55 protein-coding genes, 1 tRNA gene and 3 pseudogenes (2 of these 59 running past the window's edge) are annotated in these 55,215 nt (G+C 71.6%); 28 read left to right on the top strand and 31 right to left on the bottom strand.

Translation table 11 applies throughout. From position 1 onward, the window contains the following. Nucleotides 1-620 carry the 5' portion of a zinc-dependent alcohol dehydrogenase gene (locus ADK41_RS23810; RefSeq protein WP_030817970.1) on the bottom strand. Its footprint begins 385 nt before the window's first position, so the window shows 620 of its 1,005 coding nt (coding positions 1-620); its start codon is at nt 618-620; the stop codon falls past the left edge of the window. Nucleotides 621-645: 25 nt separating this feature from the next. Then, nucleotides 646-1,809: a mandelate racemase/muconate lactonizing enzyme family protein gene (locus tag ADK41_RS23805; RefSeq protein ID WP_030817967.1), complete on the bottom strand. Its 1,164-nt coding sequence runs from the start codon at nt 1,807-1,809 to the stop codon at nt 646-648. Nucleotides 1,810-2,050: 241 nt separating this feature from the next. Between ADK41_RS23805 and ADK41_RS23800 the strand changes: the two genes are divergently transcribed. Then, the gene (locus ADK41_RS23800; protein WP_030817963.1) at nt 2,051-2,845 is read left to right on the top strand and encodes an SCO2400 family protein; all 795 of its coding nucleotides are present in this window, start codon (nt 2,051-2,053) and stop codon (nt 2,843-2,845) included. A gap of 202 nt (nt 2,846-3,047) precedes the next feature. Here the strand turns inward: ADK41_RS23800 and ADK41_RS23795 are convergent, their stop codons facing one another. Further along, nucleotides 3,048-3,485 (bottom strand): MarR family winged helix-turn-helix transcriptional regulator, encoded by a 438-nt coding sequence (locus ADK41_RS23795; protein ID WP_030817960.1) that lies wholly within the window; start codon nt 3,483-3,485, stop codon nt 3,048-3,050. 93 nt (nt 3,486-3,578) lie between these two features. Here ADK41_RS23795 and ADK41_RS23790 point away from each other — a divergent pair, with 93 nt between their 5' ends. Next, the gene (locus ADK41_RS23790) at nt 3,579-4,598 is read left to right on the top strand and encodes an NADP-dependent oxidoreductase (RefSeq protein WP_030817957.1); all 1,020 of its coding nucleotides are present in this window, start codon (nt 3,579-3,581) and stop codon (nt 4,596-4,598) included. A 131-nt stretch (nt 4,599-4,729) separates the two neighbouring features. Here the strand turns inward: ADK41_RS23790 and ADK41_RS23785 are convergent, their stop codons facing one another. Continuing rightward, entirely contained in the window at nt 4,730-5,335 is a 606-nt protein-coding gene (locus ADK41_RS23785; protein ID WP_051842716.1) for a hypothetical protein, read from the bottom strand. 70 nt (nt 5,336-5,405) lie between these two features. Between ADK41_RS23785 and ADK41_RS23780 the strand changes: the two genes are divergently transcribed. Both ADK41_RS23780 and ADK41_RS23775 read left to right on the top strand, forming a co-directional pair. Beyond that, nucleotides 5,406-6,203 (top strand): EI24 domain-containing protein, encoded by a 798-nt coding sequence (locus tag ADK41_RS23780; RefSeq protein WP_030817951.1) that lies wholly within the window; start codon nt 5,406-5,408, stop codon nt 6,201-6,203. Continuing rightward, the gene (locus ADK41_RS23775) at nt 6,200-6,814 is read left to right on the top strand and encodes a LysE family translocator (RefSeq protein WP_030817948.1); all 615 of its coding nucleotides are present in this window, start codon (nt 6,200-6,202) and stop codon (nt 6,812-6,814) included. The genes ADK41_RS23780 and ADK41_RS23775 overlap by 4 nt, the downstream gene beginning before the upstream one ends. A gap of 259 nt (nt 6,815-7,073) precedes the next feature. On the opposite strand, the gene ADK41_RS23770 is transcribed toward ADK41_RS23775, so the two are convergent. Continuing rightward, complete coding sequence (locus ADK41_RS23770; RefSeq protein WP_030817945.1) at nt 7,074-8,045, bottom strand: aldose epimerase family protein; 972 nt, start codon at nt 8,043-8,045, stop codon at nt 7,074-7,076. A 15-nt stretch (nt 8,046-8,060) separates the two neighbouring features. Beyond that, complete coding sequence (locus ADK41_RS23765) at nt 8,061-8,972, bottom strand: SGNH/GDSL hydrolase family protein (protein ID WP_030817942.1); 912 nt, start codon at nt 8,970-8,972, stop codon at nt 8,061-8,063. Nucleotides 8,973-9,208: 236 nt separating this feature from the next. On the opposite strand from ADK41_RS23765, the gene ADK41_RS23760 reads away from it, so the two are divergent. Next, a complete protein-coding gene (locus ADK41_RS23760) occupies nt 9,209-9,703 on the top strand; it encodes a DUF3145 domain-containing protein (protein ID WP_030817939.1) in 495 nt (164 codons plus the stop codon). A gap of 282 nt (nt 9,704-9,985) precedes the next feature. Here ADK41_RS23760 and fabF read toward each other — a convergent pair whose 3' ends face one another. The 5 genes from fabF to fasR form a co-directional block, all read right to left on the bottom strand. Continuing rightward, nucleotides 9,986-11,257, bottom strand: coding sequence for a beta-ketoacyl-ACP synthase II (gene fabF, locus ADK41_RS23755; RefSeq protein WP_030817936.1), 1,272 nt, complete (start codon nt 11,255-11,257; stop codon nt 9,986-9,988). Nucleotides 11,258-11,371: 114 nt separating this feature from the next. After that, complete coding sequence (locus tag ADK41_RS23750) at nt 11,372-11,620, bottom strand: acyl carrier protein (protein WP_004931691.1); 249 nt, start codon at nt 11,618-11,620, stop codon at nt 11,372-11,374. Between the two features lie 80 nt (nt 11,621-11,700). Next, a complete protein-coding gene (locus tag ADK41_RS23745) occupies nt 11,701-12,732 on the bottom strand; it encodes a ketoacyl-ACP synthase III (protein ID WP_030817932.1) in 1,032 nt (343 codons plus the stop codon). Between the two features lie 23 nt (nt 12,733-12,755). Then, nucleotides 12,756-13,667, bottom strand: a complete 912-nt coding sequence (locus tag ADK41_RS23740) for an ACP S-malonyltransferase (RefSeq protein ID WP_030817929.1) — start codon at nt 13,665-13,667, stop codon at nt 12,756-12,758. 89 nt (nt 13,668-13,756) lie between these two features. Further along, the gene (gene fasR, locus ADK41_RS23735; RefSeq protein WP_030817926.1) at nt 13,757-14,962 is read right to left on the bottom strand and encodes a fatty acid biosynthesis transcriptional regulator FasR; all 1,206 of its coding nucleotides are present in this window, start codon (nt 14,960-14,962) and stop codon (nt 13,757-13,759) included. A gap of 61 nt (nt 14,963-15,023) precedes the next feature. Between fasR and ADK41_RS23730 the strand changes: the two genes are divergently transcribed. Continuing rightward, on the top strand, nt 15,024-15,683 hold the full coding sequence (locus tag ADK41_RS23730) for a pirin family protein (protein WP_030817923.1): 660 nt from the start codon (nt 15,024-15,026) through the stop codon (nt 15,681-15,683). 192 nt (nt 15,684-15,875) lie between these two features. Here the strand turns inward: ADK41_RS23730 and ADK41_RS23725 are convergent, their stop codons facing one another. Then, nucleotides 15,876-16,145: a DUF397 domain-containing protein gene (locus ADK41_RS23725; RefSeq protein WP_030817920.1), complete on the bottom strand. Its 270-nt coding sequence runs from the start codon at nt 16,143-16,145 to the stop codon at nt 15,876-15,878. Beyond that, the gene (locus ADK41_RS23720; RefSeq protein WP_030817918.1) at nt 16,105-16,953 is read right to left on the bottom strand and encodes a helix-turn-helix domain-containing protein; all 849 of its coding nucleotides are present in this window, start codon (nt 16,951-16,953) and stop codon (nt 16,105-16,107) included. Before ADK41_RS23720 ends, ADK41_RS23725 begins: the two co-directional genes overlap by 41 nt. A gap of 80 nt (nt 16,954-17,033) precedes the next feature. Between ADK41_RS23720 and ADK41_RS23715 the strand changes: the two genes are divergently transcribed. Then, nucleotides 17,034-17,477, top strand: a complete 444-nt coding sequence (locus ADK41_RS23715; protein ID WP_030817915.1) for an ATP-binding protein — start codon at nt 17,034-17,036, stop codon at nt 17,475-17,477. Here the strand turns inward: ADK41_RS23715 and ADK41_RS23710 are convergent. Continuing rightward, nucleotides 17,443-18,264: a serine hydrolase domain-containing protein gene (locus ADK41_RS23710; RefSeq protein ID WP_030817912.1), complete on the bottom strand. Its 822-nt coding sequence runs from the start codon at nt 18,262-18,264 to the stop codon at nt 17,443-17,445. The two genes, ADK41_RS23715 and ADK41_RS23710, sit on opposite strands and share 35 nt — an antisense overlap. A gap of 317 nt (nt 18,265-18,581) precedes the next feature. On the opposite strand from ADK41_RS23710, the gene ADK41_RS23705 reads away from it, so the two are divergent. After that, nucleotides 18,582-19,055 carry a MerR family transcriptional regulator gene (locus ADK41_RS23705; RefSeq protein WP_030817908.1) on the top strand — a complete coding sequence of 158 codons (474 nt, stop codon included), beginning with the start codon at nt 18,582-18,584 and terminating at the stop codon, nt 19,053-19,055. Then, nucleotides 19,055-20,074 (top strand): aldo/keto reductase, encoded by a 1,020-nt coding sequence (locus ADK41_RS23700; protein WP_030817905.1) that lies wholly within the window; start codon nt 19,055-19,057, stop codon nt 20,072-20,074. Before ADK41_RS23705 ends, ADK41_RS23700 begins: the two co-directional genes overlap by 1 nt. Before the next feature lie 107 nt (nt 20,075-20,181). On the opposite strand, the gene ADK41_RS23695 is transcribed toward ADK41_RS23700, so the two are convergent. From ADK41_RS23695 to ADK41_RS23685, 3 genes are all read right to left on the bottom strand, one after another. Next, nucleotides 20,182-21,030, bottom strand: a complete 849-nt coding sequence (locus ADK41_RS23695) for a DUF4429 domain-containing protein (protein ID WP_030817902.1) — start codon at nt 21,028-21,030, stop codon at nt 20,182-20,184. Between the two features lie 66 nt (nt 21,031-21,096). Then, entirely contained in the window at nt 21,097-22,314 is a 1,218-nt protein-coding gene (locus tag ADK41_RS23690; protein ID WP_030817899.1) for an alpha/beta hydrolase, read from the bottom strand. An 81-nt stretch (nt 22,315-22,395) separates the two neighbouring features. Beyond that, nucleotides 22,396-23,058 (bottom strand): TetR family transcriptional regulator, encoded by a 663-nt coding sequence (locus tag ADK41_RS23685; protein ID WP_030817896.1) that lies wholly within the window; start codon nt 23,056-23,058, stop codon nt 22,396-22,398. Nucleotides 23,059-23,169: 111 nt separating this feature from the next. Here ADK41_RS23685 and ADK41_RS23680 point away from each other — a divergent pair, with 111 nt between their 5' ends. Together ADK41_RS23680 and ADK41_RS23675 are read left to right on the top strand one after the other, a co-directional pair. Then, complete coding sequence (locus ADK41_RS23680; protein ID WP_030817893.1) at nt 23,170-24,789, top strand: MFS transporter; 1,620 nt, start codon at nt 23,170-23,172, stop codon at nt 24,787-24,789. Between the two features lie 146 nt (nt 24,790-24,935). Beyond that, nucleotides 24,936-25,244, top strand: coding sequence for a hypothetical protein (locus ADK41_RS23675; RefSeq protein WP_030817881.1), 309 nt, complete (start codon nt 24,936-24,938; stop codon nt 25,242-25,244). Between the two features lie 61 nt (nt 25,245-25,305). On the opposite strand, the gene aceE is transcribed toward ADK41_RS23675, so the two are convergent. After that, entirely contained in the window at nt 25,306-28,053 is a 2,748-nt protein-coding gene (aceE, locus tag ADK41_RS23670; RefSeq protein ID WP_030817878.1) for a pyruvate dehydrogenase (acetyl-transferring), homodimeric type, read from the bottom strand. A gap of 404 nt (nt 28,054-28,457) precedes the next feature. Between aceE and ADK41_RS23665 the strand changes: the two genes are divergently transcribed. The 6 genes from ADK41_RS23665 to ADK41_RS23640 all read left to right on the top strand — a co-directional run bounded on the left by ADK41_RS23665 (nt 28,458) and on the right by ADK41_RS23640 (nt 32,918). Continuing rightward, on the top strand, nt 28,458-28,895 hold the full coding sequence (locus ADK41_RS23665) for a DUF3052 domain-containing protein (RefSeq protein ID WP_030218400.1): 438 nt from the start codon (nt 28,458-28,460) through the stop codon (nt 28,893-28,895). A 108-nt stretch (nt 28,896-29,003) separates the two neighbouring features. Continuing rightward, nucleotides 29,004-29,462 carry a peroxiredoxin gene (locus tag ADK41_RS23660; protein WP_030817876.1) on the top strand — a complete coding sequence of 153 codons (459 nt, stop codon included), beginning with the start codon at nt 29,004-29,006 and terminating at the stop codon, nt 29,460-29,462. Nucleotides 29,463-29,575: 113 nt separating this feature from the next. Next, nucleotides 29,576-30,151 (top strand): calcium homeostasis/redox stress adaptation protein, encoded by a 576-nt coding sequence (locus ADK41_RS23655; protein ID WP_030817874.1) that lies wholly within the window; start codon nt 29,576-29,578, stop codon nt 30,149-30,151. 137 nt (nt 30,152-30,288) lie between these two features. After that, the gene (locus ADK41_RS23650; protein WP_004931736.1) at nt 30,289-30,864 is read left to right on the top strand and encodes a TerD family protein; all 576 of its coding nucleotides are present in this window, start codon (nt 30,289-30,291) and stop codon (nt 30,862-30,864) included. 49 nt (nt 30,865-30,913) lie between these two features. Further along, entirely contained in the window at nt 30,914-32,053 is a 1,140-nt protein-coding gene (locus ADK41_RS23645) for a DUF475 domain-containing protein (RefSeq protein WP_030817871.1), read from the top strand. A 127-nt stretch (nt 32,054-32,180) separates the two neighbouring features. Then, a complete protein-coding gene (locus tag ADK41_RS23640) occupies nt 32,181-32,918 on the top strand; it encodes a TerD family protein (RefSeq protein ID WP_030817868.1) in 738 nt (245 codons plus the stop codon). A gap of 30 nt (nt 32,919-32,948) precedes the next feature. Here the strand turns inward: ADK41_RS23640 and ADK41_RS23635 are convergent, their stop codons facing one another. Beyond that, nucleotides 32,949-33,884 carry a TerD family protein gene (locus ADK41_RS23635; protein ID WP_030817865.1) on the bottom strand — a complete coding sequence of 312 codons (936 nt, stop codon included), beginning with the start codon at nt 33,882-33,884 and terminating at the stop codon, nt 32,949-32,951. 173 nt (nt 33,885-34,057) lie between these two features. Between ADK41_RS23635 and ADK41_RS23630 the strand changes: the two genes are divergently transcribed. Genes ADK41_RS23630 through ADK41_RS23620 form a run of 3 tightly spaced genes read left to right on the top strand, consistent with a single transcriptional unit; the run spans nt 34,058 to nt 38,708 of the window. Beyond that, entirely contained in the window at nt 34,058-35,224 is a 1,167-nt protein-coding gene (locus ADK41_RS23630; protein ID WP_030817863.1) for an HpcH/HpaI aldolase/citrate lyase family protein, read from the top strand. Between the two features lie 29 nt (nt 35,225-35,253). Beyond that, a complete protein-coding gene (locus ADK41_RS23625; protein ID WP_063756456.1) occupies nt 35,254-37,896 on the top strand; it encodes a phosphoribosyltransferase in 2,643 nt (880 codons plus the stop codon). Further along, a complete protein-coding gene (locus ADK41_RS23620) occupies nt 37,896-38,708 on the top strand; it encodes a hypothetical protein (protein ID WP_030817859.1) in 813 nt (270 codons plus the stop codon). Before ADK41_RS23625 ends, ADK41_RS23620 begins: the two co-directional genes overlap by 1 nt. 34 nt (nt 38,709-38,742) lie before the next feature. Here the strand turns inward: ADK41_RS23620 and ADK41_RS23615 are convergent, their stop codons facing one another. After that, a complete protein-coding gene (locus tag ADK41_RS23615; protein WP_051842714.1) occupies nt 38,743-39,507 on the bottom strand; it encodes a DedA family protein in 765 nt (254 codons plus the stop codon). Between the two features lie 221 nt (nt 39,508-39,728). On the opposite strand from ADK41_RS23615, the pseudogene ADK41_RS43385 reads away from it, so the two are divergent. After that, nucleotides 39,729-39,893: pseudogene (locus tag ADK41_RS43385) on the top strand (DNA-binding response regulator); the annotation flags it as partial. Nucleotides 39,894-39,935: 42 nt separating this feature from the next. Here the strand turns inward: ADK41_RS43385 and ADK41_RS23610 are convergent. From ADK41_RS23610 to ADK41_RS23600, 3 genes are all read right to left on the bottom strand, one after another. Then, nucleotides 39,936-40,157, bottom strand: a complete 222-nt coding sequence (locus ADK41_RS23610; RefSeq protein WP_030817855.1) for an FmdB family zinc ribbon protein — start codon at nt 40,155-40,157, stop codon at nt 39,936-39,938. Nucleotides 40,158-40,189: 32 nt separating this feature from the next. After that, complete coding sequence (locus tag ADK41_RS23605) at nt 40,190-41,620, bottom strand: hypothetical protein (protein WP_030817853.1); 1,431 nt, start codon at nt 41,618-41,620, stop codon at nt 40,190-40,192. A gap of 74 nt (nt 41,621-41,694) precedes the next feature. Then, nucleotides 41,695-42,510, bottom strand: a complete 816-nt coding sequence (locus ADK41_RS23600; RefSeq protein ID WP_030817850.1) for a DUF4097 family beta strand repeat-containing protein — start codon at nt 42,508-42,510, stop codon at nt 41,695-41,697. A 206-nt stretch (nt 42,511-42,716) separates the two neighbouring features. Between ADK41_RS23600 and ADK41_RS23595 the strand changes: the two genes are divergently transcribed. Then, nucleotides 42,717-42,788, top strand: a tRNA-Val gene (locus ADK41_RS23595). Between the two features lie 69 nt (nt 42,789-42,857). Here ADK41_RS23595 and ADK41_RS23590 read toward each other — a convergent pair. Continuing rightward, nucleotides 42,858-43,199: a hypothetical protein gene (locus ADK41_RS23590; protein WP_030817848.1), complete on the bottom strand. Its 342-nt coding sequence runs from the start codon at nt 43,197-43,199 to the stop codon at nt 42,858-42,860. 66 nt (nt 43,200-43,265) lie between these two features. Between ADK41_RS23590 and ADK41_RS23585 the strand changes: the two genes are divergently transcribed. Then, nucleotides 43,266-43,550, top strand: coding sequence for a DUF2277 domain-containing protein (locus ADK41_RS23585; RefSeq protein ID WP_051842712.1), 285 nt, complete (start codon nt 43,266-43,268; stop codon nt 43,548-43,550). A 136-nt stretch (nt 43,551-43,686) separates the two neighbouring features. Here ADK41_RS23585 and ADK41_RS23580 read toward each other — a convergent pair whose 3' ends face one another. The 4 genes and pseudogenes from ADK41_RS23580 to ADK41_RS23565 all read right to left on the bottom strand — a co-directional run. Beyond that, nucleotides 43,687-44,289 carry a DedA family protein gene (locus tag ADK41_RS23580; protein WP_030817843.1) on the bottom strand — a complete coding sequence of 201 codons (603 nt, stop codon included), beginning with the start codon at nt 44,287-44,289 and terminating at the stop codon, nt 43,687-43,689. Nucleotides 44,290-44,531: 242 nt separating this feature from the next. Beyond that, the gene (locus ADK41_RS23575; protein ID WP_030817841.1) at nt 44,532-44,984 is read right to left on the bottom strand and encodes a DoxX family protein; all 453 of its coding nucleotides are present in this window, start codon (nt 44,982-44,984) and stop codon (nt 44,532-44,534) included. A gap of 247 nt (nt 44,985-45,231) precedes the next feature. Next, entirely contained in the window at nt 45,232-46,878 is a 1,647-nt protein-coding gene (locus tag ADK41_RS23570; RefSeq protein WP_030817838.1) for an alkaline phosphatase D family protein, read from the bottom strand. A gap of 80 nt (nt 46,879-46,958) precedes the next feature. Then, nucleotides 46,959-47,240 (bottom strand): annotated as a pseudogene (locus ADK41_RS23565) (HNH endonuclease family protein); the annotation flags it as partial. Between the two features lie 113 nt (nt 47,241-47,353). On the opposite strand from ADK41_RS23565, the gene ADK41_RS23560 reads away from it, so the two are divergent. From ADK41_RS23560 to ADK41_RS23545, 4 genes are read left to right on the top strand one after another with little or no spacing between them, the layout of a single operon-like run. Beyond that, on the top strand, nt 47,354-48,547 hold the full coding sequence (locus tag ADK41_RS23560) for a tyrosine-type recombinase/integrase (protein ID WP_078661723.1): 1,194 nt from the start codon (nt 47,354-47,356) through the stop codon (nt 48,545-48,547). Further along, nucleotides 48,537-50,786, top strand: a complete 2,250-nt coding sequence (locus ADK41_RS23555) for a tyrosine-type recombinase/integrase (protein ID WP_078661722.1) — start codon at nt 48,537-48,539, stop codon at nt 50,784-50,786. Before ADK41_RS23560 ends, ADK41_RS23555 begins: the two co-directional genes overlap by 11 nt. Beyond that, entirely contained in the window at nt 50,783-51,190 is a 408-nt protein-coding gene (locus ADK41_RS23550; protein ID WP_037803053.1) for a DUF6262 family protein, read from the top strand. Before ADK41_RS23555 ends, ADK41_RS23550 begins: the two co-directional genes overlap by 4 nt. A gap of 52 nt (nt 51,191-51,242) precedes the next feature. Next, on the top strand, nt 51,243-52,385 hold the full coding sequence (locus ADK41_RS23545) for a DUF6183 family protein (protein ID WP_030817827.1): 1,143 nt from the start codon (nt 51,243-51,245) through the stop codon (nt 52,383-52,385). 19 nt (nt 52,386-52,404) lie between these two features. Here the strand turns inward: ADK41_RS23545 and ADK41_RS23540 are convergent, their stop codons facing one another. Together ADK41_RS23540 and ADK41_RS23535 are read right to left on the bottom strand one after the other, a co-directional pair. After that, entirely contained in the window at nt 52,405-53,058 is a 654-nt protein-coding gene (locus tag ADK41_RS23540; protein ID WP_030817825.1) for a hypothetical protein, read from the bottom strand. An 83-nt stretch (nt 53,059-53,141) separates the two neighbouring features. After that, nucleotides 53,142-53,522, bottom strand: a pseudogene (locus ADK41_RS23535) (hypothetical protein); the annotation flags it as partial. Between the two features lie 410 nt (nt 53,523-53,932). Here ADK41_RS23535 and ADK41_RS23530 point away from each other — a divergent pair. Continuing rightward, the gene (locus ADK41_RS23530; protein ID WP_030817821.1) at nt 53,933-54,595 is read left to right on the top strand and encodes an HAD-IA family hydrolase; all 663 of its coding nucleotides are present in this window, start codon (nt 53,933-53,935) and stop codon (nt 54,593-54,595) included. Nucleotides 54,596-54,801: 206 nt separating this feature from the next. Here the strand turns inward: ADK41_RS23530 and ADK41_RS23525 are convergent, their stop codons facing one another. Continuing rightward, on the bottom strand, nt 54,802-55,215 hold the 3' end of the coding sequence (locus ADK41_RS23525) for a peptidoglycan-binding domain-containing protein (RefSeq protein ID WP_030817819.1). Its footprint extends 681 nt past the window's final position; only the last 414 of its 1,095 coding nucleotides appear in the window; the start codon falls outside the window, past its right edge; its stop codon occupies nt 54,802-54,804.

Genomic DNA, 55,215 nt, shown 5'->3' with positions numbered 1-55,215 from the left:
TGCCGGGCCAGCGCCTCGCGGTCGCCCCGGGAACCCACCACCAGCAGCTCGGCAGGGGAGCCCGCCCGCAGGAACTGCACGGCGAACATCCCCAGCGTGCCGGTGCCGACCACCGCGACCCGCTCGCCGGGCACGGCGTTCGCCTTCAGCGCGGCGGCGGCGATGCAGGCGGCCGGCTCCAGCAGCGCGGCGGCGCTCAGGTCGGCGTCGTCCGGGAGGACGTGCAGCAGCCGGGCCGGGAGGGTCAGCGTGGCGGCCATGGCGCCCGGCTGGGTGAAGCCGGTCTCCTCGTAGCCCGCCGAGCACAGCGTCGTCTCACCGGCGTGACAGCGGTCGCAGACCTGGCAGTTGCGGAAGCCCTCGCCGACCACCTTGCGGCCGACCAGCGCGGCGGGCACGCCCGCGCCCACCCGCTCCACGGTCCCGGACCACTCGTGGCCCGGGGTGAGCGGGTACCGCACGTACCCCTCGGGCCGGTTGCCCTGGTACACCTCGCGGTCGCTGCCGCAGATGCCCGAGGCGTGCACCCGGACCAGGGCCTCGCCCGCACCGGGCTCGCGCGGCTCGTGTGGGACCAGGCGGTGCTCGCCGGGGCCCTCGATGACGACCTGGGTGCTCATCGCGTCCCTCCCGGGCGGCCCGCGCTCACTTGGCGCCCTTGGGCTTGCGCGTCTCCCAGCCCTCGGCCCACAGGTCGAACCGGGCCTGCTGCTGCGGGAACTCGGCCGCCGCGTCGACGTCCAGCTCCACGCCGAGGCCGGGGGCGTCGGAGAGGTGGAAGCAGCCGTCCTCCGGGTTCACCTGGGGCGCGCCCTTGACCACCTTCTTGATCTCCGCGTCCGCGAAGTCGTTGAAGTGCTCCAGGATCTTGAAGTTCGGCGAGGTGAAGCCGACCTGGAGGGACGCGGCGGTGAGCACGGGGCCGCCGACGTTGTGCGGGGCGACCAGCATGTAGTGGGTCTCGGCGGTCGCGGCGAGCTTGCGGGTCTCCCAGATGCCGCCGATGTGGCCGACGTCCGGCTGGATGATGTCGACGGCCTGGCTCTCGAAGAGCTCGCGGAACTCGATTCGGTCGTGGATGCGCTCACCGGTGGCGAGGGGCATGTCGACCTTCGCGGCGACCTTCTCCAGCGCCTTGAGGTTCTCCGGCGGAACCGGCTCCTCCAGCCAGGCCGGCTTGAACGGCGCCAGCTCGTGCGCGAGGCGCACGGCGGTGGCGGGGGAGAAGCGGCCGTGCATCTCCAGCATCAGCTCGGCGTCGGGGCCGATGGCGTCGCGGACCGCCTCGATCAGGGAGACCGCGTACAGGCTCTGCTGGTGGTCGAGCTCGAAGTGGCCGGTGCCGAAGGGGTCGATCTTGAGCGCCCGGTAGCCGCGCTCCATCACCGCCCGCGCGGCCTTGTGGTACGCCTCCGGGGTGCGCTCGGTGGTGTACCAGCCGTTGGCGTACGCCTTGACCTTGTCGGTGACCTTGCCGCCGAGCAGCTGCCAGACGGGCACGCCGAGGGCCTTGCCCTTGATGTCCCAGCAGGCCATCTCGACGACGGCGATACCGGACATCACGATCTCGCCGGCGCGGCCGTAGTCGCCGTACTTCATCCGGCGGACCAGGTCCTCGACAGCGAACGGGTCGGAGCCGAGAATGTGGTTGACCTCGGCTTCCTTCAGGTAACCCAGGAGGGCGTCGGTGTGGCCCAGCATCCGGGTCTCGCCGACTCCGGTGATGCCCTCGTCGGTGTGCACCTGGACGTACGTCAGGTTGCGCCACGGCGTCCCGACCACGTGTGTGCTGATTCCGGTGATGCGCACGGCAGTTAGCCCCTCGCTGTGATGGTGGACCTTGTCGTCGGTGTCCGCAGTTCGACACGTTCGATATTTCGTCATGCGTTCGAAATGCTGGCGTGACAGTAAGGACGCGGTGGCGGGGGTGTCAATGGGTCGCGCGCATAACGGTTTCGACAGTTTTGAAACCCATGGGCACGGGTCCGCACCAAACCTTCACGTCAAGATCTATGAAGCGGGCCCGAACAGAACCTAGCCTTCCCGCGTCATGGATTTTTGCGACCCGTGCCGACGGCACCTCAATGGCGCCCTCGCCTGCCCCGGCTGCGGCACGCCGGTCGAGACGCTCCGCGCCCGGCGGCAGGAGTCCGGGGCGCCTTCGGAGCACGAGGGCGGGGCGGACGGGGCCGGCCGGGTCGGGGAGGATCCCGGCGAGTACGACGGGCCAAGCGGGCGCCGGGCGACCCGGCGGCGGAGCCGGGAGCCGGAACCGCACCGGGGTCCGGAACCGGATCCGGACGAGGCACCCGGGGCGGGGGAGAGCCGACGGGACCGCAAGGCCGCGGCGCACCGCCGCCGGCGCAACCGCGCCCTGCTGATCGTGGCCGGGTTCGTCCTCGCGGCGGGCGGACTGAGTTTCGCGGAACTCGGCCTGGACGCGCCCGGATCGAAGCCGGAGCCGGCGGCGGCCGGGGAGGAGTCGCCGGACGGCGGCTCGAAGGAGCTGAAGCCCTCCCAGTCGGCGGGCGGCGGTGCCGCGGACGCCGCGGCGCCCGGAAGGTCGCCCGGCGCGAAGCCTTCCGACTCCCCGTCGGCTTCCGGTTCCCCGGAGGCGGAGGAGTCGGGGGAGGCGGGGGAGTCGGAGGAGTCCGGGGAAGAGGAAGCCGAGGAGAGCGCGTCGTCCGCGCCCGCGGCCCCGCCCGCGGCCGACCCGACGACGGCTCCGCCGCCGGAGCCCTCGACGGAACCGGAGGCCCCGGAGCCGGACCCGACCACGGAGGAGCCCGAACCGGAACCCGAGCCCACGAAGACCTGCGACCGCTTCCTCTGGTGGTGCACCTGACCCACCCCCGCGCGCAGCCACGCCCCCGTTCCCGCAGGCAGCCGCCTGCCGCGTCAGCCACAGGCAGCCGCCTGGCCGCGTCAGCCGCGGGCAGTCGTGCCGCTGGGGCGGCACGGGTGGGCGCGACGGCACCCCGCAAGCGCCGGGCCGCGTGAACACCCCGACCCGCACCGGCGCGGGCCCCTGCCCACCGGCCGCGGAGTCACCCCAGCATCCTCCGCAACGCGTCCCGCAGCGCCACCCGCTCCCCCTCCGAAAGCCCCGCCAGCGGCTCGCGGGCGAACCGCAGCGACTCCCGCAGGCTCCGCGCCACCCGCCGCCCCTCGGCCGTCGCGGCCGCCAGCTTCACCCGCCGGTCCGTCGGATCCGGCCGCCGCTCCACCAGACCCCGCGACTCCAGCCGGTCGACGATCCCGGTGACGTTCGACGGCTCGCACTTCAGCCGCTGCGCCAGCTTCCGCATCGGAAGCGGCTCCAAGGACAGCAGACTGAGCAGCTTCGCCTGGGCACCCGTGAGGGCGTGACCGGCGGCGGCTTCCTCGTACTCCTCGTGGTAGCGGGCCACCACCGAGCCGATGAGCTCGACGACCTCCAGGGTGAGGGCGTCGGGACGGCGCGAGGCGGTGTCGGGTGTGGCCATGCGAACCAGGGTACCCGGTCGCTTGACAACCTGAAATATTCAGTCGCATGGTTGTTTCAGGTAGTGAAACATTCCGAGGAAAGGCGCCCGGCCATGACCGCCCCCACACCCCCCGCCACCGGCCGCGAATGGCATCTGCTGAGCCGTCCCGTCGGCTGGCCGAAGCCCGAGGACTTCGCCCTCGTCGAGGCGGAGGTCCCCGCCCCGGGCGAGGGACAGGTGCTCGTACGGAACGAGTACCTCTCCGTCGACCCGTACATGCGCGGCCGGATGAGCGCCGCCAAGTCCTACGTCGCCCCGTACGAGCTGGGCAAGGCCATGCAGGGCGGCGCCGTCGGCGAGGTCGTCGCCTCGAACGCCGAGGGGATCGCCGTCGGCGACCACGTCCTGCACTTCCTCGGCTGGCGCGAGTACGCCGTCGTGGACGCGAAGAACGCGGTCAAGGTGGACCCGGAGGCGGCGCCGCTCTCGACGTACCTGGGCGTGCTGGGCATGACCGGCCTCACCGCCTACGCCGGCCTGCTGCGCACCGCCGCCTTCAAGGAGGGCGACTCCGTCTTCGTGTCCGGTGCCGCGGGCGCCGTCGGCAGCCAGGTCGGGCAGCTCGCGAAGCTCAAGGGCGCCTCGCGGGTGATCGGCTCGGCCGGCTCGGACGAGAAGGTGAAGCTGCTCGTCGAGGAGTACGGCTTCGACGCCGCCTTCAACTACAAGACCGGCCCCGTGAGCGAGCAGCTGCGCGACGCCGCCCCGGACGGGATCGACGTCTACTTCGACAACGTCGGCGGCGACCACCTGGAGGCGGCCATCGGCAGCCTCAACCGGGACGGCCGCATCGCGGTCTGCGGGATGATCTCGGTCTACAACAACACCGAGCCCGCCCCCGGCCCGCGCAACCTCGCCCGGCTGATCCAGACCCGCGGCCGCATCGAGGGCTTCCTCGTCGGCGACCACTACGACCTCCAGCCGCAGTTCGTCCAGGAGGTCGGCCCCTGGGTCCGCTCGGGCGAGCTGAAGTACCGCGAGACGGTCGTCGAGGGCATCGAGAACAACCTCGAGGCGTTCCTCGGCGTCCTGCGCGGCGACAACACCGGAAAGATGATCGTCAAGCTTTGATCCGGCCGTGACGCCGCCCGCCGGCGGTCGTTGCGTACGACGGGGGCCGCACCCTTGGACGTGGGGTGCGGCCCCCACCCATCCCACCGGCGCTCCGGCCTCACTGACGCCACTGACCCCGCCGGCCCCCGTCAGAAGTCCAGCAGGTCCGCCAGGTCCGTCGGGTCGAGCCGGCTCAGGAACCGCCCCGGCCAGGAGTACACCGCGCCGCCGAAGGACAGATTGCGGGTGTAGACGCCCTCCAGCAGGATCGCGAGCCCGAGGTCCAGACCGTCCGGGTCGCCCTCCGCGACACCGGAGATCGTCCGTGGCCGCCGCCACTCGGAGCGGGTCAGGGTGACGACGACGCCCTTGCGCGTCAGCTCGTGCCGGCGCTTGTCGTCCAGCACCCGGTACCGGTACGAGCGCCCTCTCAGTTCGATCCGCAGGGCGCGCTCCGCCCGCCGGACGGCCAGATGACGGCGTTTCGGCGCGCAGTTGTCCACGCCGGCGCTGATCTGCATGTGCGCCATGCGCGGCAGCCCGCGGAACCGGACGCCCCGGAAGGCCAGCGTGGGAACCCCCTCGCCCGTCACCCGGGCGGTCTGCTTCTCCCCGGAGTGCCAGGACTCCCTGGGGCACGTCAGCCGGACCTCCCCGATGCCGGGCAGTGTCCCGCTCCAGACGTACGTGGCCCGCCGCAGCAGCCGCCGGTGCTCGAACTCCGCGCGTGTGAGCTCGAACCTCATCGTGTCCATGTGCCCCGTCTCCCCCCTCGACCGGTGCCGGGGTGAGGTTCCCCGATGGCTCCCCGATAGGGTTTTTACCATGCGCGATCTTGGGGTGGGTTTCCGGTATCTCCTGAAGGGCCAGCGGTGGGTGGCCCGGCACGGCAGGCAGTTCGGGTTCGGGCTGCTGCCGGGACTGATCACCCTGGTGCTGTACGCGGCGGCGCTCGTCGCCCTGGCGCTGTGGGGAGAGGACCTCGTCACCTGGGCGACGCCGTTCGCCGACGACTGGTCCAGCCCCTGGGCCGGGCTGTTCCGCGGCTTCCTCACCGCCGTGCTGTTCGCGCTCGGCCTGCTGCTGTCCGTGCTCACCTTCACCGCGGTGACCCTGCTCATCGGGCAGCCGTTCTACGAGAACCTCTCCGAGCAGGTCGACCGGGACGTCTCCCCCGACGGCACCGCCCCCGAGTCCGGCCTGCCCCTGCTGCGGGAGCTGTGGATCTCGGCCCGCGACAGCCTCCGCATCGTCGTACGGGCCCTGGTGTGGGGCGTGCTGCTGTTCGCGCTCGGATTCGTCCCGGTGATCGGGCAGACCGTCGTGCCGGTGATCGGGTTCTTCGTCACCGGGTTCTTCCTCACCGAGGAGCTCACCGCCGTCGCGCTCCAGCGGCGCGGGGTCGAACTGCGCGAGCGGCTCGCCCTGCTGCGGTCCCGCAAGACCCTCGTCTGGGGCTTCGGCACCCCCCTGGGGCTGGCGTTCCTGGTCCCGTTCGTCGCCGTGTTCCTGATGCCCGGCGCGGTCGCCGGCGCCACGCTGATGGCGCGCGACCTGCTCGGTGAGGAGACCGCCGGGGAGGACGCCGGGAAGCCCGGGAAGGAGGAGGACGTCCCCTCATGACCGAAGTGCTCACGGTCGCCGTCATCACCGTCCTGGCCGTGATCGCCCCGGGCGCCGACTTCGCCATGGTGGTGCGCAACAGCTACCTCCACGGCCGCCGCACCGGCCTGCTCGGCGCGCTCGGCGTCGCCGCCGGAGTCCTGGTGCACGTCACCTACACGATGCTCGGCGTCGGACTGCTGATCGCCTCCTCCGCCTTCCTGTTCACGGTCGTCAAGCTGGTCGGCGCGGCCTACCTCGTGTACATCGGCGTCCGCACCTTCCGCACCCGCGGCGAGGTCACCGTCGACCTGGGGAACAGGACGGAGCTGACCCCGTTCGCGGCGCTGCGCACCGGCTTTTTGACCAACGTCCTCAACCCGAAGACGACCCTCTTCGTCGTCTCGACGTTCGCGCAGGTCGTCGGCCCCGGCACCCCGGTCCTCCAGCAGGCGGGCTACGGCCTGTTCATGTCGCTGGCCCACCTGCTGTGGTTCGGCGTCGTCGCGGTGTTCTTCTCCCACGACCGGATGCGCACCCTGATGCTGCGCGGTCAGAGGGTCCTCAACAAGGTCATCGGATCCGTCCTGGCCGGCCTCGGCGTCAGCCTCGCGTTCGCCCCGTCGCACTGACCGCCACGGTCACGACCGACCGCACCCGCCCGACGACGTCCAGCCGGTTCCGCACGGACCCGGCGCCGCCCCGGCCCACCGCGGCGCGGTCATGTGTGAAGGCTTCGTACGGAATCAAAGCGGGCATGCTGATCGAGGACCGTGATGTCACCGCAGCGATTAACGTCTGATCCGGGAAGCACCCACATGAGCAGCCCCGGTCCGGGACCCTGACCCCGGACCGGGGCTTATGTGCGCGCGGCGACCGGCCGGGCCGGCCCTATCGCACCCCGAAGCCGTACACCGTCCCGGAGCGGAACACCTCGCCCGGCTTCAGGAGCGTGCTCGGGAACTCCGGGCGGTTCGGGGAGTCGGGGAAGTGCTGGGTCTCCAGCGCGATGCCGTCGCCGGGGCGGAAGGGCTCCCCGATGTGGTCCGCGGTGTACAGCTGCATCCCGGGCTCGGTGGTCGCCACCGTCAGCACCCGGCCCGACGTCGGGTCGTACAGCTCGGCGACCTCCTCGGCGGCCGCCGTCACCCCCTTGTCGAGCACGAAGTTGTCGTCGTACCCGGTGCCGGCCTCGCGGGCCTCGCGGAAGTCGAAGCGGGTGCCGCAGACGTCGGCGAGCTCACCGCTCGGGATCAGGTCCGCGTCGGACGGGGTGTAACGGGAGGCGGCGAGCCGCAGCTCGTGCCCGGCCGCGCTGCCCGAGCCGGCCAGGTTCCAGTACGAGTGGTTCGTCAGGTTCACGTGTGTCGGCGCGTCCGTCACCGCCTCGTACGCGATCCCCAGCGAGCCCCGCTCGTCCAGCGTGTACGTCACCGAGACCTCGAGACGCCCCGGGAAGCCCTCCTCGCCGTCCTCGCTGACCAGGGACAGCCGTAGACCGTGCGCGACCGGGGCGGCGTCCCACACCCGCTTGTCGAAGCCCCGCTCGCCGCCGTGCAGCGAGTTCGGCCCGTTGTTCGCGGCGAGCGTGTGCTCGCGTCCCTCCAGGGAGAAGCGGGCGCCCGCGATCCGGTTGGCGTACCGGCCGACCAGGGCGCCCAGGAAGGGCTCCGGATGCCGGAGATAGCCGTCCAGGTCGGAGAACCCCAGCACCACGTTCCCGGTCCGCCCGTCCCGGTCCGGCACCTCGACGTCCTGCACGATCCCGCCGTAGGACAGGATCCGTACCCGTACGCCCGCCCGCTCCAGGGTCCAGCGGTGCACCGGCGTGCCGTCGGAAAGTGTGCCGAAGAGTTCGTTCATGTGCGGAACAATAGGTCACGGCCGCTTCGCCGTGACCGTCCGGTACGCGATCTCGGCCAGCTCGGCCTGCCCGTCCACACTGGGGTGGAACCAGTCCCAGGGGCTCAGCTGCTCGGTGCCGAACCGGTACTCGTACACCGCGCCGCCGTCGAAGCGGCAGCGGCGGTCCTCGGCGCAGACCTCCTCCAGCACCTCGTTGTAGTCCTCCACCCGTTTCCGCACCGTCTCGCGCCGCAGCGTCGCCGCCGCGTCCAGGGCGTCCGCGTCGCCCAGCATCGACGGGCAGATGCCGAGCTTCCACACCTGCTTGCCCAGCGGACTGGTGCGCCCCTGCGACCAGAGCCGCTTCAGGTCCGGCACGCTCGCCACGTACACCTGCGCCTTGGGCAGCGCCCGGCGCAGCGTGCGCATCGCCTCCTCGAAGTCGGCACGGAAGTCCGCCACCGGAGTCATCGCCGACGTGGTCTCCCGGCAGGCGTCGTTCGCCCCGGCCATCACCGCCACCAGCTCCGGGCTCCGCCGCACCGCCCGCTCCATCTGCCCCGGCAGATCCGCCATCCGGGCCCCGGTCACCGAGTGGTTCCAGCTCCGCTCGGCCGCCCCCGCCCGCCCCAGCAGCCGTACGGCGAGGCTGTCGACCTCCTCGCTGGTGCCCGTCGCCCACGACACCTCGGGGCAGTCCGTCAGCACCGCGCACGCGTCGAAGCCGCGCGTGATGGAGTCCCCCACGGCGGCGACCGAGTCCGGGCCGGTGTCCCACACGGGCGTGGGCTTCGGGGACGGCCGCTCCTGCCGCGCCGCCGCACCGGACGGGGCGGGGGAGCCGCCGCCGACCGCGTCGCAGCCGGCCACGCCCAGCGCGGCGGCCGCCACCACGGCGAGCACGGCCCGTGAAGGGCGCCCGCGCCTCCGCGTCCCCTGCTCCATCCGTCGCCTCCCGGCGTGTCGTGGTCCGTCGGTCCCACCCGTCACAACGCACGGGGGTTCCCGCCCCGCCCGTACAGGCGTCCTGCCGGGTGAATGACGCACGTTTCCCGGCACCGGGACCGACGGTACGTCACACTCCTTGCGCCGTCGCACGGTAGCCTCGCCATCAACGTGGTCCGCCCGGGCCGCGGCCGTTCCGTCCGTTCCAAGACGACCCGCTCAGCCCGGAGGTTCCGGTGACGACCCGTGGAGTTCTGTACGTGCACTCCGCGCCGCGCGCGTTGTGCCCGCACGTCGAGTGGGCCATCGCCGGGGTGCTCGGCACGCGCGTCAGCCTGGACTGGATCCGCCAGCCCGCCGCCCCCGGCACCTGGCGCTCGGAGTTCTCCTGGCAGGGCCAGGCCGGCACCGCCTCCCAGCTCGCCTCGGCGCTGCGCGGCTGGCAGATGCTGCGCTTCGAGGTCACCTCCGAGCCCTGCCCCACCGCCGAGGGCGAGCGCTACAGCTGCACCCCCGGCCTGGGCATCTTCCACGCCGTCACCGGCATCCACGGCGACATCCTCGTCCCCGAGGACCGCCTGCGCGCCGCCCTGGTCCGCTCCCGGACCGAGGAGACCGACCTCGAATCGGAAATCGCCAAACTCCTCGGCAAGCCCTGGGACGACGAACTGGAACCCTTCCGCCACGCAGGAGAGGGCGCCCCGGTCCGCTGGCTCCACCAGGTGGTCTGAGCAGAGCCCCGCAGGGGACACGCGCCCGGTCCCGCCCGACCGCCCTTGGAAGGGCCGCGGGCCTGTGTCGACCTGCGGCTCCGCCGCGCGGGCGCGACAAGCCACAGCGGCCCCGCACCCGACCGGCCTCCCCCCGGGGTCGAAGGGGCGAAGCCCCTTGAGGACGGGACGGGCAGGGGCGGCGGGGGCGAGGAAAACCTCCCCGGACACCCCACAGCGGCCGCACACGGCGAAGGGCCCCCACCCGAAGGCAGGAGCCCTTCACACCGCAGCCGACGCCCGTCACACGGACCGGAACGCCAGCACCACGTTGTGCCCGCCGAACCCGAACGAGTCGTTCAACGCGGCGATCCGCCCGTCCACGGGCAACTTCCGCGCCTCACCGCGCACCACGTCCGCGGTCGCCTCCGCCTCCGGGTCGAGGTTCTCGACGTTGATGGTCGGCGGAGCCACCCGGTGGTACAGCGCGAGCACGGTGGCCACCGACTCCACCCCGCCCGCCCCGCCCAGCAGATGACCCGTCATCGACTTCGTCGCGGAGACCGCGAAGTGGTCCGCGTCGTCCCCGAACACCTTCCGCAGAGCCTTCAGCTCCGCGATGTCACCGGCCGGCGTGGACGTCGCGTGCGCGTTGACGTGCACGATCTCCGCCGGATCGAGGTCCGTCCGCTCCAGCAGGTTCCGCAGGGCCTTCGAGATGCCCCGCCCCTCCGGCTCCGGCTGCACGATGTCGTGCGCGTCGGCCGAGATGCCCTGACCGACCGCCTCCGCGTACACGCGGGCGCCCCGCGCGGCGGCGTGCTCGGCGGACTCCAGCACGACCACGCCCGCGCCCTCGCCCATGACGAAGCCGTCACGGGCCACGTCGTAGGGACGCGACGCGCCCTCGGGGTCGTCGTTGTTCTTGGACATCGCCATCATGTTGCCGAACGCGGCGATCGGCAGCGGGTGGATCGCCGCCTCCGTGCCGCCCGCGACGACGACGTCGGCACGGCCGGTGCGGATCATCTCGATGGCGTAGCCGATGGCCTCGGCGCCCGACGCGCACGCGGAGACCGGGGTGTGCACACCGGCGCGGGCGCCCACCGCGAGACCCACGTTCGCGGACGGGCCGTTCGGCATCAGCATGGGGACGGTGTGCGGGGAGACCCGGCGTACGCCCTTCTCCTTCAGCACGTCGTGCTGGTCCAGCAGGGTCGTCACACCGCCGATGCCGGAGGCGATGACCGCGCCCAGCCGGTCGGGGTCGACGTTCGGGTCCTCGCCCGCCCTGGCTTCGAAGCCGGCGTCGGCCCACGCCCCCTTGGCCGCGATCAGCGCGAACTGCGCCGAGCGGTCCAGACGGCGGGCCTGCGGCCGGGGGATGACCTCGGTGGGCTCCACGGCCACCCGGGCCGCGATACGGACCGCCTGCTCGGCGGCCCACTCCTCCGTGAGGGGCTTGACGCCGGAACGTCCGGCGACCAGGCCCTCCCAGGTCGAGGCTGCGTCGCCACCCAGCGGTGTGGTTGCGCCGATACCGGTGACGACCACGGTGCGATTGGTCGGGCTCATCGGAATGCTCTCTCCAACGGATCTACGAGGATTCGTACGGCGCCACCGCCGGGTGGCGGGGGCCGGGAGCCCCGGCCCCCGGGCCTCCCGTAGGGACGGGAGGCCCGGCAGGGCTCAGGCCTGGTGCTTGAGGATGTAGTCGGTCGCGTCGCCGACCGTCTTGAGGTTCTTGACGTCGTCGTCCGGGATCTTGACGTCGAAGCGCTCTTCGGCGGCGACGACGACCTCGACCATGGACAGCGAGTCGACGTCCAGGTCGTCGGTGAAGGACTTGTCCAGCTGGACGTCCTCAACCGGGATGCCGGCGATCTCGTTCACGATCTCCGCGAGACCGGCGACGATCTCTTCCTGAGTGGCGGCCATGGTGGCGCTCCTTCGTTGTGATTCCAGAGGATGTGACGGTGGTTCCTCGCGTGCCGGACGCATGATCCGGCACGGAGTGCCTAAGGGAGGGTAACGACCGTAGCGGCGTAGACGAGACCCGCCCCGAAGCCGATGACGAGCGCGGTGTCGCCGCTCTTCGCCTCGCCGGTCGCCAGGAGCCGCTCCATCGCGAGCGGGATCGAGGCGGCCGAGGTGTTGCCGGTGGTGCGGATGTCACGGGCGACCGTGACGTGCTCCGGCAGTTTCAGGGTCTTCACCATCGAGTCGATGATCCGCACGTTGGCCTGGTGCGGGATGAAGACGTCCAGTTCGTCCGGGGTGATCCCGGCCGCGTCCAGCGCCTGCTGGGCGACCTTCGCCATCTCGAACACGGCCCAGCGGAACACCGCCTGGCCCTCCTGCGTGATCGCGGGGAACTTGACGTTGCCCGCGCTGTCGAGGGGCAGCTCGGAGACGTCGCCGATCCTGAAACGGTCCCACGGGACCGTCTGCTTGATCGTCTCCGACTTGTCCCCCTCGGAGCCCCAGACGGTCGGGCCGATCGCCGGCTCCTGGGACGGGCCGACCACGACCGCGCCCGCGCCGTCGCCGAACAGGAAGGCCGTGGCCCGGTCCTCCAGGTCGGTCAGGTCGCTCAGCCGCTCCACGCCGATGACGAGCACGTACTCGGCGGAACCTTCCACCACCATGCCCTTGGCCAGCGTCAGGCCGTAGCCGAAGCCCGCGCAGCCGGCCGAGATGTCGAAGGCGGCGGCCTTGTCCGTGCCCAGCCTGTCGGCGATCTCGGTCGCGACGGCCGGGGTCTGGCTGAAGTGCGAGACGGTCGAGACGACCACGGCGCCGATCCGCGAGGCGTCGATCCCGGCGTCCGCGATCGCCTTGCCGGACGCCTCGACGGACATCGCGGCGACGGTCTCCTCGGGAGACGCCCAGTGCCGGGTCTCGATGCCGGAGCGCGAGCGGATCCACTCGTCGGACGAGTCGATCGTCTCCAGGATCACCTCGTTCGGCACCACCCGGGTGGGCCGGTAGCCGCCCACGCCGAGGATGCGGGCGTACGGGGCGCCCTTGCTGGGCTTGATCTTCGCCATGCGGGTCGGCTCCTTAAAGGGCGTCAGGCGTGCTCGGCGACGAGCTCGCGGGCCGCGTCGAGGTCGGCGGGGGTCTTCAGGGCCAGCGTCTTCACACCGGGCAGGGCGCGCTTGGCGAGACCGGTCAGGGTGCCGCCGGGGCAGACCTCCAGGAGGGCGGTGACGCCGAGCTCCTTGAAGGTCTCCATGCACAGGTCCCAGCGGACCGGGTTGGCGACCTGGCCGACCAGGCGCTCCAGCACCTCGGCGCCGGTCGCGACCGCTCGGCCGTCCTTGTTCGACACGTAGGCGACCTTCGGGTCGCCCGGCGTCAGCGCCTCGGCGGCCTTCGCCAGCGTGTCGACCGCGGGGCCCATGTGGTGGGTGTGGAAGGCGCCGGCCACCTTGAGCGCGACGACCTTGCGCACGCCCTCGGGCTTGTCCGCCTCCAGCGCGGCGAGCTGCTCCTTGGTGCCGGCCGCGACGATCTGGCCCGCCCCGTTGACGTTCGCCGGGGTCAGCCCCAGCTTCTTCAGGTGCGCCACGGTCGCCTGGGGGTCGCCGCCGAGCAGCGCCGCCATGCCGGTCTCGGTGACCGCGGCGGCGTCGGCCATGGCCAGACCCCGCTTGCGGACCAGCGAGAGCGCGGCGGTGTCGTCCAGGACACCGGCGAAGGCGGCGGCGGTGATCTCGCCGACGCTGTGACCGGCGACGGCACCGGGTGCCACGTCACCGAGCGCGGAGGCGGACAGCAGCCCGGCCGCGACGAGCAGCGGCTGGGCGACGGCCGTGTCACGGATCGCGTCCGCGTCGGCCTTCGTGCCGTAGTGGACGAGGTCGAGTCCGATGGCGTCGGACCACGCGGCGACGCGCTCCCCGGCGCCGGGGAGGTCGAGCCATTCAGTCAGAAAGCCGGGAGTCTGGGCACCCTGGCCAGGAGCGACGAGTACGAGCACTCTCACACTCTCTCTTGGGGACGGCCACGGCCGCCCGTGAGGACAAGGACGAAGAACAGGAGGCGGTTTTGTGGGGCCCCGACAAAAGGCTAGGGATGAAGATCGCCGTCGGCCAGACGCCCCAGGATCAGCGCGATCCGCAGCGTGAACGCAGAGCGTACATCGGAGGGTGACCATCCGGTGACGTCAGTCACACGTCGGAGCCGGTAACGAACGGTGTTGGGGTGAACGAACAGCATCCGCGCCGCGCCTTCGAGACTGCTCGCCTGCTCGAGATAGACACTGAGCGTCTCCAGCAGCGCGGCCCCGGCCTCCTCCAGCGGTCTGTAGATCTCCTCCACCAACTGCTCGCGGGCGGAGGGGTCCCCGGCCATCGCCCGCTCCGGCAGCAGATCGTCCGCCAGTACCGGGCGCGGGGCGTCCTGCCAGGCGGAACACGCCTTGAGGCCCGCCGCGGCGGCCTGCGCCGACCGGGTCGCGGCCAGCAGGTCCGGCACCACGGGCCCCGCCACCACCGGCCCCGCCGCGTACGGCCCGATCAGCGACTTCGCGACGGCCAGCGGGTTGTCGCTGCCGCCCGCGATCACCACCAGCCGGTCGCCGAGCACCCCGGTCAGCACCTGGAGCTTGGCGTGCCGGGCGGCGCGCCGGATGGCCTCCACGGTCAGCTCGGAGTCCCCGTCGGGTGCGGTGCCCAGCACCACGCACACGTGCTCGGGCGAGTTCCAGCCCAGGGCGGCGGCCCGCGACACGGCTCCCTCGTCGGCCTCGCCGCTGAGCACCGCGTTCACCACCAGGGACTCCAGCCGCGCGTCCCAGGCACCCCGTGCCTCGGCGGCCTGGGCGTACACCTGGGCCGTGGCGAAGGCGATCTCCCGCGCGTACACCAGCAGCGCCTCGCGCAGCACGCTCTCGTCGCCGGGCGCCGCCACCTCGTCGATGGCGGACTCCATGACCTCGATGGTGGTGCGCACCATCTCCACGGTCTGCCGCAGCGTGATCGCCCGGGTCAGCTCGCGCGGCGCGGTGCCGAAGACGTCGGTGGAGATGGCCTGCGGGGCGTCCGGGCGCCGGAACCACTCGGTGAACGCGGCGATGCCCGCCTGCGCGACCAGACCGATCCAGGAACGGTTCTCCGGCGGCATGGCCCGGTACCAGGACAGCGTCTCGTCCATCCGCGTGATCGCCTGCGCGGCGAGGCTGCCGGACGACTTCTCCAGCCGCTTCAACGTCGCGTCGTGCGGATGGGCGGGGCGCGCTGCGGCTCGGTGGGCGCTGGTTTCGGGTTCGGGCACGGGACAAGACTGCCTTATCGGTACTGCCGCGCGTGTCGCCGGGTCTACGGTGGACCGTGTGATGGACGTACGGCGGGCACGGGAGCGCTATCGGGGCGGCGATCCGGCGGCCGGGATCGAGACCCGGCACGCCTTCTCCTTCGGCCCCCACTACGACCCGGACAACCTCCGCTTCGGCGCGGTGATCGCCTGCAACGAGGAGCGCCTCGCCCCCGGCGCCGGCTTCGACGAGCACCCGCACCGCCACACCGAGATCGTGACCTGGGTGGTGGAGGGCGAGCTGACCCACCGGGACTCCACGGGCCGGGAGACGGTGGTCCGCCCCGGCGACGTGCAACGCCTGAGCGCCGCGTCCGGCGTCCGCCACGTGGAACGCAACGCGGGCGAACGTCCTCTGACCTTCCTCCAGATGTGGCTGGCCCCGCTGGAGCCCGGCGGCGACCCGCACTACGAGGTCGTCCGCGCCGTGACCGACTCCACCCCGTACGCCCTCCCGGAGGCGGGCGCGACGCTCCACGTGCGGCGGATGGCTGCGGGGGAGCGGACGGCGGTGCCGGACGCCGCGTACGTGTACGTCCACGTCGTCCGCGGCGAGGTCCTCCTGGCCGGTGAGGAACTGGGCCCGGGCGACGCGGCCCGCCTCACGGACGCCAAGGACGTCGAGGCGGTCGCCGCGACCGCACCGGCGGAGCTGCTGCTGTGGGAGATGGCGGCGCGCTGACGCGAACCCGATGAGCATGAGCTCACACAACTCAAGGAGCACTTCAGTTTCACGCGAAGGGAACGCGTGGGACTGAAGTGCTCCTTGAGTTTCGGGGTCGACTCGCCTTTTCGCCGGCCGACAGGACGCCACCCGTGCCGCCCGTCGGTCACATAAGGCTCTGGTCCAGGAGGGCTCGCTCGTCTCCCGCGGCTACCGCAGACCGTCGACGAACGTCTGCCAGGCGCCGGCGCCGACGGTGACGACCGGACCGGAGGGGTTCTTGCTGTCGCGGACGGGGACGGCGCCGGTGGGGCAGGCGGGGGCGACCTCGACGCATTCGCCGCCGTTGGGGCCGCTGTAGGAGGAGGTGCGCCAGGCGGCGTTGCCGGTGACGGTGCACTCGACGCAGTCACCGCCGGTGCTGCCGCTGTAGCTGGACTTACGCCACTGGATGTTCCTCGGGCTGGGAGCGGTCTCCATAGCGGTCCTCCATCACGCCGATGATCAGTTCCGCCGAATCCTCTACGGAGAGTGCGGCGGCCTGCAAACGAGCGTAACGGAGTGCAGCTTCCTTGATGGTGTCGGAGTTGGCCGTCATATGGCCGGAGATGAGGTCCTCCGTGTAGATGACGTCCGGGTCGTCGTCGAACCGCAGAAGGTTGAATGCCCCGTCAAGGCTGGCATGTTCACCCGCCTTGTTCGGCAGCACCTGCACATGGACCCATCGATGACCGGTGAAGCTCAACAGGTGGGCCAGTTGGCGTCGCATGACATCGGTGCCGCCGATCGGCCGGTGCAGCACCGCTTCATCCAGAACCACCCAGACCAGCGGCGGTTGTTCTCGTTCCAGGATGCGCTGGCGTTCCATTCGGGCGGTCACCAGACCTTCCAGGTCATCCGGCGTTCCGGTGGCGAGCACCGCTCGCGCGTACTCCTCGGTCTGCAGCAGCCCGTAGACCACCTGGGCCTGGTACGTGGAGATGTAGGACGCCTTCGCCTCCATCCCCGCGTACGGCTGGAACCACGTGGGCAGTTGGCTGCGCAGCACCAGGCCGATCAGGCGGGAGAACAGGCCGTCCGTGCCGAGGGCCGCGTCCACGCGTTCGGAGAAGTCGCGGGTGGGGACCTTCTTCGTGGTCTCGATCTGGCCGATCAGCGAGCCGGTGCAGAAGATGATCTCGCCGAGCTGCCCCTGCTTGAGGCCGTGCGCCTCGCGCTGGCGGCGCAGCTCCCAGCCGTAGTAGTCGAGCGGGGAAGCGGTGGGGTCGAGCGACTGGATGTTGACCACGGCGGCACCTCACTTCAACGCCCGGCGGCGTTCGTTTCGTTCCGTAGTCGAGCGTAAGCGCAGCGTCGCACCATCGTGGTGTGAATCACGTAACCGGTCCGCGGGCGGCGGACATCTCCAGCGAGTACCACGCCGAGTTCGCCATGGGGGAGCACTCGGCCCGGCATCTGCGCCGCATCCTGCGGCTGTACCTCGTCGGCTCGGGGCTGGCCGACGTGACCGACGCCGCCGAGCTGGCGCTCACCGAGCTGGTCGCCAACGTCGTACGGCACGTCCCCGGACGCCGCTGTCGCATCTGCTTCCTGCTCCAGCCCGGCGGAGTGCGGGTGGAGGTCGCGGACGACTGCCCCGAGCTGCCCGCGCCGGCCGTCGGCGGAGGGCTCGGCGAGGGCGGGCGCGGGCTGGTGATCGTGGACGCGGTCACCGACCGGTGGGGCGTCACCGTCCGCCCCGACGGACGGGGCAAGACGGTGTGGTTCGAGGTGGGACTCAGCCGCGCAGCTCCGCCAGCACCGCCTCGGTGAACGGGGGCCAGGCCTCGATCGCCCAAGGGCCGAAGGCGCGGTCCGTCAGGGCCACGCACGCCGCGCCCGCGTCGGGGTCGATCCACAGGAACGTGCCCGACTGGCCGAAGTGGCCGAAGGTACGGGATGAGGACGAGGCGCCCGTCCAGTGGGGGGACTTGGCGTCGCGGATCTCGAAGCCGAGGCCCCAGTCATTGGGGTTCTGGTGGCCGTAGCCCGGCAGGACGCCCTTGGTGCCCGGGTACTGGACCGTCATCGCCGCCGCGACCGTGCGCGGGTCGAGGAGGCGCGGGGCCTGCACCTCGGCGGCGAAACGCAGCAGGTCGTCCACGGTGGAGACGGCGTCCTTGGCGGGGGAGCCGTCGAGAGAGGTCTGCGTCATCCCCAGCGGCTCCAGCACCGCCTGCCGCAGGTACTCCGCGAACGGGATCTCCGTCGCCTTCGCGACGTGGTCGCCGAGCTGCTCGAACCCGGCGTTCGAGTACAGCCGCCGCTCACCCGGCGCCGAGGTCGCCCGGTGCTCGTCGAAGGCGAGCCCCGAGGTGTGCGCGAGCAGGTGCCGGACCGTCGAGCCCTCCGGGCCGGCCGGTTCGTCCAGCTCGATCGCGCCCTCCTCGTACGCCACGAGCACCGCGTACGCCGCGAGCGGCTTGGTGACCGAGGCCAGCGGGAAACGGTGGCCGGTCGGGCCGTGCGTGCCCGGGACGGCGCCGTCCGTCCGCACGACACCCGCCGCGGCGGTGGGAACCGGCCAGTTCTCGATCAGCGCGAGGCTCTTCAGCGACATGCCGTCGAGCCTAAGCGCTCGGAGCGTCAGCTCCAGCAAGGGGTCCGGCTTGCTCTTGAAGCCCAAGGAGGCGTACAGCGGCTCGGCCTGCGAGGAGGCGGTGAGGCGGACCCGGCGGGTGTCCGGGCCGGACCGGGGCATCGAGTCGATCACCACCTGGCGCAGGCGCAGGCGCAGCGCTTCCTTCGCGTCCTTCGGCGTCGCACGGCGTACAAGGGGCGTGACCGCATGCCAATCGGCCACCTGCCTCCATGTCCCGTCCATTTCTCCAGGCGTCGCTTGCTTGGAGTGCGCTCCAGCGTTCTAGCGTGGAGACCATGACGGTGACGGAGACGGAGACGGAGACCACGGGCGCCGGCGCCGACAGCTGCGCCGGACCACCGCAGGGGAACCGCCGGCCGGACGGCGAGGACAGGTACACGATCAGCGAGGTGGCCGCCCTCACCGGGCTGACGGCGCACACCCTGCGCTGGTACGAGCGCATCGGGCTGATGCCGCACATCGACCGTTCCCACACCGGGCAGCGGCGCTACCGCAACCGCGACCTCGACTGGCTCGCCCTCGTCGGCAAGCTCCGCCTGACCGGAATGCCGGTCGCGGACATGGTGCGGTACGCGGAACTGGTGCGCGCGGGCGATCACACCTACACCGAGCGTTTCGAACTGCTCCGGCGGACCCGCGAGGACGTGCTGTCCCGGATCGCCGAACTCCAGGGCACGCTCGCCGTGCTCGACCGGAAGATCGATTTCTACGCGGACGCCGGGCGCGCCCTGGCGTCGGAGAGGACATGATGACCGACATCGACAGGATCGGCACGGCCGCACTGGGCGAGGGCGGCCCCCTGGTGGGCGTGCAGGGCCTCGGCTGCATGGGCATGAGCTTCGCCTACGGCCCCGTGGACGCGGACGCCTCCCGGGCGACCCTGGAGCGGGCCCTGGAACTCGGCGTCACGCTCTACGACACGGCGGACGCGTACGGCGCGGGCGACAACGAGCGGTTCCTCGCCCCGTTCCTCAAGGCCCACCGGGACGAGGTGGTCGTCGCCACCAAGTTCGCCCTGTCGATCCCGCCGGACGACCCGACCCGGCGGATCGTCCGCAACGACGCGCCGTACATCCGCGAGGCCGTCGAGGCGAGCCTGAAGCGCCTGGACGTCGACGTGATCGACCTCTACTACATGCACCGGCGCGATGTGAACGTGCCGATCGAGGAGACCGTCGGCGTCATGGCCGAGCTGGTGCGCGAGGGCAAGGTCAAGCAGCTGGGGCTGAGCGAGGTCACGGCCGGTGAACTGCGCGCCGCGCACGGCGTGCACCCGATCGCCGCCGTGCAGTCGGAGTGGTCGCTGTTCAGCCGGGACATCGAGGCGAGGGTCGTACCGGCCGCGCGCGAGCTGGGCGTGACCCTGGTGCCGTACTCGCCGCTCGGCCGCGGCTTCCTGACCGGCTCCTTCGCCGACGCCCACCAGGACCTGACGGCCGACGACTTCCGCCGCCAGATGCCCCGCTTCACGGGCGACAACGCGGCGGCCAACGCGGCCCTCCTGGAGCCGATCCGTACGATCGCCCGGTCCCACGACGCCACCCCGGGCCAGATCGCCCTGGCCTGGGTCCACCAGCGGGCGCAGGTCCACCGCCTCCCGGTCGTCCCCATCCCGGGCACCCGCAGGCCGGCCCGCGTGGAGGAGAACACGGCGGCGACCCGCATCACCCTGACGGCAGAGGAACTCGCCCAACTGGAGCCGATCGCCGACCAGGTCACAGGCACCCGCTACGCGGACATGTCGTTCACGTCCGCCGGACGGGAGTAGGGCAACTCCCTCAGGGGCGCGGGGCCGTATCGATCTGCGGCTCCGCCGCGCGGGCGCGACCAGCCACAGCCGGCCCAAGGCCGAAACACAACCGCACCCGGCGGACGCTAAAGCTCCGCGAGCAACTCCGCCTTCTTGGAGGAGAACTCCTCATCGGTCACCAGGCCGGCCTGGTGCAACTCCCCCAAATGCCGGATCCGGTCGGCGATGTCCGCGGGGTCACGGCGCGCACGCGCCGTGGATATCGCCGGCACCGGCGCACAGCTGCGCACCGCCGCCAGCACGGCCGCCGCGAACGGCAGCGACTCGTGCACGGGCCCGTACCCCAGCCCGAACACCACGGCCGCCGGATCCTGGTCGGGCTGCCCCGCCGCCGCCCCCGCGTCCCGCCGCAGCAGCCGCAGGTGCCCCTCGAACACCTCCGGCGACCGCCACTCCACCCCGCTCAACTCGCCCACCGGGAAACGCTGGTCGCCGGCCTTCCACTTCGCCGACGACGCCCCCGTCCAGAACCACCGGAACGACACCGCGCTGCCGTCGAAGGTCGCCTTCCCGTCGTACGCCTTGAACCGCAGCGGCGTCTCGGGGGCGGCCACCAGATGGCGTTCGGCGGGCCCGGACTCGGTGAGCTGCGCGCGCAGTTCGTCGGCGTAGTACTCGGCGAGCGTCTCGCGTTCGGCGGGCAGCACCAGCCGGTAGGGGTCGCTGCTCTCCTTCAGCTGGCCGGCGGCGGCCTCCATCAACGGGTCGGCTCCGGGCCGGAGCTCGATCCGCAGGACCACGGTGCCGCGTTTCCCGGGCGCGAGAGTCACCCCCTCGATCGCCTCCAGCGGAACACGCCGTTCCCCGAGTGCCTGGAACAGCTTGGGTGTTCGGATCCCCCGTTCGTAACGGATGAGCACGGAGTCGGACCCGAACTCCCAGGCGGCATGAAATCCGGCCAGTACGTCACCCATGCGGCTCATCGTATGCGGCACGAGCTTCTCCGTCCCTTCCCCACGCATACCGCAGTATCTCCGCCTCTACGCGCGTCCGGTAGTGGTCGTACCGGACAAACCCGCCCGGCAGGCGTCGTCCTCGTCCGCACAGGACACCGCGCGGTATGCGCCAACACCGATCTCGGCGAAGTTGCGCAGACTGTCCGTGCCCGGTGCGAAGTACCCGGCGTGCCCCTTCGCCTCCCGTGCCGACAGCACCCGCGCGCCGAATCCCGCCGCCACCGGGTCGGCCCCGTGCCCCAGGCCGCCGAGCTCCAGGTACGGCACGTCCTGGATCCAGTCGTCGGCGTCCCGCATCGCCCACACCCGGGCGGTGGTGCGCAGCCGGGACGCCTTCTCCGCCCGCATGCCGGGGCTGCCGGCCACCGCGATGTCGGCCACCCGCTCCGGCAGCCGGTGCGCGGCGACGCCGCACACCACGGAGCCGTAGCTGTGGCAGAACAGCGAGACCGGGGCGATCCCGGGCAGCCCGCGCACCAGCGCGTCCAGCCGCAGCGCGCCGTCCTCGGCGCGCATCGCCGTGGCCGCGTCCATGCCGAGTCCGCTGGGGGCGGTGTAGTCGGCCCAGGCGATCACGGCGGTGCGGGTGGAGGGGGCGGCGGCGCGCTCGGCCGCGTACAGGGACTTCGCCATGCCGACGGGGGCCGAGTGCTCGCGCCGGGTGCGCTGGAAGGTGAGCAGGTCGGTGTCGACGCCGGGGACGACGACCGAGATCCGCTCGGCTCGGCGCAGGTCGCCGAAGACCTCGGCGACCCGGCCGGAGCCCGCCGGGTCGAAGGCGAGGATGTGCCGGCCCGGGCGCGTCAGCGCCTCGAGGCGGTCCAGTCTGCGGGCGGCCTGCCGCTGGCCGGAGGCGGTGAGGCGGCTGTCGTGCACGCGTTCCCTCTCGACCTCGCGGGCCTGCCCCAGTGCGATGCGGTTGGCGCGGTAGCGCAGCTGGACCGGTGCGCCGTTCATGTTGCCGACCGCGAGCGGGTAGCGACGGGCGAGGTCGGCGCGCTGCCCCTCGGTGAGGGAGGCGAAGAACCGGGTCAGCCGTGCGGGCGCCGACTGCGGGTCCGGCAGCCGGTGGCCGGCCAGCCGGCCCTGTTCCCAGGCGCTGAGCGACGCCTGGAGCGGAGCGGGGCGGCGCTGGTGGCGCAGCGTCGTCCAGCCCGTGGTCGCCAGCATCACGAAGACGACGGCGAGCGCGAGCAGTGCGCGCCATGCGTTCGGTTGCGGGGAGGTGTCGAAGGAAGTCACTGAAAGGACACACTAGGAGAACGGGAGTGTCTCGCGTGAACCAAGTGACCGGGATCACGTTTCGTGCTGTCGATTCGGGGATCAACTCGTACGCCAGTTCCCCGCGAGCGCCGGTCCCACGAGGTCCAGACAGACCGTCATCAGGTCCCGCATGGCCGCCGCGCTGAAGTCGTCCCCGGCGGACCAGCGCCGCTCCGCCACGCGGACCACCCCGCCGAACGCGGCCACCAGGATCCTCGGCCGGGGGTCGGCGTCCACGTCGAGCCCTTCGCGCACGGCGACGATGTGCGCCAGCTCCTCCTCCAGCTCCGTCGCGCGGCGCAGATGGGCGGCGAGCAGGGCGGGCGTCGACTCGATCACCCGGTAGACGCGCAGGTGCAGTTCCAGGGGGACGAGCTGCTCGACGGCCTCGGTGATGTCGTCCCAGCTGTCCAGCACGGCCCGGCGCAGCGCCTCCAGCGGCGCCTCGCCCGCCGGGCGCCCGCGTACGGCCTCGACGACGCGCGACTCCGCGAGCCGGGGGACGAAGAACGCCACCTCCTCCTTGCTCGCGAAGTAGCGGAAGAAGGTGCGCTGCGAGACGTCGACGGCCGCGGCGATGTCGTCGACGGTCGTCCTCTCGTACCCGCGCGTGGCGAACAGCTCCAGCGCGGCCCGGACCAACGCGTCCCGTGTGCGCTGCTTCTTGCGCTCCCGCAGACCCGGCCGCGGCAGCGCGCCCACGGCGGTCCCGACCGTCTCCATGGCTCCTCCTCGAACTGTTTCCCCAGTTCAGGCTATACGCGCATGTCGTGTCAGTGACCGGCTGGTGAATTGGTTTGTCAACTGTCAGTGGCTGTCATTAGTGTCAAACGTATGACTAGTCAGACCACCATCGACACGACGGGGCCGGGGGACGGCACGCCGGGCGCCCCGTCGGACGGGGCCCCTGCCAAGGGGCTGCGCGGGCACCCCTGGTTCACCCTCTTCACCGTCGCCGTGGGCGTCATGATGGTGGCCCTCGACGGCACCATCGTGGCCATCGCGAACCCGGCCATCGGCGAGGACCTGGGCGCCTCGCTGTCGGAGCTCCAGTGGATCACCAACGCCTACTTCCTCGCCCTCGCGGTCTGTCTGATCACCGCGGGCAAGCTCGGTGACCGCTTCGGTCACCGCCAGACCTTCCTCATCGGCGTCGTCGGCTTCGCCGCGGCGTCGGGGGCCATCGGTCTGTCCGACAGCATCGCGCTGGTCGTCACCTTCCGTGTGCTCCAGGGACTGTTCGGCGCGCTGCTGATGCCGGCCGCGCTCGGTCTGCTGCGGGCCACGTTCCCGGCCGAGAAGCTCAACATGGCCATCGGCATCTGGGGCATGGTCATCGGCGCCTCCACCGCGGGCGGCCCGATCCTCGGCGGCGTCCTCGTCGAGCACGTCAACTGGCAGTCGGTGTTCTTCATCAACGTGCCGGTCGGCGTCCTCGCCGTCGCGCTCGGCGTGTGGATCCTGCTCGACCACCGCGCGCGGAACGCGCCGCGCTCCTTCGACCTGCTCGGCATCGCCCTGCTGTCGGCCGCGATGTTCTGCCTCGTGTGGGCCCTGATCAAGGCTCCGGAGTGGGGCTGGGGCGACGGCAAGACCTGGGGGTTCATCGCCGCCTCGCTGATCGGCTTCCTGCTGTTCGCGTTCTGGGAGACGAAGGTCAAGGAGCCGCTGATCCCGCTGGCGCTGTTCCGCTCCGTCCCGCTGTCCGCGGGTGTCGTGCTGATGGTCCTGATGGCCATCGCCTTCATGGGCGGACTGTTCTTCGTCACCTTCTACCTGCAGAACGTGCACGGCATGAGCCCGATCGACGCCGGTCTGCACCTGCTTCCGCTCACCGGCATGATGATCGTCGGGTCGCCGCTGGCCGGAGTGATGATCACCAAGGTGGGCCCGCGCATCCCGCTCGCCGTCGGCATGGCGTTCACCGCCCTCGCCATGTACGGCATGTCGACGCTGGAGACGGACACCGGCAGCGCCGTGATGTCGCTCTGGTTCGCCCTGCTGGGTCTCGGCCTCGCGCCCGTCATGGTCGGCGCCACCGAGGTCATCGTCGGCAACGCGCCGCTCGAGCTCTCCGGTGTCGCCGGCGGCCTCCAGCAGGCCGCCATGCAGATCGGCGGCAGCCTCGGCACGGCCGTGCTCGGCGCCGTGATGGCCTCCAAGGTGGACAACGACCTCGAGGGCAACTGGGCGAAGGCCGGACTCCCGCCGCTCACCCCGGAACAGGCCGGCCAGGCCTCCGAGGCCGTGCAGGTGGGGGTGGCCCCGGTGGCGAAGGGCACCCCGCCGGAGATCGCCGTGAAGATCACCGACGTCGCCCACGACACCTTCATCTCCGGCATGAGCCTGGCGTCCCTGGTCGCCGCCGGGGTCGCCGCCGTGGCGGTGCTGGTCGCCTTCCTCACCAAGCGCGGTGAGAACGCCGAGGCGGGCGCGGGCGTCGGCCACATCTGACGGACCGTGGGACGGGGGCCGCCCCGCATGCGCGCCGCCGGAGGGGAGCGGCGCGCGTGCGGCGGCCCCTCCGGCCGCCCGTACGGCGTGAATTGACCGCCGAAGCGGGGGTACCCGCCTTGTCAACCAACCCTTAAAGGGAGTTGATGATGGCGAGCTTCGGACACGGTACGCGCAGGGACCCCCGCACACGTGGCCGGACGTGGTCACGGTCCGGGCCGGATCGCGCGACGCTCGGGATCATCGGCGCCATCTGCGCGGTCGCCGGTTTCTTCGTGCTGGGGATCATCCTCGGCCCGGTGGCGGTCGTCTGCGGCTGGCTCGCCATGGGCCGCAGCTGGACGGGCTCCCGTTCGGTGCCGGCCCTGGTCGCCCTCGTCCTGGGCGCCATCGACACGCTCCTGGCCGTCATCTGGCTGGCGGGAGCGACCACGTCGGGCTACTCGATGTTCTGACGCGGCGTCATGGGAGAGGCCCCCGGCGAAACGCCGGGGGCCTCTCCCTGCGCGCGGCGCCCTACGCGTCGCCTCCCGCGACCCCCGGGTCCGCCGCGGCCACGTCCAGCAGCTGGTACCGGTCGATCGCCTGCTTCAGCACCGACCGGTCGACGTGCCCCTCGCGCGCCAGTTCCGTCAGCACCGCCACCACGATCGACTGCGCGTCGATGTGGAAGAACCGCCGTGCCGCCCCCCGCGTGTCCGCGAACCCGAACCCGTCCGCGCCCAGCGACTGGTACGTCCCCGGCACCCAGCGCGCGATCTGGTCCGGCACCGACCGCATCCAGTCGGACACCGCCACCACCGGCCCCTGCGCCGCCGCGAGCTTCCGCGTCACGTACGGGGTGCGCTGCTCCTCCTCCGGGTGCAGCAGGTTGTGCCGCTCGCAGTCCACCGCCTCGCGCCGCAGCTCGTTCCAGGAGGTCGCCGACCAGACGTCGGCCCTGACGTCCCACTCCTCGGCGAGGATCCGCTGCGCCTCGATCGCCCACGGCACCGCGACCCCGGACGCCAGGATCTGTGCCGGGAGGGAGCCCGCCGTGCCCTCGCCGAAGCGGTACAGGCCCTTGACGATGCCCTCCGCGTCCACGTTCTCGGGCTCGGCGGGGTGCTGGATCGGCTCGTTGTAGACGGTCAGGTAGTAGAAGACGTCCTCGCCGTGCGGGTGCTCCTCGTCGGAGCCGTACATCCGGCGCAGCCCGTCCTGCACGATGTGCGCGATCTCGAACCCGAACGCCGGGTCGTACGCGACGCACGCCGGGTTCGTGGACGCCAGCAGCTGCGAGTGGCCGTCCGCGTGCTGGAGACCCTCACCGGTCAGCGTCGTGCGCCCCGCGGTCGCACCCAGGACGAAACCGCGCGCCATCTGGTCGGCCATCTGCCAGAACTGGTCGCCGGTGCGCTGGAAACCGAACATCGAGTAGAAGACGTACACCGGGACGAGCGGCTCGCCGTGGGTGGCGTACGCCGACCCCGCCGCGATCAGCGAGGCCGTGCAGCCGGCCTCGGAGATGCCGTCGTGCAGCATCTGTCCGTTCGGCGCCTCCTTGTAGGCGAGCAGCAGCTCCCGGTCCACGGACTCGTACTGCTGGCCGAGCGGGTTGTAGATCTTCGCGCTCGGGAAGAACGAGTCCATGCCGAACGTGCGGTACTCGTCCGGCGCGATCAGCACGAAACGCTTGCCGATCTCCTTGTCCCGCATGAGGTCCTTGAGGAGGCGGACGAAGGCCATGGTCGTCGCGATGGACTGCTGGCCGGAGCCCTTCTTCACGGTCGCGTACGTCTTGTCCTCGGGCAGCCGCAGCGGCTTCGACCGCACCACCCGCGTCGGCACGTACCCGCCGAGCGACTTGCGGCGGTCGTGCATGTACTGCATCTCCTCGGTGTCCGGGCCCGGGTGATAGTAGGGCGGCGGACCGGACTCGAGGTCCTTGTCGGAGATCGGCAGGTGCAGCCGGTCCCGGAAGTGCTTGAGGTCGGTGACCGTCAGCTTCTTCATCTGGTGCGTGGCGTTGCGGCCCTCGAAGTTCGGGCCCAGCGTCCAGCCCTTGACCGTCTTCGCGAGGATCACCGTCGGCTGGCCCTTGTGCTCGACCGCCGCCTTGTACGCCGCGTAGATCTTGCGGTGGTCGTGGCCGCCGCGCCCCAGGTGCAGGATCTGGTCGTCGGTCATGCCCTCGACCATCGCGCGCAGCCGGTGGTCGCCGCCGAAGAAGTGGTCGCGGATGTACGCGCCCGACTCGGTGGCGTACGTCTGGAACTGGCCGTCCGGCGTGGTGTTCATCTTGTTGACCAGCACGCCGTCGCGGTCCTGGGCGAGCAGCGGGTCCCAGGTGCGGTCCCAGACCAGCTTGATCACGTTCCAGCCGGCGCCCCGGAAGACCGACTCCAGCTCCTGGATGATCTTCCCGTTGCCGCGCACCGGGCCGTCGAGCCGCTGCAGGTTGCAGTTGACGACGAAGGTCAGGTTGTCCAGGCCCTCCCGCGCGGCGAGGGTCAGCTGGCCCAGCGACTCCGGCTCGTCCATCTCGCCGTCGCCGAGGAAGGCCCACACGTGCGAGCGCGAGGTGTCCGCGATGTCGCGCGCGTGCATGTAGCGGTTCATCCGGGCCTGGTAGATCGCGCCGATCGGGCCGAGCCCCATCGACACGGTCGGGAACTCCCAGAAGTCCGGCATCAGCCGCGGGTGCGGGTACGACGACAGCGCGTACGGGGCCTTCGACTTCTCCTGGCGGAAGCCGTCCAGGTGCCGCTCGCTCAGCCGGTCCAGCAGGTACGCGCGGGCGTAGATGCCGGGGGAGGCGTGCCCCTGGAAGAAGACCTGGTCGCCGCCGTCGCCCTCGTCCTTGCCGCGGAAGAAGTGGTTGAAGCCCACGTCGTACAGCGACGCGGAGGAGGCGAAGGTGGCGATGTGGCCGCCGACCCCGATGCCCGGCCGCTGCGCGCGGGAGACCATCACCGCGGCGTTCCAGCGGGTGGCGTTGAGGATCTTGCGCTCGATCTCCTCGTTGCCGGGGAAGAACGGCTCGGCGCGGGTCGGGATCGTGTTGACGTAGTCCGTGCTGCGCATCTCGGGGACGGCCACGCGCTTGGCGCGGGCACGTTCGATCAGCCGCAGCATCAGGTAGCGGGCCCGCTCCCGGCCGCGCTCGTCGACCGCGGCGTCCAGGGAGTCGAGCCACTCCTGCGTTTCCTCGGGATCGAAGTCAGGAACCTGACTCGGAAGGCCGCCAATGATGATCGGGTTGCGATCGGATGCGGAAGCCACGCTGTTCCTTACCTGTCGGAGGGCCGTGGGCCGGGCCGCCGTCCTGCCGGTACGGCCCGGATTGCGCCGATCCCCATGGTCCACCTCGGGGCCGTCGGCGTCATCTCTACCGGGAGGTAATCCGCGGGCGCGACCAGTACGGTGTTCATGGGGCTCGTCCATGCGAGTCTTCGCACACATAGACGGTTCCCAAAGGGCCAAACGGGGCACAAAGGTGTGGTGTGCGTCACTTAAGGCCATGATGGTGTGCCTGGAGTTGCGGTGACCCGGCCAGGATCGTCACCGTTTCGGCGGTCTGCACGGCCGGGTACTTGCGCGATCCGTCCCGCCCGTGTGGACTACGGCCAATGCTTCGCGCACGCGCGTGGCTGAGTTATTCCCAAGACATGATCAGGAGGCAACCCGTGAGCGCGACCGCGGACCACGCGGAGGAGCGGACGAACCCTGCCGCCAGGCTGGGGTTCCAGCCCGGGCAGGTGGTCCAGGAGATCGGCTACGACGACGACGTCGACCAGGAGCTCCGCGAGGCCATCGAGGGCGTCATCGAGAGCGACCTCGTCGACGAGGACTACGACGACGTGGCTGACGCCGTTGTGCTGTGGTTCCGCGACGACGACGGCGACCTGACGGATGCGCTGGTGGATGCCACCACGTACATCGAAGAAGGCGGCGCGATCCTGCTCCTCACGCCGAAGACAGGCCGTTCGGGCTATGTGGAGCCGAGCGACATCTCGGAGGCCGCCACCACGGCGGGCCTGACGGCGGCCAAGAGCGTCAGTGTGGGCAAGGACTGGAGCGGCAGCCGGCTGGCGACGCCCAAGGCGGCCAAGTCCAAGCGGTGAACCACCCCGGACGGGCCGGTCGCGTCACGCGTCGGCCCGTCCGTCGGCCTGCCGTGCTCCCTGCGTAGGGTGGTCGGAGCGAACCACCCCGAAGGGACGAACAGGACGATGACGATCCAGGTCGGCGACAAGGCCCCCGCATTCGAACTCAAGGACAACCACGGGGCGACCGTGAGGCTGTCCGACTTCCGCGGCCGGAAGAACGTGGTGGTGATCTTCTACCCGTTCGCCTTCACCGGCGTGTGCACCGGCGAGCTGTGCGAGGTCCGCGACCGGCTGCCGCAGTTCTCCGACCGCGACACCCAGGTGCTCGCCGTCTCCAACGACTCCATCCACACCCTGCGCGTCTTCGCCGAGCAGGAGGGCCTGGAGTACCCCCTGCTCAGCGACTTCTGGCCGCACGGCGACGTCTCGCGCGCGTACGGCGTCCTCGACGAGGAAAAGGGGTGCGCCGTGCGCGGGACGTTCATCATCGACAAGGAGGGCGTCGTGCGCTGGACCGTCGTCAACGCCCTGCCGGACGCCCGTGACCTGAACGAGTACGTCAAGGCGCTCGACACCCTGTGATTCCTCGGTCGCCTGGCCTGCGGCGACCGGGAACCCGTCACTAGGATCGATTCGTTGATCCGACATCCGACGCACGACGGGGCGCCCCGCCCCAGGACACCAATGGAGGACTCGTGGGAGTCAGCCTCAGCAAGGGCGGCAACGTATCGCTGACCAAGGAGGCGCCGGGCCTGACCGCGGTCATCGTCGGTCTGGGGTGGGACATCCGCACCACGACCGGTACCGACTTCGACCTCGACGCCAGCGCGCTGCTGCTGAACAGCAGCGGCAAGGTCGCCAGCGACGCGCACTTCATCTTCTTCAACAACCTGAAGAGCCCGGACGGCTCGGTGGAGCACACCGGTGACAACCTCACCGGTGAGGGCGAGGGCGACGACGAGCAGATCAAGATCAACCTCGCCACGGTCCCCGCCGACGTCGAGAAGATCGTCTTTCCGGTCTCCATCTACGACGCCGAGAACCGCCAGCAGTCCTTCGGCCAGGTGCGCAACGCGTTCATCCGCGTCGTCAACCAGGCAGGCGAGGCCGAGATCGCCCGCTACGACCTGAGCGAGGACGCCTCCACCGAGACCGCCATGGTCTTCGGTGAGCTGTACCGGCACGGCGCGGAGTGGAAGTTCCGCGCCATCGGCCAGGGCTACGCCTCGGGCCTGCGCGGCATCGCGCAGGACTTCGGTGTGAACGTCTGAGACGGACACGCCCCGGGCGGCCACGCCCGAGCCCGGCCGCCTTCCGCGGCCACACCGCCCGGCGCCGCACGGTTTACGTGCGGCGCCGGACGTGCAGGACCACCTTGAGAAACATCACCCGGAGGGGGACCAGCATCATGGGCGTCACGCTTGCCAAAGGGGGAAACGTCTCCCTGTCCAAGGCCGCACCGAACCTCACGCAGGTCATGATCGGGCTCGGCTGGGACGCGCGCTCCACCACCGGAGCCGACTTCGACCTCGACGCCAGCGCGCTGATGTGCAGCGGCGGCCGGGTCATGGGGGACGAGTGGTTCGTCTTCTACAACCAGCTCACGAGCCCGGACGGCTCGGTGGAGCACACCGGCGACAACCTCACCGGTGAGGGCGAGGGGGACGACGAGTCCCTGCTGGTCGACCTCTCCAAGGTGCCGGCCCAGTGCGACAAGATCGTCTTTCCGGTCTCCATTCATATGGCCGATGAGCGCGGCCAGACCTTCGGCCAGGTCAGCAATGCCTTCATCCGCGTGGTGAACCAGGCGGACGGCCAGGAACTCGCCCGTTACGACCTGAGCGAGGACGCGTCCACCGAAACCGCGATGATCTTCGGTGAGCTCTACCGTTACCAGGGCGAATGGAAGTTCCGTGCGGTGGGGCAGGGGTACGCGTCGGGATTGCGGGGCATCGCTCTAGACTTCGGAGTCAACGTTTCGTAAAGCCGATCACGGCAGCGGGGGATACCCGTTAACACACCTGGGGTAGCCAGTGGTTCTGAAAACCTTCGGCTGGTCGTTCGCGGTCACCGCGCTCGGCCTGGTCGCAGCGATCCTCTTCGGGGGGTGGACCGCCTTCGGAATCGTGGCGATCCTCTCGATCCTCGAGATCTCGCTGTCCTTCGACAACGCGGTGGTCAACGCCGGGATCCTGAAGAAGATGAACGCCTTCTGGCAGAAGATCTTCCTCACCATCGGCATCCTGATCGCCGTCTTCGGCATGCGGCTGGTCTTCCCCGTCGTGATCGTCGCCGTCAGCGCGCAGCTCGGCCCGATCGAGGCGGTCGACCTGGCGCTCAGCGACAAGGACCGCTACCAGGAACTGGTCACCGACGCCCACCCGGCGATCGCCGCGTTCGGTGGCATGTTCCTGCTGATGATCTTCCTGGACTTCATCTTCGAGGACCGCGACATCAAGTGGCTGGCCTGGCTGGAGCGCCCGCTGGCCAAGCTCGGCAAGATCGACATGCTGTCGGTCTGCATCGCCCTGATCATCCTGCTGGTCTCCGCGCTCACCTTCGCCACCCAGGCCCACCAGCACGGCGGCGCGCACGTCGACAAGTCCTCCACCGTGCTGCTCGCCGGCATCGCCGGCCTGATCACCTACATGATCGTGGGCGGTCTGTCCGGCTACTTCGAGGACAAGCTCGAAGAGGAGGAGGAACACGAGCACGAGGCCGAGGAGCAGGCCGCGCGCGAGGGCAAGCCGCGCTCGGCGGTCGCGCTGGCCGGCAAGGCCGCGTTCTTCATGTTCCTCTACCTGGAGGTGCTGGACGCCTCCTTCTCCTTCGACGGCGTGATCGGCGCCTTCGCCATCACCAACGACATCGTCCTGATGGCGCTGGGCCTGGGCATCGGCGCCATGTACGTCCGTTCGCTCACGGTCTACCTGGTCCGCCAGGGCACCCTGGACGACTACGTCTACCTGGAGCACGGCGCGCACTACGCCATCGGCGCCCTGGCGCTGATCCTGCTCGTCACCATCCAGTACGAGATCAACGAGATCGTCACCGGCCTCATCGGCGTCGTCCTGATCGGCGCCTCCTTCTGGTCCTCCGTGCGCCGCAACAAGCGGCTCGCCGCGGCCGAGGGGGACGCCGGCGACAGGACCGAGGTCCCCTCCGGGGTGTGACGGCCTTCCGGATGAGGAACGCTCTCGACGGGGCGGCCACCGAGGACCACTCCTCGGAGCCGCCCCGTCGGCCGTCCGGGACTCCCGGCGGCCCGAGCGGGGTTCGGCGACTGGACTTGGGGCGGGAATGGGTTTCCTGGACGGACTGTGGCGCGGCCGTGAGAGCGCCTTCGACTCGGGCAGCGCGGCCAGCAACGCCATCGAGCTGACCAAACGGCACGGTCAGGTGTCCCTGACCAAACAGGGGGCGGCCACCGGCCATCTGCGGATCAACCTCAGCTGGCGGATGCGGACCTCCGACTTCGGCGGCTCCCAGCGGGAGAGCCTGCTGCGCCACCCCTTCAAGGCGCTCAAGCCGCCGGAGGTGGTCGGCCACAGCCAGTCCATGGTCAACGTCGACCTCGACCTCGGCTGTCTGTACGAGCTCCAGGACGGCACCAAGGGTGTGGTCCAGCCCCTCGGCGGCCTCCTCGGCGACGTCAACGCCGCGCCGTACGTCAAACTCAGCGGTGACGACCGGTTCGGGTCGGGCTCGGGCGAGACCATGTACGTCAACCTGGACCACCGCGAGCACATCAAGCGCCTGCTGGTCTTCGCCTACATCTACGACCAGACGCCCGCGTTCGACCGGACGCACGCCATGGTCACGCTCTACCCCGGCAACGGCCCGCGGATCGAGATCGGCCTCGACGAACGCCACCCCCAGGCCCGCTCCTGCGCCGTGGTGATGATCGAGAACGTCAAGGGCGAGATCCTCGTCCGCCGCGAGGTGAAGTTCGTGTACGGGTTCCAGGCGGAGCTGGACCGGCTGTACGGATGGGGGCTCCAGTGGGGGAGGGGCTTCAAGACGAAGGCCGGTCGATGAGGAGCCCTTGACCGCGCGGGCGCCGGTCCGCTAACGCCCGATGAACTGCGGCCCCTGCGGCGGAAGCCGGAAGTCCGGGTCGGGGGAGGAGGCGGCCGGCGGCGGCGGGAAGCCGTGCCCGGCCGGCGCCCCCGCGGCGGGCGCCGGCGGATAGCCGTAGGCGGGCCGGCCGGCCGGCTGCGGATAGCCGTAGGCCGGCTGCGTGGCCGCGGGCTGCTGCGGCGGATAGCCGTACGCGGGCTGCGCGGGCACCCCCGCCGGCTGCTCGGGCGGCAGCGGCCGGGACACCTCGGGCGCCGGCGGGACGAGCGGGGCCTGCGGTTGTGTGAGGGCCTCGGAGGAGGTGCGGTCGGAGGCCGGCACGTGCGCCGTCGGCGGCGGCTGCTGGGTGACGTCGGAGGGATCGGGCTGCTGCGCCGCCTCCGACTCGTCCACCGAGATGCCGAAGTCGGTCGCCAGGCCCTCCAGACCGTTCGAATAGCCCTCGCCGAGAGCCCGGAACTTCCAGCCCTCCCCGCGCCGGTACAGCTCACCGCAGATCAGTGCGGTCTCCTGACCGGTCTCCGGCTTGATGTCGAAGTACGCCAGCGCGTCCCCGTCGGCGGCCTGCGCGTCGTAGAGCAGGATGCGCAGGTCCCGTACGCGGTCGAAGGTGACGCCGTCCGCCGACGCGACGAGCAGGATCCGGCCGACACCGGACTCGACACCGGTGAGGTCCGCCTGGATCGTGTCGGTCAGGCTCTCGGCGACGCGCTTCTTGCCGAGCCGCCACACCTGCCCGGCAGGATGCCGTGGCTGGTTGTAGAACACGAAGTCCTCGTCGGAGCGCACACGGCCGTCGGGGCCGAGGAGCAGCGCGGAGGCGTCGACGTCCGGCACCCCCTGCCCGGGCGACCAGCGCAGCACGGCGCGTACGGTGGTGGCCTCGAGAGGGACGTTCGACCCCTTGAGCATCGCGTGCGTCATACGGTCATCCTGCCTTCTCCGTCCTGGTCACGACAACGCGGGGGGTTGGTGTCGACACGGCCGGGTTACCTGAAGTTCATGCCCCGCCGGAACCGTCGACATGGATCCCTACGTACTATTACCGGCCACCTTCCGACATTCCCGAGATTCCAGAGAGGCCACGGGGGAGTTCCATGCGTCATTTCGGTCAGATCACCCCTGCGGTGCGGAAACGTCTCTTCCATCGGGAGCCCGTCGAGTTCACGCCGGATTCCCCGGCCCGGCTGCTCTCCGCGGTCCTCGGCGCCACGCTCTACAGCCCCGCGACCCGGCCCCGGCTCGCCGACGACGTCGTCAAACAGGGCGGACGCGGTGTGGTCTCCATGGTGCTGTGCCTGGAGGACTCCATCGACGACGCCGACGTGACCGCGGGCGAGGAGAACCTCGTGCGGCAGTTCGCGGACCTGGCCGGGCGGCCCGGCGCGGATCTGCCGCTGCTGTTCATCCGGGTCCGCGCCCCCGAGCAGATCCCCGACCTCGCCCGGCGCCTCGGCCCCGCCGTCTCGCTGCTGTCCGGATTCGTCCTGCCGAAGTTCACCGCGGAACGCGGCCTGCCGTTCCTGGAGGCGCTGGCCACCGCCGAGGCCGGGAGCGGGCGCCGGCTGTTCGCCATGCCGGTGCTGGAGTCGCCCGAGCTGCTCTACCGCGAGTCCCGCGTGGAGACCCTCGAAGGCATCTTCCGCGCCGTCGACAAGTACCGCGACCGCGTGCTCGCGCTGCGCCTCGGCGTGACCGACTTCTGCTCCTCCTACGGGCTGCGCAGGGGCCCCGACATGACGGCGTACGACATCCAGGTCGTCGCCTCCGTGATCTCCGACGTGGTGAACATGCTGGCCCGGGCCGACGGCACGGGATTCACCGTGACGGGGCCGGTCTGGGAGTACTTCCGGGTCCAGGAACGCATGTTCAAGCCCCTCCTGCGGCAGAGCCCCTTCCACGAGGTGAAGGCGGTCGCCCTGCGCGAGAAACTCATCGAGCACGCCATGGACGGCCTGCTGCGCGAGATCTCCCTCGACCGGGCCAACGGCCTGCTGGGCAAGACCTGCATCCACCCCTCGCACGTCCTCCCCGTGCACGCGCTGTCCGTCGTCAGCCACGAGGAGTTCAGCGACGCCCAGGACATCCTCCGGCCGGAACGCGGCGGCGGGGGTGTCCTCAGGTCGGCCTACACGAACAAGATGAACGAGGTGAAACCGCACCGCGCCTGGGCCGAGCGGACCCTGCTGCGCGCCGAGGCCTTCGGTGTCGCCAACGAGGACATCGGCTTCGTGGAACTGCTCGCGGCGGGCCTGGCCGAGTGACCGGAACGGAGAAGGCTGTGAACGAGGGGATGCGCCGCCCGGCGCGTCACGGGGACCCGGCAGGCGGGGACATGTGGTCCGGCAGCTGGGTCACGGAGCGGCTCGGCGTCGAGCTGGCCGGGGACGAGAGCCTGCCCGGGCTGCTGGGGCTGGCGCTGCGCCGCAACCCCAAGCGGGCCCACCTACTGGTGTCCAACGTCCTCGGCAAGCACGTCCCCCAGGCGCCGTCCGTCGTGCACGGCCACGGCGTCGCACTCGGCCGCCGGGTGCGCGAGCTGCTGGGTGACGCGGCCAAGGACGCGGTGGTCCTCGGCTACGCCGAGACCGCGACCGGGCTCGGCCATTCCGTCGCCGACGGTCTGGGCCCCGCCCCGTATCTGCACTCCACGCGCCGCCCGGTCGCGGGCACGGCCACCGCCGGGGGATTCGAGGAGTCCCACTCCCACGCCACGTCCCACCTGCTGCTCCCGGAGGATCCGCGGCTGCTGGCCGGGGACGGTCCGCTGGTCCTGGTCGACGACGAGTTCTCGACGGGGAACACGGTGCTGAACACCGTTCGGGACCTTCACGCGCGGTACCCGCGGGGCCGGTACGTCGTGGTCGCCCTCGTCGACATGCGGTCGCCCGCGGACGCCGGCCGTCTGGACGGGTTCGCCCGTGAGATCGGGGCGCGGATCGACCTGGTGACGACCGCGTCGGGCACGGTGCGGCTGCCGGACGGCGTCCTGGCGAAGGGGCAGGAGCTGGTGGCGCGGTACGAGAGCGCCACGGACGGTGGCCGGGCGGCCGCGGCCGCCCGGTTCCCCGCGCCCCTGGAGAGGGAGGCCGCGGCCGGCTTCGGAACCGACGCCCGGACGTCCCCCTCGGGGGCGCGGGACGTGGAGGACTCCGCGGCCGCCGCACGGGCGCGGCCGGACCGGGACGGCCCGCGCCCATGCGACGGGCGCGTCGCACGCGTGGACCTGCGCTGGCCGGACGGCCTCCCCGACGGGGGCCGCCACGGCTTCACCCCCGCGCACCGGGCCCGCCTCGAATCCGCGCTCCCGGACATGGCGGCCCGCCTCGCGGCCGAGCTCCCCGACGACGCGCGCCGCGTCCTCGTCCTCGGCTTCGAGGAGCTGATGTACACCCCGCTGCGCCTGGCGGGCGAGCTGGAGCGGACCGTCCGCGCCGACGTGCGCTTCTCCACCACCACCCGCTCACCCGTCCTCGCCGTCGACGACCCCGGCTACGCGATACGCACCCGCCTGGTCTTCCCCGCCCACGACGACCCCGCCGACGGCCCCGGCGAGCGCTACGCCTACAACGTCGCCGGCGGCGGCTTCGACGCCGTCGTCGCCGTCGTCGACTCGGTCGCCGACACCCCCGCACTGCACGCGCCCGACGGCCTGCTCGCCCGGCTCGCCGCACACACCCCGCGGGTCCTCCTCGCGGTCGTACCGTCGTACGTGCCCGCACCGCAGGACACCGCCCCCCAGGACGCCCGACCGGACGCCCCCGAAAGGCCCGCCACCATGCTGCCCGAGCCCCTCAGAGGCCCCGCCTTCTCCTCGTACGCGCCCGAGGAGGTCGGCTGGCTGCTCCAGGACCTCTCGGACGTGACGCTGGAGGCGCCGACCGAGGAGCGCGAGGAGGCCGTCCAGAGCGGCGGCGCCCACTACGCGGAGTCGCTGCCGGTGGAGTACCAGCCGAGCGAGCAGTACCAGGAGCTGTTCCACGCGGCCCTGAACGAGTCGGCGGCCCGCCTGGCCCACGCGGTGGGCGTGGTCACCGAGACCGTGCTCGCCGAGCGGTCCCCCCGCCCGGTGCTCGTCTCCCTGGCCCGCGCGGGCACTCCCGTGGGCATCCTGATGCGCCGCTGGGCGCACCACCGCCGCCGGCTCGACCTGCCCCACTACGCGGTGTCGATCGTCCGCGGCCGGGGCATCGACGCCAACGCGCTGCGCTGGCTGGCCGCCCACCACGACCCCCGGGACGTGGTCTTCGTCGACGGCTGGACCGGCAAGGGCGCCATCACCCGCGAACTCGCCCGGGCCGTCGAGGAGTTCGAGAAGACCGAGGGCGTCACCGGCTTCGACCCGGAGATCGCGGTCCTGGCCGACCCCGGCTCCTGCGTCCGCACCTACGGCACCCGCGAGGACTACCTGATCCCCTCCGCCTGCCTCAACTCCACGGTGTCCGGCCTGATCTCACGCACCGTGCTCCGCGCCGACCTGGTCGGCCCGGACGACTTCCACGGCGCCAAGTTCTACCGCGAACTCGCCGGCGCGGACCTCTCGACGGCCTTCCTGGACGCCGTGTCCGCCCGCTTCCCGGAGGTCGCCGACGCCGCCTGCGCCCAGGCCGAGGAACTCCTCTCCACCGACCGCACCCCCAGCTGGGAGGGCTGGGCGGCGGTCGAACGCATCAGCGAGGAGTACGGCATCCACGACGTGAACCTCGTCAAGCCCGGCGTCGGCGAGACCACCCGGGTGCTGCTGCGCCGGGTGCCCTGGAAGGTGCTCGCCCGGGCCGGAGCCGGCAGCGACCTCGACCACGTACGCCTCCTCGCGCGGCAACGGGGCGTCCCCGTCGAAGAGGTCGACGGACTCCCCTACACCTGCGTCGGACTGATCCACCCCCGCTACACCCGTGGCGCCACCGGCGCCGACGGCAGGGCGGTGACCCGCTGATGACCGTCGTCGTCGCCAGCGACCTCGACCGCACGCTCATCTACTCCGCCGCCGCCCTCGCCCTGACCATGCCGGACGCACGGGCGCCCCGGCTGCTGTGCGTGGAGGTCCACGAGAGCAAGCCCCTCTCCTACATGACGGAGACGGCGGCCCGGCTCCTCGCCGACCTCGGCGACGAAGCCGTGTTCGTCCCCACCACGACCCGCACCCGCAAGCAGTACCAGCGCATCAACCTCCCCGGCCCGCCGCCGACCTACGCGATCTGCGCCAACGGCGGACACCTCCTCGTCGACGGCGTGTCCGACCGGGACTGGCACGCCCGGGTGCTCGCCCGCCTCGCCGACGAGTGCGCCCCGCTGTCCGAGGTGCAGGACCATCTGCTGCGGACCGCCGACCCGGTCTGGGTGCGCAAGCACCGGGTCGCCGATGACCTCTTCGCCTACCTCGTCGTCGAGCGGGAACTGCTGCGCGAGGAGTGGGTGAAGGAACTCGGGGAGTGGGCGGAGAACCGCGGCTGGACGGTGTCCCTCCAGGGCCGCAAGATCTACGCCGTGCCGGGGCCCCTCACCAAGAGCGCGGCCATGGACGAGGTGGCCCGCCGCACCGGCGCCGATCTCACCCTCGCCGCCGGCGACTCCCTCCTCGACGCCGACCTGCTCCTCGCCGTGGACCGGGGCTGGCGCCCGGGGCACGGCGAACTCGCCGACGCCGACTGGACGGCCCCCGCGATCAGGGCGCTCCCCGAGCGGGGCGTCCTGGCCGGCGAGCGCATCCTGCGCGAGTTCCTGCAGGCGGTGCGCTCGCCCCGGTGAGGCCGCACGGCTCCGCGGCCGTGCGGCCGGGGCGTCAGCGTCGGTGGCGCAGGACCATCGTGTCGGCGGAGTCGTATCCGGCGCCGTGAGCGTCCCCGGAGCGCGGCGGGTGCGGGTCTCCCGCGCCCGCCCGCCCGTCCCGCCGCCGGCGGCCGTCCCCCGAGCGCAGCAGACGCAGGACCACGAACGCCACCAGGGCCAGCGCGGCCACGCCGAGGACCACCTTCGAGTACGCCGAGACGACGGTCGACACCTGCTCCCAGTTGTCCCCCAGCGCGTACCCCGCGAGCACGAACGCGGTGTTCCAGATCGCGCTGCCCAGCGTGGTCAGCCCCAGGAACAGCGGCAGCCGCATGCGCTCCACGCCGGCCGGCACCGATATGAGACTGCGGAAGAGCGGGATCATCCGGCCGAAGAACACCGCCTTCGGCCCGTGCCGCAGGAACCACGCCTCCGTCCTCTCGATGTCCGCGACCTTCACCAGCGGCAGCCGCTCCGCTATCGCCACCGTCCGGTCCCGGCCGAGCAGCGCGCCCACCCCGTACAGCGCGAGCGCGCCGATCACCGAGCCGGCGGTGGTCCACAGCAGCACGGCGAGCAGGCTCATCCGCCCACTGCTCGCGGCGAACCCCGCCAAGGGCAGGATCACCTCACTGGGTATGGGAGGGAAGAGGTTCTCCAGCGCGATGGCGAGGCCGGCCCCGGGGGCGCCCAGGGCGTCCATGAGGTCGTTGACCCACTGCGGTCCGGCACCGCCGTCCCCGGCCGCCGTGATCGTGTGCGCTGCGATGGCTGTCATGCCTGCCACGCTAGAGAACCGGAGCTGAAGGAACGCTGAGGAAAGCCGCACGACCCGCTGCGGTGCTCCGCGGCCGCGACTGCGGTTTTCCGCGGTGCGCCCCCGTGCCGCGCACGGCCGGCCTCACGACCCTGCGAGACATGGTGCGGCGCGTGGCGCGGTGGGGCCGATGCGGGGCGCCGCCGCGGCCGTCGTCGAGCTGCTCCGCACCGCCTTGGCCGGCCCGGACGGCGCAAGGGCGCACCGACGCCGCCATCGCGCGGCGGCTGCACATCTCGCGGAGCGCGGTGGAGGAACACACCGAAGCGATCTTCGACAAGCCCGGACCGACGGGGGGTGAGGGCTGTTCGCGCAGGGTGCCGGCGGTGCTGCGCCACCTCGGCAGCCGAGGTGCGGCTGACGTCCGGTGCCGTGTCCTTTGGCGGAGGTCAGCCGCAGCAGCCGCCCCCGCAGCAGCCGCCACCGCCGCCACCCGCGGACGGAGCGGGGGCCGCGGCGGAGGCGGTGCCGCCCACCGCGACCGTGGAGAGGAGCTTGACCGTGTCGTCGTGACCCGCCGGGCAGGCCGCGGGCGCGGAGGACTCCGCCATGGGGCGGCTCAGTTCGAAGGTGTCGCCGCAGGTCCGGCAGCGGTATTCGTAGCGAGGCATGGGCACAGGTTAACCGGCTCGGCCCGTGCCGGTCAGGGGGCGGCGCCGCCGCGTTCCTCCCGGATCAGGGCCACCACACGGCCCACCGTCGCCCGTACCTCCTCCGTCTCCGTCAGGAAGTGCCAGTAGTCGGGGTGGCGGCCCTCCAGTCCGGCGGCGGCCCGTTCCAGACGGGCCACGGCGTCGTCCAGGGGGCGGGCGTGGCGCGGGTCGGGGGTGTTGCGGCCGGCCATGGCCAGACGCTGGGCGTCCCGGATGGTGAAGCGGGTGCGCTCGATCTCCTGCCCGGGGTCCTTCTGCACGGCGTTCAGCCGCCGCAGCCGGTCACCGGCGGCCGACACCGCCTCGTCGGTCGTGTTCAGCAGCGCCCGCGCGGTCGACAGCAGGGCGGTCGCGTCCGCCCAGCGCTGCTCCTCGCGGGCCGTCCGGGCCTCGGCGAGTCTCGCCTCCGCCCGGCCCACGTTCTCGGTGGCCACGTCGGGGACGTGCTGCAGGTCCTGCCAGCAGGCGGCGGTGAAGCGCCGGCGCAGTTCGCTGAGGACCGGTTCGACCTGTTCGGAGCGGGTGGTGAGGGCCTGGGCGCGGGTGCGCAGGGAGACCAGCCGGTGGTCGATCTCGGCGGCCCGTTCCGGCAGCCGTTCGGCTTCGACGCGGACCGCCTCGGCCTCGCGCGTGACCCGTTCGGCCCGCTCCAGGGTCTGGGGCACGCCGTGCTGCCCCGCGCCCTGGTTCAGCTTGGTCAGTTCCGGGGAGAGCGCGGCGAGCCGGGCGGCGAGGTCGTCGGCCTTCAGACCCGATCCGCGTGCGGTGTCGAGGGCGTTCGAGGCGGCGAGCAGCGCCTGCCGGGCGCGTTCGACGGCGGGCGCGAGCCGGGCGAGCCGGGTCTCGGCCTTGCCGAGGAGGGAGCCGAGCCCGTCGGCGAACCGGTCCAGCTCCTGCTTGACCCGGCCGAGTTCGTCCTTGGCGGCGGTCAGCCGGTCGCGGGCCTGGGCGGCGGCCGAGGCCTCCAGATCGTCGCGGTCCAGGTCATGGGCGTCGACGGCGCTGATGTAGCGGTGGCTGGCCTCGTCGATGCGCCGGCCGAGCGCCTCGAAGTCGGCGACGGCGCGGCGGGCGGCGGGGGAGGCGTCGACGGCGGTGATCGTCTCGATGGAGATCCGCAGGTCGCGCTGGGCGGTGTCGAGTTCGTAGAAGGCGGCCGCCGCCGCGTCCTTGGCGGCCTGCGCCTCGGCCCGCTGGTTCTCCGCCCGCCCGCCGAACCAGCGCCGGGTCCCGCCCCCGGCGAACGCGGCGGGCAGCGCCAGCACCGCGACCAGCGGCAGCCCCACGAGGACGAGCGCGTCCCGCAGCGCGCCGGGAGCCCGGCGGACACCCGGCGGGAGGGAAAGAGGGGGTACGGCACGACGCGTGCGGGGCACGCGCGGCTCCGACGGCGAGTACGGCTGCGCTGGTGTCGCCGTCACATCCCTCTCCCGTACTGTCGTTCGCCCGGCCCGATGTCATTCTCCCACCGGTGGAGGACGAAGACACGGGCCGGTCAGTTCGCCGTGCGGACGGTGAGTTCGCCGTCGCCGGTGCGCGCGGTCACCACGTGGGGGCTGGAGTCGTCGCGGGGCACGGACACGTCCTCGGCGCCGTCGCCGGTCCCGGTGTCCACGCGGTAGGAGGCCCGCGGCAGGTCGATCGTCAGGGAGCCGTCGCCGCTGCGGGAGTCCACCAGGTCGGGCACGGCGGCCAGTTCGAGGCGGACCGGGCCGTCCCCGCTGTGGGTGCGCACCGTACGGGAGGAGACCTCCGCGCGCACGGACCCGTCACCGGTGCGCAGCTCCAGCGGTCCGGTGGAGTCCGTGACGTGGATCGAACCGTCCGTCGTGCGGATGCTCAGCGCGTCGCGGAAGCCCCGCGCCCGCACGCTGCCGTCCTCCTCCTCGACCTTCACGGAGACCCCGCGGGGCACCTCGACGCGGTGCCTGGTGGAGCAGATCGCGACGACCCCCGAGCACTTCTCCCGCAGCACCAGCCGGTCGCCGTCCATGGACCAGGTGACCTCCGGGTCCGAGCCGATGGCGACGGTGCCCCGGAACCACCGGGTGACCTCGATCGTGCCCGGGTCGTTCTCGTCCGAGGCGACGATCTCGAGGGCGGACTCGTCGGAGTCGACGGTGAGGGTCCTGCCGGGCAGGTCGAAGGACCGGTGGTCGGGATCGTCGTCGTCGGCGGCCGACGCCCCGCAGGCGCTCACGCCCGCGACGATCACCGTGGTGGCCCCGGCGAGGGCGAGGGCGCGTGTCCACGCGGCACGGACGCCAAAAGCGGGGCCGAAGGGGCGGGCGGTACGGGTCGTGCGGGTCATGACGGTCTCCCCCTGGGACGGACGGCGGCGCTCCCGGGCGGTCTCCGGGCGCTCTTCGACCGTACGGACCGGGGGCCCGCCGGGGGATCCGGGCGGCCGGCGGATCCGGGGTGGGGATATCCCCCGGCGCCCCGGCGGGCGTTTGCCGGTCCGTGCCCCCGGCCATGTAGGCTGTCGACTCGACCTGGGCGCACGTCCCGGGTCCCGGGTGCGTAGCTCAGGGGTAGAGCGCCTGCCTTACAAGCAGGATGTCGGCGGTTCGAAACCGTCCGCGCCCACACAGGACACAGGGCCTCCGGAGTCGCTCCGGGGGCCCTGTGCCGTCGTGCCGTCCCGCGCCGCCCGTCCTACGCGGGCCCCTCCGTGTCCTCGTGGGTGTGTTTCAGCCGGGAGCGGGCGTGCACGCGGTCGGCGCCGGTGAGTTCGGCCCAGTGGCGGTGGGTGCTGACGAACACCGCGAGCTCGTGCTCCCGTTGCCGGAGCTTCTCCACCTCGGCCTGCTCGTCGGCGGTCCAGCCGGGCGAGGCGGGGCGCTCGACCTTGCGCCAGCCGTGGTCGTCGCTGAACCCGTCGAGGGGTTCGACCGACCAGGGGAGCCGCTTCAGCAGGGCGGACAACTCGGCCCGGACCTGCTGCAGTTCCTCCTGACCGGCGAGGAGGTCACTCGGAAAGTCATAGGTCGCAGCCACGCCCCGATGATACGCCTGTTCGATTTTGGGTGGCGAGTTGTGGAGGGGGCGCGTCAGACTGAAAGCATGTGCCGGAGCATCAAGACCCTGCGTCCGCCCGTACAGCCCGAGGAGGCCACGGAGGAGGAAATCCGGGCCGCCGCCCTGCAGTACGTGAGGAAGGTGTCCGGCTTCCGCGCACCGGCCGCCCACAACCGCGAGGTGTTCGACCGGGCGGTGGAGGCGATCGCCTCGGCGACGGCCGAGTTGCTGGACGGGCTGGAGGTGCGCGGGGGCACGGCGCGGCGGGCGGGGGACGGCGTCCCCGGACGCCATGGCCACGGGCAGTCCGTGTCTCCCCCGGTGCCGTGAAGGCCTGGTAGGCATCCCCGGGGCGGCACGGGTGGGTGCCGTGCCCCCGTGGACGTCGGGCTGCGCGGCACCCCCCGCCCGGCGCGATCGCCCCGGCTCTCCCGGGCTCCGCGCGGAGTCCTGGAGCCCGCGGGGCCTACGAGGCCTCCGAAGGGTGCGGGCGCCGGCGCATCAGGTATCCCGCCCCCGCCCCCGCCGCGAACAGCGCGCCCACCGACACCGCCGTGGCCAGCCAGGTCGCGCCCAGCCAGTGGGCGCCGAAGTAGCCGAGGGCCACGCTGTACGCGGCCCAGGACAGCCCCGCCAGGGCGGACCAGGGGAGGAAGTCGCGGGCGCGGTGGCGCGCGGCTCCGGCGCCGAGGGAGACCACCGCGCGCCCGGCCGGGGCGAAGCGGGCGAGGACGACCAGGGCGCCGCCGCCCCGGGCGAGCGCCGCACCGAGACGTTCCTGCGCGCTCTTGAGCCGCCGTGACCGGGCTATGGCCCGGTCCAGCCGGGCGCCGCCGCGCCAGGCGAGGCGGTAGGCCACCAGGTCGCCCAGGACGGAGGCGGTGGCGGCGCACAGCGTCAGCACCAGGATGTCGGGCGCGTCGGTCGCCGTGCCCGCGGCCGCCGCCGTGGCCGCGGTGATCACCAGTACCCCGCTGGGCAGGACCGGGAGGAACACGTCGAGCAGGACCGAGAGGGCCACCACCGCGTAGATCCACGGGCTGCCGATCAGCGACCCCACACTCTCCACCCGAACTCCCCGTGGCTCCCCCGTGGGCCGCGCCGTGCCGCGCTGACGCGGGGGAGCGGCAGGGGTGGCAGGAGTGGCCGGTGACAGCGGTACAGCGTACGCCCGGTGAGTGACAGAAGGGTCACGAGGGGTTCGCGCGCCCGGCACCCCGCGTTCTCCTTCACTTCCCCGCACAAGGGGAAGGGTGCCCTCCCCCCGACGTGCGGGGAGGGCACCCGTGCGGGTCCGGCGGGCCAGGACGGTCAGGCCGCCACCGGGGTCCGCTCCGTCCGCCGTTCGCCGTCCGCCGACGCGTGCCTGGTGAACAGGCGGTCCAGGCCGAAGGCTCCGGAGCCGGTGAACACCAGCAGGAACATGGCCCAGCAGTACAGGGCCGCGCCCTCGCCGTTGTTCTCTATCGGCCACAGCGCCTGGGGCTGGTGGACCTTGAAGTACGCGTAGGCCATCGCGCCGGACGAGACGAACGCGGCGGCGCGGGTGCCGAGGCCGAGCAGGACCAGGGTGCCGCCGACGAGTTCGATCAGGCCCGCGTACCAGCCGGGCCAGGCGCCGGTCTCGGCGGTGCCGCCGTTGCCGTCCACGCCGCCGAGCAGGCCGAGCAGGGAAACGGCGCCGTGGCAGGCGAAGAGCAGTCCGACGACGATGCGGAACATGCCCAGGACGTATGGCTGGGCGCTGTTGAGGCGTCCGGTCATGTGGGGGGTCTCCTTCGGTCAGGCCGGTCCCCGGGTGGGGCCGGACCGGGGGCGGAACCGAGTCGACCACCCACGTTAGGTGTCCCCCACAGATACTTGCAAGTTCAACATTTGGCCATGAATCCGCCTCCGCTTGGTCGCTCCGACGCCTGCTCCCGCCGGTCACGGCGCTGCCCGCCCTCACGGTCAGGCCCCACCACGTGACCGAATCCGCACCCCACCGCACAGCGGGCCCACAGGTTCCGGTTCACCGGCTCAGCCGGGTCTCCGCCACGCTCCTGAGCCGCGTCCCGGCCGCCTCCTCCTGTGCGTCCTCCAGCCGCAGCACCGCCGAGCGCCCCTGCGTCGTCAGCGTCATCAGCTGGTTGCCGAACCAGGGTCCGCCCGTCCTGCGCCAGGTGACCGGCGGCGGGCGGAGCCGGCCGTGCCGCGCGAACGCGCGGCCGAGGAACCGGGCGGCACCGCTCCAGCCGAAGCGGAAGCCGAGCTTCATCGACAGCGGAATGGAGTTGTGGACGGGCGAGCAGGTCAGCTGCACCACCCGGGAGTCCGGCCCGGCGCCGCCCGGCCAGCTCGGCTCGGCGACATAGGCGTGGTGGACGTCCCCGGAGAGCACGCACACCGTCGCCGGCGCCTCCGGCCCCGTACCGGCCTCGGCGATCAGCTCCGCCAGTTCGACGAACGACTCCGGGAAGGCCGCCCAGTGCTCCAGGTCCGCCGCGCGCCGCAGTTCCTCCCCGAGCCGCGCCCAGCGGACGCCCTTGTCGCCCCGGCACAGCACGGAGCTCCACGCCTCGATGTCGTGCACCAGGTGGGGCAGCAGCCAGGGCAGGGACGTGCCGATGAGCAGGTGGTCGTAGGAGCCGCGCCCGTCGAGGACCTGTGCGCGCAGCCAGTCGGCCTCGGTCCGGTCGAGCATGGAGCGCCGGCCCTCCTCCAGGACGCGGGCCGCGCGGCTGTCCACCATCACCAGGCGCACCCGGCCGAAGTCGCGCCGGTAGCTCCAGCGCACGGCGGTCGCGTCCTCCTCGGCCCGGGAGGCGAAGGCGCGCAGTGCCTCGGTGCCGTCGTCGGCCGCCCGGACGGACGCGTACAGCGGGTCGGCCTCGACCTCGGCGGGGGAGAGGTTGCCCAGGTGCTGGTACACCCAGTACGACATCAGGCCGCTGAGGATCCGCTCCCGCCACCACGAGGTCTCCCGCATGTCGGCGACCCAGGAGGCGGAGGTGTTCCAGTCGTCGATCACGTCGTGGTCGTCGAAGATCATGCAGGTGGGCACGGTGGACAGCAGCCAGCGCACCTGCGGGTCGAGCCAGGACTCGTAGTAGAGGCGGGTGTACTCCTCGTAGTCCGCCACCTGACTGCCCGGGGGGTCGTCCAGGTCCCGGCGGGCGGCGAGCCACTCGCGCGTGGCGTCGGAGGTCTCGTCGGCGTACACCTGGTCGCCGAGGAGCAGCAGGACGTCGGGCCGCGCGCCGTCCGGGTCGGCGGCGATGCGTTTCGCCAGGGCGTCCAGGGCGTCGGGGCCGACCGGGTCGGGCTCCCCGGTGGGCGGGGACGCCCAGCGGCAGGAGCCGAACGAGACGCGCGTGCGGCCGTCCGGGCCCGGGGTGGGGATGACGGACGGCGGGAGCGAGGGGAAGGGGTCCTCGGCCGGCGGCCACACCCGGGTGCCGTCCAGGAAGACCTCGTACGGGGTGGCCGTCCCCGGCGTGAGACCGGTGACGTGGACGAGCGCGTAGTGGTGGCCCGCGATCCGGAAGGTGCCGGCCGTCCCGCCGGTCCCGTCCGCGCAGCGCACCTCCACGGCGCCCGGGTCGGCGGTCTCGACCCAGAGGGTGGCGGACGAGCCGTCGACGTACCTCAGCAGTGGTCCGAGCCGCAGTCCGGCCATGGTGACCCCTTCCTCCGTCGCTCCGTACGGTACGCAGCGACGGAGGCCGTCGGCGAGATGTGCGCGCCCGGCGATGCGGCTCAGCAGCTCGCGAGGTGGTTCTGCAGGGCGGACTTCTCGGCGGAGTCGACCGACAGGCCGTAGTAGTACTTCACCTGGACCCAGGCGCGGACGTAGGTGCAGCGGTAGGCGGTGCGCGACGGCATCCAGGTGGCCGGGTCCTGGTCGCCCTTGGCCTGGTTGACGTTGTCCGTGACGGCGAGGAGCTGCGGGCGGGTCAGGTCGTTGGCGAAGGCCTGGCGCCGCGAGGTGGTCCAGGAGCCGGCGCCGGAGTCCCAGGCCTCGGCGAGCGGGACGAGGTGTTATCCGTACCTTGTTTTTGGTGTCGCTGACGTCTGTGACGTGGTGTGGTGGGCCGTGTCTTCTCTGTGAGCGGTGCGTTATCCGGTACAGCGGCAAGGTGCCGCTGACAGCGATGACAGATGGGGTGGCGGTGGCACGTACGCAGCGGGTGGTCACGGGGGAAGGCGTGACGTGGACGGTCATCGGTGAGGACTACCGTGTCGCGGAGCCGGTCGAGCAGTACCTGGAGTACCTGAGATCGAGGGACTGCTCGCCCAACACCCTCAAGAGCTACGCGCGAGGTCTCGCCCTGTGGTGGACGTTTCTGGAGCGTCGAGCGCAGGCGTGGGACGCGATCGGAGTCACTGAACTCGGCACCTTTGCCGGGCAGTTGCGTCGCGGGAGCGTGGCTGGGGACGTGGTGCCGCTCCACGAGGGCGCGAAGGCGGCCGACGCGACCGTGGCGAGCCGGGCCCGCGCGGTCATGGGCTTCTACCGCTATCACGCAGCTCGCGGGGTCGAGGTCGCGGGACGGCTGTACGAGACGGTGAAGGCCCGGCCGGGAAGCTACCTGCCGTTCCTCGAGCACGTGGCGCGCAGGACCGGACGCCGTTCGAGCGTCGTCAAGATCCGTGTACGGGCGAAACCGGCGCCGGTGCTGCTGCCCGACCAGATGTCAGCGCTCCGTGAAGTGGAAGCATCCTGGGACGCGGCGGGCGCGGTCTGGTCGGGCGAGCTGCGGTACCGCTTGCTGTGGACCCTGCTGGAGGAGACCGGGCTGCGGCTCGGCGAGGCCCTCGGTCTGCGGCACCGCGACTGGAAGACCGGTACGGGTACGACCGCGCAGGTCGAGGTCGTCCATCGTGAGGACCACCCGCACGGCCTGCGGGCCAAGAGTGGCTACCGCCGCGTCTTCATCGGCTCCGCCTTGGACCGCCTGTACGGCGACTGGGTCTGGGCCCTGTGCGAGGCCGGCGCCGATGTCGAGCTGGACGACTGGGACGACGCGTACATCTTCTGCAACCTGCACCGCGGACGCCGGTTCGCGCCGCTGCGGGCGGAGAGCGTCTACAAGCACCTGGCCGCGCGGAAGCAGCACGTCCCCGGTCTGCCGCCCGGCATGACCCCGCACTGGTACCGGCACACCCACGCCACGGCCCTGCTGCTGTCCGGCGTGCCGATGCACGTGGTCAGCCGGCGACTCGGCCACGCGGACGTCCAGACCACGATCAACACGTACGCCCACGTGACCGAGGACGCCGAGCTGCGCGCGTGCGCGGACTGGCAGAGGATCACGCAAGCCTGGGGGAGCCGCCATGAAGGCTGAGCCGACCGTCCATGCCGTAGCCGACGCAGCGACGGTTCCGGCACCACGCACTCCGGAACGCAAGCGGCAGGACAAACGCGATCCGCGCCTGTCCGTGGCCCGGCTCTTCAGCGAGGAGAAGGCGAGACGGCTGTGGGACAGCCTGCCGGAGGAGCACCGGCAGGACCACTTTGACTCGACCAACATGCCCACGGACTACCTCCACGCGTTCAGCAAGCGGACGATCGACAAGAAGCGCGGCTGGTTCACTCAGTCGCTGAGCCTGCGGGGGTTGCCTGAGCCCATGCTGTGGGAGCTGGCGTGGTGCGTGCACCAGCAGGTCGCCGACGGATACGGCATCAACACCACACGGATGGGAGAGCTGCGGCGCGGACTCCTCCTTGCGGTCGAGCACGGCAGCCCGGCCGCGCGAGCAGCAATCTCGCTCATGGCCCTGACACACGGGGAGTGGGGGCGAGAGGTCCGCGGCGCGTTGATGCGCACGAACGCCTCGGTCAACGCCTACCTGCCGACGTGGGTCGAGAACGGCTTGAAGCATCTCCAGGACCGTCTCGCCCACGCCTATCACGACGGCGAATGGTGGCGTCTGAACGTCTGGAACCCGGCCTTGGACCGGCGCATCCCCCAGAGGGAACACGAACCCCACGGTCGTGCGGTCGCCAACTTCAGCCAGCTGACCACGGACTGGTTCCGCGAGGCCGCGAAATGGTGGCTGTCGGTGCAGCTTTCGACGGAGCGTTACGTGTGGTCGTCGGTGAAGAGCCGGCTGGACCACCTGAAGTGGTTCCAGTGGTACATCGATCAGGCAGGGTGTGCTGGGCCTCAACTGGTGGACTCGCCCGAGAAGCTGCGGCCATGGCTGCGCGGATTCGTGGACTCGCTCAACAATCACACCGCGATGACCGGGCCGAACAGGGGCGGCAGGCTCGCGAAGAACAGCCGCAGGGGCCCGCTGGTGACCATCGAGGCGTTCTACCGCTGGATGTACGACAACAGTGCCGAGGCCGCCTCCGTACTCGGCGACGCGCGATGGACCAGGCTCGGCCTCCAGCACACCGTGCTGTTCCGTCTGGAGGACAAGCCGCGCCTCACCAACCAGCCACCGGACGACATGGCCCTGGAGGACGAGGTGATCAGCAAGATCGCCGCAGGTTCCGGAGTGCTCGCGGCCCCCAAGGCCGAAGGCGGACTCGAAGACCGGCAGGCCTTCCACGCGCTCATGCTGCTGATTAGGACAGGCCGACGCATGAACGAGGTCCTGATGATGGACTTCGAACCGCTATTGCCACTCCTGACGACAGGCCCGCAGCCGGGGAAGGAGCCGGACGGTTTCGTGGCCCGGCTCGCCTACCAGCAGACGAAGATCACCGGTGGCGATCCGCCGACGATCCCGGTCGACCAGGAGATCGTCGACATCATCCGCCGCCAGCAGGAATGGGCCCGCGAGTTCATCACCGCCCAGGGTGCCCCGGCGGGAACGGACCCGCGCTACCTCTTCCTGCAGACCAAGAACAACCGGCTCGGCAAGAGGCCCTACGCCTCGGCGACCTTCCACAGCCGACTCGGCGCGCTGACCAAGATCCTGGCGATCACCGACAGCGTCGGCCGCCCCGTCAAGATCTCCAAAACCCACACCTTCCGGCACACACGGGCGACCGACCTGATCAACGCCGGGGTCCCGATCCACGTCGTCATGCGCTACCTGGGACACGTCACCCCGGCCATGACCATGCACTACGCCAAGACCCTGGCAATGACGGCCGAGCGCGAATTCCTCCGCTACAAGAAGGTCACGGCCGACGGCCGGACCGCCGAGGTGGACCCGAGCGACCTCTACGACCTCCTCCACCTCGACCAGCGCGCCGACCGCGTACTGCCCAACGGCTGGTGCATGCTCCCGCCCAGACAGGTCTGCTCCAAGGGAAACGCCTGCCTGACCTGCGACAAGTTCGTCACCGACGCCAGCCACCGCGACGAACTCCAGCATCAGCTCGCCCAGACCGAAGCACTGATCGACCGCCGCCAGGCGCAGTTCACCGCCCGCCACGGCGAGCCGATGAGCGAGGACAACATCTGGCTCGCCGGCCGCCTCGCCGAAACCAGCGCCCTGACGAAGGTCCTCGTCGCCCTGGACCAGGTCAGCGTCCACGAGGACGGCCACCTCCGGGCGGTTCGCGGCGCAGGCACGGCCGACCGCCCTGAGCCGTCATCCACTGCCCAGCAACAGGAGCCGACATGACGCCCATGCCCGAGCACCTCCGCCAGGCCACCCGCGCCCGCACCCAGGAAGCCGAGAAGCGGGCCCGCACCGCCCTCACCGAACTGGTCAAGGCGGGCAAGCCCGTCAGCTTCACCGCAGTGGCCCGCCAGGCCGGAGTGAGTACCGACTTTCTCTACCGGAGCCCGGAACTGCGTACCCGGATCGAGCGACACCGTGCCAAAGGGGGGCCCGTTCCGGCAGCGCCCGCAGATCCGACGGGCGACTCTTCGACCTCGGCCGCGGTGAGGGCACTGAGTGCCCGCCTCGCGCGGCAGCAGCAGACTCACCGTGAGGAGGTGGCGAGGCTCCGCAAGGCCCTCGAAGTCGCGCAGGGCGAGAATCTCGCCCTGCGCAGGCGCCTGGCCCGTTACGAGACCGACTGAGGCCGCAGAAATGGGCATGTCCCTCCGACCAGCCTTCCCTTAGGCTCACCGCGTGAGCGACCGGATACAGAAGATCGTGACGAGGCTGCCCGACCTGAAGAGGGTCACCGAGGTGTGGGACACGGCCGAGCACAGGCTCGCCCAAGGCGATGTCGCGTTCGTGGCCGATCTCGGCATTGCCCTGGCCGACCGATACGGTTCCTCCGCCGCTCGGATCTGGCAGTACCGCAGTGTTTTCGACCGTCTTCTTCGCCTGCTGACCATGGCTCCAGGTCCCGGACACGCCGAGCAGGCGGTGCGGCTCGTGTCTGCTGCCTCGCCCGACAACCGGAAGCTGGTCCGCTACGCGGCTTCACTGCTCGCCGAGGGGCAGACCCCACACGACCTGACCTTCGTCTTCGCAGGTGGCAGCTCACGTGCCGCAGCTTCGGAGGAGCTTCGGGCCTGCCTCGTCCACGAGATGGTGCTCAGGGGCGTCATGATCGCGGAGTCGCCGGCGATCGAGGCGTGGGCGACATCACCGCACTGGCGTCATCATCCGCTCGCCTGGATGCCGCTGGAACTTTCCGTGATCGAGGAGAAGCCGCCCCTGCCGAGTTACTCAGTGGGTGGGGGCAGCTACTCGATGCCTTACGGGCCCCAGGACGGCCCTGGTGTCACGCTGGGTAGCGTCACGCACCTGCCGCAAGTGACCGATACAACGACGGAAGAATTCAGCGAAGCCGCCGCTGCAGCGGTGGCCAACTGGACAGAGGAGTCCAACGGTCGAAGCGAGGCCGGAATGTACGACCTGGCTGAGCCGGTCGAGCCGGAGGGCCTTCCCGACCTGTTGGTGACGCTGGGTCTGGAGTGCCTGAGCAGGGTGAGTCCGCGCAAACGCCTCGCCCTCTCCTCCTGCCGAGCGGAACACGCCTGGCGCATGCTTTTCGCGGCGGCATCGACCGGCGGTGCGTACAACAACGGCGAGTACGGCGCTTACGGGCGACTGGCCGCATGGCGTTCCGTCGCTGCCCTGTCCGGAGTACCCACGGCAGCACCGGTCAGCGAGGTGGAAGAAAACGCCCAGGCGTGCGGCTGGTACAGCTTCGGGGCCGCCACGAAGTGGTTCGAGCGCGTGGCCTGGGACATAGGGCTGGTCTCCGTCGCCCCCGGGGCTCGGCGAATGGCAGTCCTGGCCGCCACGGACACGGACTGATCCCGAGGAGGAGCTTGGCTCACCCTCCAGTCCCCCGGGCTTTGTCGTGTGGATCAGCTCGGTCATCTTCAGCAGGAGGCGGAAGTATGCAAACGCCTGGGGGGAAGGTCCACGGATAGCCCAGTTGGGAAACGTGCCGACGTAGCTTCGGCAGGCACTTCATGATGACGTCCTGCCGACCGATGTCAAGATCCCCGTCATGCGCGAGGTACGTGGAGACGCAGTCGGCCAGCCACGTGTCCAGCTCGGTCAGGTCTGCCTTGCTACCGGCTGGAACGTCGGGAAAGGGGGACCGGCAGTGGGCGACCCAAAGCCGTCCGACCTCGCCGAGCATCGCCTGCTTCCCGTCGGGACCGGGCCATCTCCACCCGAGCAGATATCGCACCTCCGCCTGGCGCGGAGCCCTCTGGTGCCGGGCCTTGTCGGTGCGGCGGCGATCTGCGAACGACTCCACCTCCCTCAGCCACACCGTGCGGCTGGCCTCCAGCTTCTCCAGGGCGTGAAGCAGTGCCGTCTCATCGTTCCTGAGGTCACCCGCCGTCCTCAGGTATGACCACGTTCCGTGGAATCCGAGTGGGCAGTAGCAGCCCACTGCGTCCCTCAGAGCTCTGTAGCGCCTGCCGAAAGGGAGATCGCGGTCACGAACGCGCCTGGCATACACGCGGATGCTCATGCGCTGATCATCTCGCAGCTGCCGATTGTCGACGGTATGACGCTTACGTTTTGAACTGCAAAAACACTGATTTAAATCGTCGCAGCTACGGATACGAGATGGTCGATGTCGACGTCGGAGGCGGCGGACCAGGTGGCGCCGTCGTACGGGGAGTACCAGCTGCCGCTGGTGGCGGCGCAGGAGGAGTCGGTGACGACGCCCGAGCCGTCGCGCTTGAGGACGGTCTCGCGGGTGTTGCAGGAGCCGGACTGCGTGATCCAGTGCGGGAAGAGGTCGCGGTCGTAGCCGGTGCGGTTCTCGGCGGCGACCGTGAGGGTGGCCAGGTAGCCGCGGGCGGTGGCGGCGCTGACCGGGGTGGGCAGGGCGGCGGAGGCGGCCGGGCCGTTGAACAGGCCGACGGAGGCTATGAGTCCGGTGAACGCCGCGACTGTGCTGAGCCGTCGACGCGCGTAGAACTTCGACATGTGAACTCCCTTGTGGGATGGGGTCGTTGGCGTACGGGCAGGGGAATGCTCGCCACGCCGCGTTGCCGGGAGGGGTGGATCCGGTAAGAAGTTAATGACGTGTTCATGACACGTCTATGGTTCGGGTGTGAAGTTTCCGCGCGCGACGGCCGGCGCGGGCCTCGCGCACCCTGGGCGGTGCGGGAGGGGGAGGCGGTCGCCGGGTGACGCCCCGCCGCCCGGGCCCCCCGCGGCGGCGACGGGCCGAAGCGTCGGTGAACGGTCGGTGAAGGAGGTGGCGGGATGCCGGGTTCGTTTTGTACCGTGGATGAACAAAGTGGCTCCCGTCCGTTTCCCCTGACCGGCGGGCGGGGTCACTCTGTCCCCGGGTCACCGCCCGAAGCCCTCACCTCCGCGCCTTGGAGCTGCCGATGACGGCCACCGCCGTGCTCACCGCCCGCGCCCTCCTGCTGGACATGGACGGCACCCTCGTCAACTCGGACGCCTCCGTCGAACGCGTCTGGCGGCGCTGGGCCCACCGGAACGGGCTCAACGGCGACGAGGTCATGAAGGTCGTGCACGGGCGCCAGGGATACGCGTCGATGGCCCTGCTGCTGCCCGACCGCCCGATGGAGCAGAACCACGCCGACAACGCCCGCATGCTCGCCGAGGAGACCGCGGACACCGACGGCGTCGTCGAGGTGCCGGGCGCCCGCGCGTTCCTCGCCTCCCTGAAGGGGCTGCCGCACGCGCTCGTGACCTCCGCCGACGTCGCCCTGTCGACGGCGCGGATGGCCGCCGCCGGGCTGGAGCTGCCCGACGTGCGGGTGACGGCGGAGTCCGTCGGTGCGAGCAAGCCCCACCCCGAGGGCTTCCTGAAGGGCGCGGCGGAACTGGGCGTCGACCCGGCCGACTGCGTGGTCTTCGAGGACTCCGGCGCGGGCGTCGCCGCGGGCAGGGCGGCCGGGATGCGGGTCGTGGGCATCGGTCCCCGGGCCGGCTTCCACGACCCGGACGTGCTCGTGCGGGACCTGACCCAGGTGCGGGTGGAGGCCGCGGCCGACGGCGTGATCCGGCTGCACATCACGGAGTAGCCCGCGGCGGCCCCGGTCCGTACGCCTCCCGGACGCCCGGCGCCGCGGCCCGCGTCGGCCCGGTCCGCCGTGGCCGCGGTGCGGCCCGGGGCGGGGCGCCCGGCCGGTCGCGGCCTGCTCGGGCCCCGGGTCCGGGGGCCTTGGGGGAGCCCCGGAAGGGCCGGCCGGCCCGGGACGCGATCCCCGGGCCTCGGGCCGGGGGCGTCTCAGGGCTCCCGGGTCTCCGCCTCCAGGCGGGCCCGCGTCTCCGGGCCGTACACGCCCAGCTCGGCCTGAAGGCCCTGGGACCACTGGTAGTTGCGCAGGGCGTCCTCCACCCGGCGGTTGAACTGGCCGTTGACCTCGTCGTTGTAGAGCCACTTCTCCTTCAGGCGGAGCTGGAGTTCGACGACCTCCGAGCCGCGGTCGCCGCGGCGCAGCACCGGGCCGCCGGTGGCGTCGCCGTCCGCCTCCTCCGTGTCCTCGGCGGGGTCGGCCGGCGCCGTGGCCGTCGGGGTCGAGGACGGTTCGGCGGACTCCGACGGGCTCGCCGAGGCGGTGGACGCCGACGGCGACGGTGAGGCCGACGCGCTCGCGCTCGCCGACGGGGACTTCGACGGGGAGGCGGACGACGCCGGGCG

This window comes from Streptomyces caelestis (assembly GCF_001279005.1).
Classification (GTDB): Bacteria; Actinomycetota; Actinomycetes; order Streptomycetales; family Streptomycetaceae; genus Streptomyces; species Streptomyces heliomycini.
Note: the sequence above shows the minus strand (reverse complement) of the source record. Positions and strands in the feature narration are given on the sequence as shown.

Excerpts from the sequence above, each read along its gene's own strand:
- ADK41_RS23800 (WP_030817963.1), top strand. The coding sequence starts at position 2,051 with ATGGATTTTTGCGACCCGTGCCGACGGCACCTCAATGGCGCCCTCGCC.
- ADK41_RS23795 (WP_030817960.1), bottom strand. The coding sequence starts at position 3,485 with ATGGCCACACCCGACACCGCCTCGCGCCGTCCCGACGCCCTCACCCTG.
- ADK41_RS23790 (WP_030817957.1), top strand. The coding sequence starts at position 3,579 with ATGACCGCCCCCACACCCCCCGCCACCGGCCGCGAATGGCATCTGCTG.
- ADK41_RS23785 (WP_051842716.1), bottom strand. The coding sequence starts at position 5,335 with ATGGACACGATGAGGTTCGAGCTCACACGCGCGGAGTTCGAGCACCGG.
- ADK41_RS23780 (WP_030817951.1), top strand. The coding sequence starts at position 5,406 with ATGCGCGATCTTGGGGTGGGTTTCCGGTATCTCCTGAAGGGCCAGCGG.
- ADK41_RS23775 (WP_030817948.1), top strand. The coding sequence starts at position 6,200 with ATGACCGAAGTGCTCACGGTCGCCGTCATCACCGTCCTGGCCGTGATC.
- ADK41_RS23770 (WP_030817945.1), bottom strand. The coding sequence starts at position 8,045 with ATGAACGAACTCTTCGGCACACTTTCCGACGGCACGCCGGTGCACCGC.
- ADK41_RS23765 (WP_030817942.1), bottom strand. The coding sequence starts at position 8,972 with ATGGAGCAGGGGACGCGGAGGCGCGGGCGCCCTTCACGGGCCGTGCTC.
- fabF (WP_030817936.1), bottom strand. The coding sequence starts at position 11,257 with ATGAGCCCGACCAATCGCACCGTGGTCGTCACCGGTATCGGCGCAACC.
- ADK41_RS23750 (WP_004931691.1), bottom strand. The coding sequence starts at position 11,620 with ATGGCCGCCACTCAGGAAGAGATCGTCGCCGGTCTCGCGGAGATCGTG.
- ADK41_RS23745 (WP_030817932.1), bottom strand. The coding sequence starts at position 12,732 with ATGGCGAAGATCAAGCCCAGCAAGGGCGCCCCGTACGCCCGCATCCTC.
- ADK41_RS23730 (WP_030817923.1), top strand. The coding sequence starts at position 15,024 with ATGGACGTACGGCGGGCACGGGAGCGCTATCGGGGCGGCGATCCGGCG.
- ADK41_RS23725 (WP_030817920.1), bottom strand. The coding sequence starts at position 16,145 with ATGGAGACCGCTCCCAGCCCGAGGAACATCCAGTGGCGTAAGTCCAGC.
- ADK41_RS23710 (WP_030817912.1), bottom strand. The coding sequence starts at position 18,264 with ATGTCGCTGAAGAGCCTCGCGCTGATCGAGAACTGGCCGGTTCCCACC.
- ADK41_RS23705 (WP_030817908.1), top strand. The coding sequence starts at position 18,582 with ATGACGGTGACGGAGACGGAGACGGAGACCACGGGCGCCGGCGCCGAC.
- ADK41_RS23700 (WP_030817905.1), top strand. The coding sequence starts at position 19,055 with ATGACCGACATCGACAGGATCGGCACGGCCGCACTGGGCGAGGGCGGC.
- ADK41_RS23695 (WP_030817902.1), bottom strand. The coding sequence starts at position 21,030 with ATGGGTGACGTACTGGCCGGATTTCATGCCGCCTGGGAGTTCGGGTCC.
- ADK41_RS23685 (WP_030817896.1), bottom strand. The coding sequence starts at position 23,058 with ATGGAGACGGTCGGGACCGCCGTGGGCGCGCTGCCGCGGCCGGGTCTG.
- ADK41_RS23680 (WP_030817893.1), top strand. The coding sequence starts at position 23,170 with ATGACTAGTCAGACCACCATCGACACGACGGGGCCGGGGGACGGCACG.
- ADK41_RS23675 (WP_030817881.1), top strand. The coding sequence starts at position 24,936 with ATGATGGCGAGCTTCGGACACGGTACGCGCAGGGACCCCCGCACACGT.
- ADK41_RS23660 (WP_030817876.1), top strand. The coding sequence starts at position 29,004 with ATGACGATCCAGGTCGGCGACAAGGCCCCCGCATTCGAACTCAAGGAC.
- ADK41_RS23650 (WP_004931736.1), top strand. The coding sequence starts at position 30,289 with ATGGGCGTCACGCTTGCCAAAGGGGGAAACGTCTCCCTGTCCAAGGCC.
- ADK41_RS23640 (WP_030817868.1), top strand. The coding sequence starts at position 32,181 with ATGGGTTTCCTGGACGGACTGTGGCGCGGCCGTGAGAGCGCCTTCGAC.
- ADK41_RS23635 (WP_030817865.1), bottom strand. The coding sequence starts at position 33,884 with ATGACGCACGCGATGCTCAAGGGGTCGAACGTCCCTCTCGAGGCCACC.
- ADK41_RS23630 (WP_030817863.1), top strand. The coding sequence starts at position 34,058 with ATGCGTCATTTCGGTCAGATCACCCCTGCGGTGCGGAAACGTCTCTTC.
- ADK41_RS23625 (WP_063756456.1), top strand. The coding sequence starts at position 35,254 with ATGCGCCGCCCGGCGCGTCACGGGGACCCGGCAGGCGGGGACATGTGG.
- ADK41_RS23620 (WP_030817859.1), top strand. The coding sequence starts at position 37,896 with ATGACCGTCGTCGTCGCCAGCGACCTCGACCGCACGCTCATCTACTCC.
- ADK41_RS23615 (WP_051842714.1), bottom strand. The coding sequence starts at position 39,507 with ATGACAGCCATCGCAGCGCACACGATCACGGCGGCCGGGGACGGCGGT.
- ADK41_RS23610 (WP_030817855.1), bottom strand. The coding sequence starts at position 40,157 with ATGCCTCGCTACGAATACCGCTGCCGGACCTGCGGCGACACCTTCGAA.
- ADK41_RS23600 (WP_030817850.1), bottom strand. The coding sequence starts at position 42,510 with ATGACCCGCACGACCCGTACCGCCCGCCCCTTCGGCCCCGCTTTTGGC.
- ADK41_RS23585 (WP_051842712.1), top strand. The coding sequence starts at position 43,266 with ATGTGCCGGAGCATCAAGACCCTGCGTCCGCCCGTACAGCCCGAGGAG.
- ADK41_RS23575 (WP_030817841.1), bottom strand. The coding sequence starts at position 44,984 with ATGACCGGACGCCTCAACAGCGCCCAGCCATACGTCCTGGGCATGTTC.
- ADK41_RS23570 (WP_030817838.1), bottom strand. The coding sequence starts at position 46,878 with ATGGCCGGACTGCGGCTCGGACCACTGCTGAGGTACGTCGACGGCTCG.
- ADK41_RS23560 (WP_078661723.1), top strand. The coding sequence starts at position 47,354 with ATGACAGATGGGGTGGCGGTGGCACGTACGCAGCGGGTGGTCACGGGG.
- ADK41_RS23555 (WP_078661722.1), top strand. The coding sequence starts at position 48,537 with ATGAAGGCTGAGCCGACCGTCCATGCCGTAGCCGACGCAGCGACGGTT.
- ADK41_RS23550 (WP_037803053.1), top strand. The coding sequence starts at position 50,783 with ATGACGCCCATGCCCGAGCACCTCCGCCAGGCCACCCGCGCCCGCACC.
- ADK41_RS23540 (WP_030817825.1), bottom strand. The coding sequence starts at position 53,058 with ATGAGCATCCGCGTGTATGCCAGGCGCGTTCGTGACCGCGATCTCCCT.
- ADK41_RS23530 (WP_030817821.1), top strand. The coding sequence starts at position 53,933 with ATGACGGCCACCGCCGTGCTCACCGCCCGCGCCCTCCTGCTGGACATG.